At 33.5% G+C, this 57,671-nt stretch carries 47 protein-coding genes and 3 pseudogenes (1 of these 50 running past the window's edge); 34 read left to right on the top strand and 16 right to left on the bottom strand.

Annotation, left to right across the window (positions count from 1 at the left end):
• The 5 genes from DFQ09_RS04475 to DFQ09_RS04455 all read left to right on the top strand — a co-directional run.
• On the top strand, positions 1-798 hold the 3' portion of the coding sequence (locus tag DFQ09_RS04475) for an exonuclease domain-containing protein (protein ID WP_115808467.1). 84 nt of this gene lie to the left of the window's left edge; the window shows 798 of its 882 coding nt (coding positions 85-882); its start codon lies beyond the left edge, outside the window; its stop codon occupies positions 796-798.
• Between the two features lie 223 nt (positions 799-1,021).
• A complete protein-coding gene (locus tag DFQ09_RS04470) occupies positions 1,022-1,576 on the top strand; it encodes a GNAT family N-acetyltransferase (protein ID WP_115808466.1) in 555 nt (184 codons plus the stop codon).
• Between the two features lie 400 nt (positions 1,577-1,976).
• Entirely contained in the window at positions 1,977-2,741 is a 765-nt protein-coding gene (map, locus tag DFQ09_RS04465; protein ID WP_115808967.1) for a type I methionyl aminopeptidase, read from the top strand.
• A 157-nt stretch (positions 2,742-2,898) separates the two neighbouring features.
• On the top strand, positions 2,899-3,588 hold the full coding sequence (locus DFQ09_RS04460; protein WP_115808465.1) for a DUF2695 domain-containing protein: 690 nt from the start codon (positions 2,899-2,901) through the stop codon (positions 3,586-3,588).
• Positions 3,589-3,870: 282 nt separating this feature from the next.
• Complete coding sequence (locus DFQ09_RS04455; protein ID WP_020897325.1) at positions 3,871-4,104, top strand: hypothetical protein; 234 nt, start codon at positions 3,871-3,873, stop codon at positions 4,102-4,104.
• Positions 4,105-4,448: 344 nt separating this feature from the next.
• On the opposite strand, the gene DFQ09_RS04450 is transcribed toward DFQ09_RS04455, so the two are convergent.
• Positions 4,449-4,724 carry a winged helix-turn-helix transcriptional regulator gene (locus tag DFQ09_RS04450; RefSeq protein WP_115808464.1) on the bottom strand — a complete coding sequence of 92 codons (276 nt, stop codon included), beginning with the start codon at positions 4,722-4,724 and terminating at the stop codon, positions 4,449-4,451.
• Positions 4,725-4,881: 157 nt separating this feature from the next.
• On the opposite strand from DFQ09_RS04450, the gene DFQ09_RS04445 reads away from it, so the two are divergent.
• Positions 4,882-5,394, top strand: coding sequence for a VOC family protein (locus tag DFQ09_RS04445; RefSeq protein ID WP_115808463.1), 513 nt, complete (start codon positions 4,882-4,884; stop codon positions 5,392-5,394).
• A 121-nt stretch (positions 5,395-5,515) separates the two neighbouring features.
• Here the strand turns inward: DFQ09_RS04445 and DFQ09_RS04440 are convergent, their stop codons facing one another.
• Positions 5,516-5,872 (bottom strand): DUF983 domain-containing protein, encoded by a 357-nt coding sequence (locus tag DFQ09_RS04440; RefSeq protein WP_115808462.1) that lies wholly within the window; start codon positions 5,870-5,872, stop codon positions 5,516-5,518.
• Between the two features lie 93 nt (positions 5,873-5,965).
• On the opposite strand from DFQ09_RS04440, the gene DFQ09_RS04435 reads away from it, so the two are divergent.
• From DFQ09_RS04435 to DFQ09_RS04420, 4 genes are all read left to right on the top strand, one after another.
• A complete protein-coding gene (locus tag DFQ09_RS04435; RefSeq protein ID WP_115808461.1) occupies positions 5,966-6,838 on the top strand; it encodes a helix-turn-helix domain-containing protein in 873 nt (290 codons plus the stop codon).
• Positions 6,839-7,034: 196 nt separating this feature from the next.
• On the top strand, positions 7,035-7,532 hold the full coding sequence (locus DFQ09_RS04430; RefSeq protein ID WP_115808460.1) for a hypothetical protein: 498 nt from the start codon (positions 7,035-7,037) through the stop codon (positions 7,530-7,532).
• Between the two features lie 169 nt (positions 7,533-7,701).
• Positions 7,702-8,847: a T9SS type A sorting domain-containing protein gene (locus DFQ09_RS04425; RefSeq protein WP_115808459.1), complete on the top strand. Its 1,146-nt coding sequence runs from the start codon at positions 7,702-7,704 to the stop codon at positions 8,845-8,847.
• 214 nt (positions 8,848-9,061) lie between these two features.
• On the top strand, positions 9,062-9,316 hold the full coding sequence (locus DFQ09_RS04420; RefSeq protein ID WP_115808458.1) for a hypothetical protein: 255 nt from the start codon (positions 9,062-9,064) through the stop codon (positions 9,314-9,316).
• Positions 9,317-9,997: 681 nt separating this feature from the next.
• Here the strand turns inward: DFQ09_RS04420 and DFQ09_RS04415 are convergent.
• The 3 genes from DFQ09_RS04415 to mnmE all read right to left on the bottom strand — a co-directional run bounded on the left by DFQ09_RS04415 (position 9,998) and on the right by mnmE (position 15,688).
• On the bottom strand, positions 9,998-12,325 hold the full coding sequence (locus DFQ09_RS04415) for a T9SS type A sorting domain-containing protein (RefSeq protein WP_115808457.1): 2,328 nt from the start codon (positions 12,323-12,325) through the stop codon (positions 9,998-10,000).
• A 110-nt stretch (positions 12,326-12,435) separates the two neighbouring features.
• Positions 12,436-14,070, bottom strand: coding sequence for a tetratricopeptide repeat protein (locus DFQ09_RS04410; protein WP_147298320.1), 1,635 nt, complete (start codon positions 14,068-14,070; stop codon positions 12,436-12,438).
• 211 nt (positions 14,071-14,281) lie between these two features.
• Positions 14,282-15,688 carry a tRNA uridine-5-carboxymethylaminomethyl(34) synthesis GTPase MnmE gene (mnmE, locus tag DFQ09_RS04405; RefSeq protein ID WP_115808455.1) on the bottom strand — a complete coding sequence of 469 codons (1,407 nt, stop codon included), beginning with the start codon at positions 15,686-15,688 and terminating at the stop codon, positions 14,282-14,284.
• Positions 15,689-15,826: 138 nt separating this feature from the next.
• Between mnmE and DFQ09_RS04400 the strand changes: the two genes are divergently transcribed.
• Positions 15,827-17,002, top strand: a complete 1,176-nt coding sequence (locus DFQ09_RS04400) for a TlpA disulfide reductase family protein (RefSeq protein WP_115808454.1) — start codon at positions 15,827-15,829, stop codon at positions 17,000-17,002.
• Between the two features lie 98 nt (positions 17,003-17,100).
• Here the strand turns inward: DFQ09_RS04400 and DFQ09_RS04395 are convergent, their stop codons facing one another.
• A complete protein-coding gene (locus tag DFQ09_RS04395; protein WP_115808453.1) occupies positions 17,101-18,909 on the bottom strand; it encodes a hypothetical protein in 1,809 nt (602 codons plus the stop codon).
• Between the two features lie 125 nt (positions 18,910-19,034).
• On the bottom strand, positions 19,035-19,694 hold the full coding sequence (locus tag DFQ09_RS04390) for a rhomboid family intramembrane serine protease (protein WP_115808452.1): 660 nt from the start codon (positions 19,692-19,694) through the stop codon (positions 19,035-19,037).
• Between the two features lie 61 nt (positions 19,695-19,755).
• On the opposite strand from DFQ09_RS04390, the gene DFQ09_RS04385 reads away from it, so the two are divergent.
• The gene (locus DFQ09_RS04385; protein ID WP_115808451.1) at positions 19,756-20,646 is read left to right on the top strand and encodes a lysophospholipid acyltransferase family protein; all 891 of its coding nucleotides are present in this window, start codon (positions 19,756-19,758) and stop codon (positions 20,644-20,646) included.
• Between the two features lie 48 nt (positions 20,647-20,694).
• Here the strand turns inward: DFQ09_RS04385 and DFQ09_RS04380 are convergent, their stop codons facing one another.
• Positions 20,695-22,200 (bottom strand): aminotransferase class V-fold PLP-dependent enzyme, encoded by a 1,506-nt coding sequence (locus DFQ09_RS04380; RefSeq protein WP_181897145.1) that lies wholly within the window; start codon positions 22,198-22,200, stop codon positions 20,695-20,697.
• A gap of 193 nt (positions 22,201-22,393) precedes the next feature.
• Positions 22,394-23,782, bottom strand: a complete 1,389-nt coding sequence (gene glmM / locus DFQ09_RS04375) for a phosphoglucosamine mutase (RefSeq protein WP_115808450.1) — start codon at positions 23,780-23,782, stop codon at positions 22,394-22,396.
• A gap of 80 nt (positions 23,783-23,862) precedes the next feature.
• Here glmM and DFQ09_RS04370 point away from each other — a divergent pair, with 80 nt between their 5' ends.
• Positions 23,863-24,468: an acyl carrier protein phosphodiesterase gene (locus DFQ09_RS04370; protein ID WP_115808449.1), complete on the top strand. Its 606-nt coding sequence runs from the start codon at positions 23,863-23,865 to the stop codon at positions 24,466-24,468.
• Positions 24,469-24,547: 79 nt separating this feature from the next.
• Positions 24,548-25,279 (top strand): hypothetical protein, encoded by a 732-nt coding sequence (locus DFQ09_RS04365; RefSeq protein WP_115808448.1) that lies wholly within the window; start codon positions 24,548-24,550, stop codon positions 25,277-25,279.
• 117 nt (positions 25,280-25,396) lie between these two features.
• Here the strand turns inward: DFQ09_RS04365 and DFQ09_RS04360 are convergent, their stop codons facing one another.
• A complete protein-coding gene (locus DFQ09_RS04360; RefSeq protein ID WP_115808447.1) occupies positions 25,397-25,921 on the bottom strand; it encodes a hypothetical protein in 525 nt (174 codons plus the stop codon).
• Positions 25,922-26,085: 164 nt separating this feature from the next.
• Between DFQ09_RS04360 and DFQ09_RS04355 the strand changes: the two genes are divergently transcribed.
• Positions 26,086-26,436 (top strand): hypothetical protein, encoded by a 351-nt coding sequence (locus DFQ09_RS04355; RefSeq protein WP_115808446.1) that lies wholly within the window; start codon positions 26,086-26,088, stop codon positions 26,434-26,436.
• Between the two features lie 170 nt (positions 26,437-26,606).
• On the opposite strand, the gene DFQ09_RS04350 is transcribed toward DFQ09_RS04355, so the two are convergent.
• Together DFQ09_RS04350 and DFQ09_RS04345 are read right to left on the bottom strand one after the other, a co-directional pair.
• Positions 26,607-27,371, bottom strand: a complete 765-nt coding sequence (locus DFQ09_RS04350) for an NYN domain-containing protein (protein ID WP_115808445.1) — start codon at positions 27,369-27,371, stop codon at positions 26,607-26,609.
• A gap of 311 nt (positions 27,372-27,682) precedes the next feature.
• A complete protein-coding gene (locus DFQ09_RS04345; RefSeq protein ID WP_115808444.1) occupies positions 27,683-28,096 on the bottom strand; it encodes a DUF2452 domain-containing protein in 414 nt (137 codons plus the stop codon).
• Between the two features lie 107 nt (positions 28,097-28,203).
• Between DFQ09_RS04345 and DFQ09_RS04340 the strand changes: the two genes are divergently transcribed.
• Positions 28,204-28,383: a hypothetical protein gene (locus DFQ09_RS04340; protein WP_040756330.1), complete on the top strand. Its 180-nt coding sequence runs from the start codon at positions 28,204-28,206 to the stop codon at positions 28,381-28,383.
• Positions 28,384-28,526: 143 nt separating this feature from the next.
• Here DFQ09_RS04340 and DFQ09_RS04335 read toward each other — a convergent pair whose 3' ends face one another.
• The gene (locus DFQ09_RS04335; RefSeq protein ID WP_115808442.1) at positions 28,527-29,141 is read right to left on the bottom strand and encodes a fumarylacetoacetate hydrolase family protein; all 615 of its coding nucleotides are present in this window, start codon (positions 29,139-29,141) and stop codon (positions 28,527-28,529) included.
• 421 nt (positions 29,142-29,562) lie between these two features.
• Between DFQ09_RS04335 and uvrA the strand changes: the two genes are divergently transcribed.
• The 6 genes from uvrA (at position 29,563) to DFQ09_RS04305 (ending at position 39,780) form a co-directional block, all read left to right on the top strand.
• Complete coding sequence (gene uvrA / locus DFQ09_RS04330; RefSeq protein WP_115808441.1) at positions 29,563-32,391, top strand: excinuclease ABC subunit UvrA; 2,829 nt, start codon at positions 29,563-29,565, stop codon at positions 32,389-32,391.
• 177 nt (positions 32,392-32,568) lie between these two features.
• Positions 32,569-32,736, top strand: coding sequence for a lmo0937 family membrane protein (locus DFQ09_RS04325; protein ID WP_115808440.1), 168 nt, complete (start codon positions 32,569-32,571; stop codon positions 32,734-32,736).
• A gap of 172 nt (positions 32,737-32,908) precedes the next feature.
• Positions 32,909-33,595, top strand: a complete 687-nt coding sequence (locus DFQ09_RS04320; RefSeq protein WP_115808439.1) for an LOG family protein — start codon at positions 32,909-32,911, stop codon at positions 33,593-33,595.
• 178 nt (positions 33,596-33,773) lie between these two features.
• Complete coding sequence (locus tag DFQ09_RS04315) at positions 33,774-36,620, top strand: gluzincin family metallopeptidase (RefSeq protein ID WP_115808438.1); 2,847 nt, start codon at positions 33,774-33,776, stop codon at positions 36,618-36,620.
• Positions 36,621-36,774: 154 nt separating this feature from the next.
• Positions 36,775-39,186 (top strand): alpha-ketoacid dehydrogenase subunit alpha/beta, encoded by a 2,412-nt coding sequence (locus DFQ09_RS04310; RefSeq protein WP_115808437.1) that lies wholly within the window; start codon positions 36,775-36,777, stop codon positions 39,184-39,186.
• Positions 39,187-39,303: 117 nt separating this feature from the next.
• Positions 39,304-39,780 carry a hypothetical protein gene (locus DFQ09_RS04305; protein ID WP_115808436.1) on the top strand — a complete coding sequence of 159 codons (477 nt, stop codon included), beginning with the start codon at positions 39,304-39,306 and terminating at the stop codon, positions 39,778-39,780.
• A 248-nt stretch (positions 39,781-40,028) separates the two neighbouring features.
• On the opposite strand, the gene DFQ09_RS04300 is transcribed toward DFQ09_RS04305, so the two are convergent.
• Entirely contained in the window at positions 40,029-41,186 is a 1,158-nt protein-coding gene (locus DFQ09_RS04300) for a THUMP domain-containing class I SAM-dependent RNA methyltransferase (protein WP_115808435.1), read from the bottom strand.
• A gap of 202 nt (positions 41,187-41,388) precedes the next feature.
• Between DFQ09_RS04300 and DFQ09_RS04295 the strand changes: the two genes are divergently transcribed.
• From DFQ09_RS04295 to DFQ09_RS04235, 12 genes and pseudogenes are all read left to right on the top strand, one after another.
• Positions 41,389-42,120, top strand: a complete 732-nt coding sequence (locus tag DFQ09_RS04295) for an SAM-dependent methyltransferase (protein WP_115808434.1) — start codon at positions 41,389-41,391, stop codon at positions 42,118-42,120.
• Between the two features lie 5 nt (positions 42,121-42,125).
• Complete coding sequence (locus DFQ09_RS04290; protein WP_115808433.1) at positions 42,126-42,800, top strand: ZIP family metal transporter; 675 nt, start codon at positions 42,126-42,128, stop codon at positions 42,798-42,800.
• Positions 42,801-43,229 carry a DUF4268 domain-containing protein gene (locus tag DFQ09_RS04285; protein WP_115808432.1) on the top strand — a complete coding sequence of 143 codons (429 nt, stop codon included), beginning with the start codon at positions 42,801-42,803 and terminating at the stop codon, positions 43,227-43,229.
• A gap of 174 nt (positions 43,230-43,403) precedes the next feature.
• A complete protein-coding gene (locus DFQ09_RS04280; protein ID WP_115808431.1) occupies positions 43,404-43,817 on the top strand; it encodes a hypothetical protein in 414 nt (137 codons plus the stop codon).
• A gap of 152 nt (positions 43,818-43,969) precedes the next feature.
• Complete coding sequence (locus DFQ09_RS04275; protein WP_115808965.1) at positions 43,970-45,052, top strand: efflux RND transporter periplasmic adaptor subunit; 1,083 nt, start codon at positions 43,970-43,972, stop codon at positions 45,050-45,052.
• Positions 45,053-45,074: 22 nt separating this feature from the next.
• Positions 45,075-48,326, top strand: coding sequence for an efflux RND transporter permease subunit (locus DFQ09_RS04270; RefSeq protein ID WP_115808430.1), 3,252 nt, complete (start codon positions 45,075-45,077; stop codon positions 48,324-48,326).
• Positions 48,319-49,761 (top strand): TolC family protein, encoded by a 1,443-nt coding sequence (locus DFQ09_RS04265; RefSeq protein ID WP_115808429.1) that lies wholly within the window; start codon positions 48,319-48,321, stop codon positions 49,759-49,761. Before DFQ09_RS04270 ends, DFQ09_RS04265 begins: the two co-directional genes overlap by 8 nt.
• Before the next feature lie 235 nt (positions 49,762-49,996).
• Positions 49,997-50,944, top strand: a pseudogene (locus DFQ09_RS19210) (IS30 family transposase).
• Between the two features lie 167 nt (positions 50,945-51,111).
• Positions 51,112-54,252 (top strand): PAS domain S-box protein, encoded by a 3,141-nt coding sequence (locus DFQ09_RS04250; RefSeq protein ID WP_115808426.1) that lies wholly within the window; start codon positions 51,112-51,114, stop codon positions 54,250-54,252.
• Positions 54,249-54,650, top strand: coding sequence for a response regulator (locus tag DFQ09_RS04245; RefSeq protein WP_115808425.1), 402 nt, complete (start codon positions 54,249-54,251; stop codon positions 54,648-54,650). Before DFQ09_RS04250 ends, DFQ09_RS04245 begins: the two co-directional genes overlap by 4 nt.
• Positions 54,651-54,824: 174 nt before the next feature.
• Positions 54,825-55,466, top strand: coding sequence for a hypothetical protein (locus DFQ09_RS04240; RefSeq protein WP_115808424.1), 642 nt, complete (start codon positions 54,825-54,827; stop codon positions 55,464-55,466).
• A 364-nt stretch (positions 55,467-55,830) separates the two neighbouring features.
• A complete protein-coding gene (locus DFQ09_RS04235; RefSeq protein ID WP_115808423.1) occupies positions 55,831-56,169 on the top strand; it encodes a hypothetical protein in 339 nt (112 codons plus the stop codon).
• Here DFQ09_RS04235 and DFQ09_RS19070 read toward each other — a convergent pair.
• Together DFQ09_RS19070 and DFQ09_RS19105 are read right to left on the bottom strand one after the other, a co-directional pair.
• Positions 56,137-56,430 (bottom strand): annotated as a pseudogene (locus DFQ09_RS19070) (hypothetical protein); the annotation flags it as partial. The gene DFQ09_RS04235 and the pseudogene DFQ09_RS19070 overlap by 33 nt on opposite strands.
• 98 nt (positions 56,431-56,528) lie before the next feature.
• Positions 56,529-57,671: pseudogene (locus DFQ09_RS19105) on the bottom strand (DUF1566 domain-containing protein); the annotation flags it as partial.

Raw genomic sequence — 57,671 nt, 5'->3', positions numbered from 1 at the left:
GGTCAAATTAAAAAGGAATGGTCGAGTTTATTAAATCCCGAAGATTATTTTGACTTTTGGAATGAGTCAATCCACAATATTACCGAAGAAGATGTAATTGAAAGTCCAAAATTTACCGACATATATGAGGTTTTACAACAAAATTTAGAGAATAATATCTGCGTTTGTCATACACATTTTGATAGGGTTTCAATAAATAGAGCTTGTGTAAAATACGGATTGCCATTAATGCAAATCAATTGGATTGATACAGCTAAAGTAGCAAGAAGGTGTTGGGAAGAGTTTGCTTATAAAGGTTATGGATTAGCAAATGTTTGTAAAAAATTAGATTATTCATTTAAACATCACCATGCGTTAGAAGATGCAAAAGCTTCGGCACATATTCTAATTTCTGCAATTAACGAAAAGCAGAACACAATAGATGATTGGTTTATTAGAGTGAACAATCCTCTTTTATCCAATGCAAAATCTTATGATAAATCCGTTTCAAAAGACGGAAATCCAAATGGAAACCTGTTTGGAGAAATTTTGGTTTTCACAGGTTCATTAGAAATACCAAGAAGAGAAGCTTCAATCCTTGCATCCGAAATTGGTTGCAAAGTTGAAAATGGAGTAACAAAAAAGACAACACTTTTAGTTGTTGGCGACCAAGATTTAAGTAAATTATCAGGCAAAAAGAAAAGTTTAAAACATAGAAAAGCAGAAGAGTTGAAAGTAAAAGGACAAAAATTAAGAATCTTAAAAGAATCCGATTTTGTTGCACTTTACGAATCAAATGTCGAAGAAAGTGAGCAATAACTGTGCCTAACAACGTATATGAAAAATAGCGCGAGTCGTTGCTAACACAAAGGTTCGGGCATTTTTACGAAGTCGCCAAATTTTTAAATTTGACAATTTCCCAAAAATAAAATAAATAGTAAAATTTAAAAATTCGGCTTGTGTTTCATCCGAATAGATAACGCTTATTTTCAGCGCTACTTTTCATAGACAAGACCGTTGTAACCAATATAAAACCAACTATATGAAAAAATCAATATTAATTCTGACAACAATTATTTTATTTGTGCTTCCACAAATAGTTATCTCTCAAAGCAACTCATTTGTACCTGCGGATTTTAAAGTTCCAGATACATTAGAGAATGAACATTTCAGAATTAGGATGCTTACAGTTAACGATGTCGTAAAAGATTATGATGCGGTTATGACAAGTCTTAGCCATTTACAAGAAATGTTCCTTCCAGTATGGAACTGGCCAACAGAGGATTTATCATTCGAACAGGATTTGATTGATTTGGGATGGCATCAAAAAGAGTTCCAAATGCGAAGTTCGTTTGCGTATACTGTTGTAAGCCTTGATGAAAGTCAAGTCCTTGGCTGCTTATATATTGAACCTTCTAAAAAGGCTGATTTTGATGCTGAAATTTATATGTGGGTACGACAAAGTGAGGTTGCAAACGGACTTGACTCAATTCTGTTTAGCACAGTAAAGAAATGGATTGACAACGAATGGACTTTTAAGAATCCTGCATATCCCATTAGGGAAATAAGTTTGGAGAAATGGATGTCAATGAAATAAATAATTACTGGCTACAACAATGGCTATAATTCATTGCTTGTTCTCGCCTACTTCTGAAAATCTTCGCGGATTTTTATCTTGGTATGTACTTGCGAAGTTAAGTTCTAAACCACGCAACTACTCATAGCAGAGACCGCTGTTGCTATTAATTAAAAAAAAGCATCAATACGAAAATCTAATATCTACTTTCCGAAATAAAGCTGGAGCTCATTATGATGAAAACTTTATAATATATTTTGAAAACTTAAAGAATGTTGATAAACCTATAAGCTTGAAAACTATTTCAGATTTTTCTAACTTCCTGATGACATTAATACTTTTTTGGAGTAAAATAATTGATGTTTTTAAAGAAAAAACAGAAAAAGAAATGAATATTTCATTAAAAAAAAAAAAAAACGAAATGTCAATAACAAAAGAATCAGAATTAATCGGAATGAAAAAAGTTAGTGAAGTTGTTGGAACTACACTAAAACTAATGAGAGAATACGCTGAAATTGGTATGTCAACTAAAGAGCTTGATGAATATGGAGGTAATATTTTAAAAAGTTATGGAGCAAAATCGGCACCTTATGAAACTTATGGTTTCCCTGGATACACTTGTATAAGCATAAATGAAGAAGCTGCTCACGGAATTCCATCCGAAAACAAAATATTAAAAGAAGGTGATTTGATAAACATTGATGTTTCTGCTGAACTAAATGGCTTTTGGTCTGACAATGGAGGCTCATTTATTATTGGAAAGGACTTACACAACTATCAACCTCTTGTGGATGCTTCTAAAAACATTTTACGCAAAGCAATAAGCAATATCAAAGGCGGAGTAAAAATTTCTGAAATTGGTTATTTAATTGAAACGGAAGCTAAAAAATCAGGGTTTAAAGTAATTAAAAATTTAGCTGGTCACGGAGTTGGTCGAAGTTTACATGAGGAACCTGAAAATATTCTAAATTACAGAGTTAAAAGCAATAGAGAACGATTTAAGAAAAACACTACTGTAGCTATAGAAACTTTCATCTCAACAAATTCGACAGTTGCTGTTGAATTAAATGACGGTTGGACTTTAGTAGGTAATAAAGGTGGATATGTAACTCAACACGAACAAACCATACTTGTAACAGATAGTTATCCAGTAATTCTAACAAAATCTAATGAAATTTGGAACTAAAATAACTGACTACAACAATGTATAACCGCAATTACGGCGGATTCGACTACGTCCGAATCCACTCGGAATTACGAGCGTCAGTGCCAAACCGAAAATTAACGCATACTAGACCGTAACTGACGGTTATACAAGACCGCCGCTAGCCATAATTTAAGAAATGACGATACTAACAGAAAATCAAGTAACTGAACTTTGTGTTTTTATAGAAAATCGAATTGAAAAAATCGGTTGTGACCACTCATTAAAATACACTTTTGAATGGGCTGAAAAAAACGGAATTGATAAGTCTGATTTAATTGACGTTTTAGAAACGAATGGTGGATTTTGTGATTGTGAAGTAACATTTAATTTACCAGAAGATTATGATTTAAAATTAGAGTCAGAAAATAAAGAAATGGACTTTAAAAATCCTTTCAAAATACCGCTGAATTTTCAACAGACCGTAAATAGAATTTATACGAAAGCATTATTTTCAAGTTCTGAATACGACCATAATAATTATACGAAAAACGGAGAATTATTAATTCCTGCACCATTTGGATTTAAGCCCAAAAAGAGAGTTAGAAAAAGTATGCACTTCTTTAACGGAACTGAATCAGAACTACCAAGTGAAATTGGAATTGTGAAAGAAATAGAGCCGATAAATGGAAAACAGTTCGCTAAAATGGTTCGTGATTTAAAATTGGAGTCTTTTAAAAAATTTTCAGAACGAGATGCTGAATACTACTTTTCGAGAATTGAAAAAATTGAAATCGGAAAACCAATGGGAACGCACTTTATGGAAAGAACAGGAATTGACGGAACAAAAATTGATTTAAAAATACATAAAGTAATATTTAGAAAATAAAAAACTATGACTAACAACGTATGTAATTTATTGCTAGTTCTAGCCTACCCCACTAAAATCCTTGCGGATTTTTACTACGCACAGTTCGCTACGCTCGTGTCTATTCGGTTTTTATTTGCTAAATTACGTGCTTAAGCACGCAACTCGTCATACATAACATAGTTAGCGGTTATACGAAGGCACAAACTTCTCAACAACCACTTTAACACTACTAATTTAGAAACTACCAAAGAAAATAAAGTACGAACCGCTAAGTTTGATGTATTACCATAAAAGAATAAAATGATTATAGAACAAGAACAAAAATTTAAAGAAGTCCTTTCTAAAATAGAAGGAAAAATTAGTGAACAAAGTTTTTTCAATATGTTCTTGGAACTGTATCCTGACGTATGGAAAAAACATAAGGCTAATTATTTTAAATTTAATAGAAGTAAACAATTTGGACAAACAATTCCGTTAGCAAATCCTGAAGTTTCATTACGAAAAGAAATTAGGATATGGTTACGAAAGCAATAAAACCATTGTAACTAATGTTAGAAAAACGTAAAAAGTTACTACATTAATCAATGTGATAATCCTTAATTTAGAGCGCAAGAAGGCCGTTATCTAGAAATGATTTAAAATGAAGAAAAGATCTTAATCTTTTAGACTTCAGTAAACATATCAGCGAAAGTAACAATGGTCTAAGTAAAATATATATGACCGCTCTTAAAATTGAATAAAACGATTCTCAACACCACCTATGATTCGACATTTAAAACAACAAGTAATAAGGCATTATTTTTTAACTAAAGCTCTTTTATAAATTTTGACGCTCTATAAAAAAACGATGTCTCAAATTTAAAATAAAACACATCACATTACCGCTTACAATCGTCCAAACCCCATGCATCTAACCGCTTTAAAATATCCTCGAGCGATTTCCCTCTAGCGCTTAACGTATACTCTACTTTAGGCGGCACTACAGGATAAACTTTTCGAGAAATAAGGCCATCTTTTTCTAAATCCCTTACCGTTTGGGTAAACATTTTATTTGAAATCCCTGGAATTTTCTTTTGTAATATTCCCGATCGTAAACCACCTTCTAATAAATGAAATAAGACTAAGGGTTTCCATTTGGTTCCTATTAAATTCATGGTGTAATTCAATGGGCAATTCGACTCTTTATTCAAAAATATATTTTTATAATATTGATTATCATTATTTTACTCGTTTAGGTAACTATACCACTATTTAGTAAGTTATTGCCCAAGAGACAAATATAGCTTAATTTTGCAATCTAAAATATAAGTTATGACAACTAATAAAAATTATCCAAAATCATTTTCACATATCGGACTCACAGTTCCAAATATAAAAGAAGCTGTAAAATTCTATTCAGAAGTTATGGGCTGGTATGTTATTATGGAGCCATCAACGGTAAAAAAGGAAACGGAAACCGCTATTGGACAAATGTGTATTGATGTCTTTGGCGACGATTGGACGGCATTTGAAATTGCACATTTGGCAACTTCTGATGGCATTGGCATAGAATTATTTTCTTTTCCGAATGGCATTAAAGAAGCCCCTGAGTTTAATCCTTTCAATACAGGTTTATTTCATTTTTGTATTCAAGATCCAAATATTGAAGACCTTATTGCCAAAATTTTAGATTATGGTGGCAAACAACGCATGCCAATTAGAGAATATTACCCCGAAGACAAACCCTTTAAAATGTGCTATGTTGAAGACCCATTTGGAATTGTATTCGAGATCTACACCCATAGTTATGAACTGACCTATTCTTCTGGTGCTTATTCAAAATAAAAATCTGTCGGCTAGAACATGAAAATTTCAGAGTAAGTTTTAGCCGACTTACACTACCACTCCAGCATATTATATCTGTAATTTATGTGCAACTTTTTAACACATTTCTATGACTTCAACTTTAGACCTTCTCTTTATAAAATAAATAAATCCAAATAGACCTCGACAATTTAAAATTAAGAGTGCTTAATAGAAATGCCATCGCCACAATAATTAAGAAAACACGTAAGGGCGAAAAATCAATAAGACTCCAAAATACAACCATACACGCCATCATTTCTGCTGCAGCAAGTGCATAACTAACAAACATAGCTCCAAAAAAGAAACCCACTTCACGTTCAAATTTATAATCACATATTGGACATCTATCGTTCATTTTAGGAATTTTCAACAATAGGATATTTCCACTCTCACTAAAAATCTTACCGTCTTTACAATTCGGACATTTACAATTTAAAGCATTAATAACTTTACTCATCACATCGTGTTTATTAGTCCGCAAAATTCAAATTATAAATTGCTTTTAGACATATAGTATATACACCAATTTTTGTACTTTTAGGACATTATTATGAAAATACCAGTTCTAAATATTAGTCAGTTTAAAGAATCCGCATCACTAAATGATGTGTATATCAATTCGTTTTCAAATCATATACAGCTCAATAAGCACCTAATAAATAAACCTCACAGTCATAATTTCTATTTATGTGTGCTCTTTAGTGAAGGCACAGGAACCCATGAAATCGATTTTAATTCTTATGATATAAATCCGGGGAAAGTATTCTTATTAAAACCAGGACAAACACATTTCTGGAAATTTGAAACCCCTCCAGAAGGTTACATCTTTTTTCATTCTCAAGAGTTTTATGAACTCAAATTTTTAGAACATAAGCTTCAAACGTTTCCTTTTTTCTACTCGAATCAAAATCCACCTGTGCTAGAATTAACGGTAGATAAACGCATACAATTACAGCTCAAATTTCAGGATGTCTATACCGAATACCTGCAAACTAATCTATTAAGAGAATTAAAAATAGTCAACTCTATAAACCATATTTATATCGAATTAACAAGAGCGTATACCGTTAACACCAATTTAGAAAAACTAAATTCTCCGCACTATGCTAACATTCTCGAAAAGTTAGAAACCCTAATTAACTCTCATTTTTACAATGAAAAATTACCAAAATTTTATGCGGATAAATTACATATAACCACAAAGCATCTTAATAGAGTCGTAAAAGAAACCATAGATAAGACCACAAGCCAGTTAATTTCGGAAAGAATAATCCTAGAAGCAAAACGATTGATTGTACATTCTAAAGACAATTTGGCCAATATAGCTTATACACTGCAATTCTCTGACTATGCCTATTTTTCAAAGTTTTTTAAATCTAAAACAGGTATGACGCCTTTAGATTTTCGGAAAAAGTATTTTTGATAATACCTACAATTTCATAATACAGCACACAATTATAGACGCTATCACATTCATTTTTTAACTAAATCCTGTGTAAAAGTTCATCTCTTGTTTATTTACTAAATTAGTTGCCCAGCCTTGTAACACCCAAAAAAGGAGAAGCAAACTGCCCAAAAATATTTTGTACGAAATTTGACTTAACCAAAATTGAAACCGATTGAGAAGACTATTACTTGTTTTAGGAATTATAATAATTAGTTTAGAAATCGTGCTTTATACATATTGGTATAAAGTGTTAGAATTTATGGAGTTCTTTGTGGCTCTTGGACTTTGTCATTTGGCGAATTCAGCTATTATTCTTGGCTTGCTGACAGAATTACTCCCCAAAGACAAAAGAAAACTGAAACATAATATAGTACTAGGCGTTGCGATGACTTTCTTTCTCATCCTTTTTTTTAATGCTTCTAGAGTTAGAAATCGAATAGATAAAGATGGTATTTTAACACATGGCATCATTATTAAGAAAAAATATGGTGCTAAAACATCTCCATATGTCATTACTAAATTTAATTATAAGGGTACAAATTACAAATCAACCTTAACCATACCCGACTCAACAACATTTGAAAAAATAAACTTAGGGGATTCAGTGGTCATCAAGTTTGTAAAAGAATACCCAAAAATGATGAATAGAACTGTAAGCTTATTGAACTAACCGCAGATCATAATGTTGCATATTTGAAGAATTACCTTCTTCTAGTCTACTCACAATCAAAGTACGCAAAGTCAGACACCACAACCTTCAAACCGTAAAATACCCGATACTAGGTATTGAATTCAATATAATTTAGCTCTAATATTGACTATTAACTAAATCTTATATCATGAAAACAAAACTACTTACACTTTTACTATTTGCATTGATTTTAAACACAATGCAATCGCAAACAAATACCACAGACTATGTTTCTGGTGTTATTGGTGCAAAATCCTTAACGATAAACGGAACCACAATGTATGCGCTAGGTGCTGAAAATATTTACAGCATAGATACGACATTAAATAACCCTGTACCAACGGTAATTTACACAGTACCACCAGACTTTTTTTTGGTAAATTTCACAATTAATGGCAATTTAATTTACATAATATTAGAAAACTATATACAAGCTACAGATACCTTTTTAGGTGGTAAAATTGTAGCCTTAGATGTAAACAACTTATCAAACCCTGTTCAAGATATTTATACCAGTAGTGAATACATCAGCGCTATTGCAAATGATGGTTCTACATTATACATTACCGCAGAAACATTAACAAATCCACCGAACTTTGACCCTTTTATAACCCATTTAGATGAAATCAATTCTAGCATATCAAACCCAACAGCGCAATTGGTGGTGAACAATGTAACGGATACTAGTGTTGTCACTGGAATTACTTTTGATAACGGTGACATTTATTTAGCATCGAGTGATGCTAATGAAATTTTAAAAATAGATGTTAATCAAAGTAATCCAACGGTAGATCTATTAACGGACTTTACATTTTCTAGAGGTATTTTTAAATCTGGAAATGAATTATACCTGTCTTACGGAAGCTTAATCACCAAAATTGATATCACAAACCCATCAGCCGGATCAACTGCTATTGCTGTAAACGCAACCTACCAAGATACTAACCCAAATGATGGCACTCAATTCTTTGCAAATTTCAGAGATGTTATTCTTGTCGGTAATAAGGTATATGCAACATTAGCCAATCAAAATAAAGTGGTGCAAGCGATTGATGTAACATTATCTACAAATGAATTTAATGTTCTTGAGACCAGTATCTATAACAATAAAAATTATGTTTATATTAATGGTTTAACCACTCCTAAGGACACACAGATTTTTAATGTCTCTGGCCAATTGCTAATTAATAAAACAGTATCACCAAATAGCAACTCAATTGATATTAGCACTTTATCTAACGGAATTTATATGGTAACTATAGACAATCAAAAAACATTCAAGTTTGTAAAGTAAACTTGTAAAAATTTAAAGAGTGCCACCAATGACCTTTAAGGATTTGCTGGTGCTTTTTTACTCCTTCTAATTCCACTTATTTTGCTTGTCCACTTCATAATACTCGATTCTATTCGTTTTTTATTAAATTAGGTGACTAAAGTAAATTTGCAACGCACAGCCATACACAAAACCGTTGACATCTATTGCCAGAACGCATTCAAAATCATAAAATATGAATAAAATAAAATTGACTTTAATCTTTGTGTTAATATTCTCTTTAGACTGCTTCAGTCAAAACTCCGGAAACAACGGAATAAGAAATACAGCAATTAGCAGTGGAATTGGATTAGGAAGTGTATTAGCTGTTGTCGTTTCTTGGGAAAGGAACAAGTCTGTTTTATTAGCATTTTTACACGGAATTTTTAGCTGGTTATATGTTTTATATTTTGTGCTAACAAGAAAACCTGAAGAAAGGCAAAAAAAATAAGTCCGAACTTATACCAATTTATCTAAGCTGAATTGTGTGTATGAAAGGTAAGTTGCGGAATTAGATAAATTTGACTATTAAAAAGCCTACAGGTAACCTCGTATATAAAGTATTGCTAGATTCTTGCCTACTTAGAAAGTCCTTGCTGATTTTGTATTCCGTTTTTATTTACTAAATTAAGTACAAATATCATGCAATAAATCATTTATAACACCTTTATGCTTCATTACTAGAAACCGCTAACCAATCTAACATAATGCAATGCCCTATTCTTTGATCTGGCTTTAGTACAGAAATCGGTCTCGCAAATCATCCCTTAAACACATAACAGCACAAGCAGTTTTAAGCAAATCGTTCTAGGCACACAAGATGATGTGGTGAACCCCAAACAAACTCTTAAATTTCTCTCTGAGACCTTAATAGATCCCCCAGAATACAAAATACACATTCATAATAATTTAGCGCATCGCATTCCTTTAGAGGTTTTTGAAAAAGAAATACAACTGTTTTTTAAGTAGTTATCACTTTGAACATAACTAATCGTCAGTTCAAAATGTAATATAAAAAAAGGAACCCTATTTTGTGTAATGTCATTTAACATTAAACAAAATGGGTTCCTAATCAATTATTAAACAAAAAAGAACGCATCAGTTATAAAACGTTTAGGGAGACGTTCTAATACTAATTAGACTTTAATAAGCGTTTAGTAATTGTACCGTTAATAGTTTTTACCTTAACCAAATACACTCCTGAAGCTAAATCACTAACATCAATCGCAGCATTAGGCTGAGTAACTGTTTTAACGTTTTTACCCGAAATAGTATAAATAGTAACAGCCAATACATTAGTATCACTCTGTACTGAAAAACTAGTGTTTGCTGGATTAGGGTATAATTGAATTGGGTTATTATATAACACTTCTGAAGTAACCGATAAAGTTATTAAGTCAATATCGTATTTTATTAATCCTAAATCGTGTACTCCTAAGTAAACACTTACCTCATCTTCAGTAAAAAGAAAAGCAGAAGATTCTGTAAAAGGATAGTTTAACATCTCAGGTGATATTTCACTCCAAGTCTCTCCTAAATCAGTAGTAATCTTAATTTTTGCTTTCGCTATTGGCAACGGCACGTTAAACCCATCAGAGTAATGTGTAACTCCTACAATGGTGTTCTCGGTCACAGATGAAAAGGCAACATTATCTGTAAATTCCGCAGAAATAGAAACCCAAGAGTCACCTTTATCTTCAGACAAATAGATACCATCAGTACTAGACAGCAACAATTGGTTTGCATTTAAAGGGTTTTGCTCTATATCTAATATTAAATGATCACGAGCATCCAAATGTTCTAAACCACTATTACTTAAAGTCCAGTTAGTACCATCATCAGTTGATTTATAAAAATCAACCCCTTGCGTAATAAAAATAGTAGTTGCAGCGTCACTATCTACTTGTACAGCTGTAATAACCTCTCCTAACTCAGGAATAGCAATATTCTGATCAATAATATTATCCATATCCGTTAAATCTACTTTGTGAACCTCTAAACCTGTAGATATCCAACTAATATTTGGATTAGCAATAGAAGTTGATACGTCTTCAAGAATTAAGAAGAACATAGAACTCGCTATCAATTTAGGATCTAATCCATGCGCTGAACTCACGTTAATGTAAGATGTATTCAGTGACCTATTCCCTGTAAAAACACGTCCAGGAACAACAGGATCCGCAAATACTTTCACTGCTGACCCAAAACCTTGTGTTAAAGATTGAAGATAATGTCCTTCCTCCGTATCGTTTTGCAAATCTTTATGCATATAACCTGAACGCATCCCATAATAGACATGATTTTCATCTGCCGATGAGTAGGTTGAAATAATTCCTGTTGCATTCACAAAAGGATTTTCTAATTTTTCAAGTGTTAAACCACCATCTGTAGTTAAGAACGTATAAAAGTTTGTTGTAATTAATAATTCATCAGCCGTAAAAGGATTATACGAAGCCGTTAAACCATAGTAATACGCCTCCGGGTCTATTGTGGTGTAAACATAATTTTCCCAAGTCGTTCCGTTATCAGAAGATACAACCATTTCATTTTCTTCTAAGATTATGATTTCATTAGAATTGTTAGGATTAAATTCAATTTTATTAATGTGATCAGAAGACATAGTTGTCCATGTAATTGGCACAATCGCCCAAGTATCTCCACCATCTAAAGAACGGTATAAATTTTCGACATGAGTATCGTAACCATAACTTGTACCTAATAAGATATCATCCGAATTATCTGGATTAAAAGCTATAGCATCGTAAGTGTTTCCTGGTATTTTATTTTCCCAAGTTTGCCCTGCGTCTGAAGACACAAAGACCCCTCCTAATTCTCTAGAGGTAGAACCACCACGCATCAGGAATAACTTGTCGTCATCTTCTGGTGAAATACTCACATTGTTTATAGCAACATTATCGTTAATAGCACTATAATAAATTGAGTTCCAATTAAGACCACCATTAGAGGTATAAAACACCTCATGAGTATACGCTCCAAGCAAAGAATACGTTGTATGCATCAACACCACATCATTATTAGAATCAGAAATATCATACGACTCTATTAAGATATCAGACTCAAAAGAGTTAGGTGGAGAAAACGTTTGAGTAATGGAAGCTGTAGCTAAATTAAACATTACTATTTTGTTGTAATCAGTACCTTCAGCTCTAACATTAAAACTTAAGACATCTCCATCATTAATAAGTTTTAAACCTCTTAATATCGCATAATCATCTAGTGGATCTGAATATAAAACAGTCCAAGTGTCTCCTCCATCTATAGAAGTTACAACATGGTTAGTTAATGTAAGAGCATAAATAACATCCTCTTGGGTTTTACTATACGTAACATCGAGCAATTGTCCATAAGCTTTTGAAGCTTCTAATTGAATTTGAGCAGTCGCTGTAATTGAAATAATAACGCTTAAGAAAAAGAATAATAAAGTAGTTCGTTTTTTCATAATATCTTATTTTAGATTAGGGTGATAAATATAGATACAAGAGATCATTAGAGGTGTATTTTAAGCGTGACATTCCGTGACACCATTAAGTCTTTAACGTGACACCCCAATTAAATCATTGACAAATAATTATGAAGTGTAGTGTCTTCTGGGATATTTAACTTATTAGAAAGTCGCTCTTTACGCTTCCTGCAGGATTGCGGAGTGATGTTTAAAAGCGATGCGATTTCTTTATTTGACAAATTCATGTACAAATAAGTGATATAACGAATATCACTTGGAGTCAATTTTTCATGTTTACGCCTAAGTCGATCTAAAAACCCTTGATTGATTTCCTCAAAGTGCGTAAAAAAACTATCCCATTGTGTATCTGTTTTAAGATGTTTTTTTAATTCTCTTATGTGTTGTTTTAATTCTGGGTTTTCTGAAATTAAAGTATTTTGAGATAATGATTGCACGACCTCTTCAATTAAATCATTTTTACTAGACAAAGACAAAGCTTTTGCTGTGAGCTTTCTATTTTTTACTTCTAATTCGTTTTTAAAACGTTCTTGTTCTAATAGCGCTAAGGTTTCTTGCTCTCGTAATTGTTTTTGGATAAGCAAGTAATCACTTTTCTCTTTCGCTAATTCTAATTCTACAATGGTTTTACGTTGTCTATGCTTAATAGAATTACTTCTAAAAACCCACAAAATAAAGCCCATACTTAATACTGTAATCCCAATGATGCTATAAAAGAAGCGACGTTCTTGTTTTAATATTTCTTTACTTTCGGAAAGTTCATGCTGATAATTTTGAATTTGAAACTTTACTTTTTCGGTTTCAAACAGTTTTCTATTTCTGGTGGTCGTTAGTGAGTCTGAAGCCATAATTACAGAATCCTTATAAACTAAGGCCTTTTCTAGCATCCCCATTTTACCATATAAATTAGAGAGATAACCATAGATTTCTGAGCGGTTCTCTATGCCAACTTGCGTATACCGAGCTTCAATTACATAATGCAGCGCTTTATCTAAACGGTTTTGTTCTTCATTAATCTTTGCTAAAACAAATAGAATAAAAACCTTATTCTCTACTTGTGATATATCTTGAAACTTTTGTAATAAATTAAGAGCAATAGCTTCGGATTTAGCATATTGCTTTTTTAAAAGATACATTTCAGATTGGGCCATTTTTCCCTGTACCAAAACCTTTGGCTCGTTCTTTAATAAAGGAAAGGCCTCTTCAATATAACTTTGAGCAGAATCTGGTGCTTTCATTTTATTAGACACCAAAGCCAAATTTACCGCGTAATAACCAACTTTAACCTCATCTTCTATGTCTTTTGCTTTTTGATAAGCTTTGAAGAAATAATCCTTAGCTTGTACTAAATCCTCTTCTTGAAAATAAAGTATCCCTATGTTATTGAGCACCGTCATTTCCTGACGAGAATCTAAATGTTCAATCGCAACTTCATAAGCTCGCAAATAATACAACACCGCTTCGCCAAAATCTGAAAGCAAATAATAATTGGAACCGATATTTAAGGTTGACCTAAAGACCTGTTCATACCATTCATTTTTCTTGGCTATCGTTTCGGTAGTGATCAATAATTCAATAGACTGAGAATGTTCTTTTTGAAACATTAAGGCAATACCCTCTTCTATTTGAACATCTAAAGCCTCAGGAGTCTCAACTTGAGCGTAACTATGTATTGCCATCAATAAAGCAATACATTTGATGTATAAACGTCGTTTTTTATGCATTAAATCGTAGCCTTTTTTAAGGCTAAATGTAACTAAAATTTGAAGAATGCTTTATTAAAAACCTATTCCCCTATTTACAAACAGGTTATCTTTACATAAAATAGAAACTCTTAGCCACACTCGAGTTATTAGACGTAATTCTGGACAACTTAATATGAATTTAAATGATCAATTTAGTCTATTGAGCACCTCAAAATGATCTATGAGGATTCTACTTCCCGATACAAAAATTAGCAAAAATATTACCCAACAAATCATCATTAGTAATCTCACCTGTGATCTCTCCGAAGTGATACAACGCCTGACGAATATCAATCGCTAACAAATCTCCAGACAAGTCAGTTTCCAATCCGTATTGTACCTTCTGAACCTCTTCAAAAGCCTTCAATAAAGCATCGTAATGACGAGAATTCGTGACGATAGTTTCATTATTTCGAAGGGCTCCTGTGTTTATTAAATCGAGAAGCTTATTAGTTAATTGTTCCACACCAAAACCAGATTTTGCCGAAATAGGAATCACTTGCGTATCTTTAGAGTGTAAAGCCGTTCTAATATCTGCCAATTCCGAATCCGTTATCTGATCTATTTTATTCAAAATAATCAATAACTGTTTTTGTGGGAACTTGTTTTTTACCTTTTCAATTTCAATAGTTATAGTTTTAATAGCTTCTTTATCTACAGCTAAATGTGCACTGCTCACTAAAAACATCACCACTTGGGCTTGTTCTATCTTTTCAAACGTCTTTTTAATACCAATGCTCTCTACCACATCTTCAGTTTCACGGATACCTGCCGTATCTATAAATCTAAACCCGATACCTCCAATGGAAATTTCATCTTCAATGGTATCTCGTGTAGTTCCTGCAATTTCAGAAACTATGGCTCTATCTTCATTTAATAACGCGTTCAATAAAGTAGATTTTCCAACATTGGGCTCTCCAACTATAGCCACTGGAATTCCGTTTTTAATCACGTTTCCAACCGCAAAAGAATCTATCAAACGCTTCAATACAAAATTGATGCGCTCTATTAATTGTTTAAATTGTGTTCTATCTGCAAATTCTACATCTTCTTCTGCAAAGTCTAATTCTAGTTCTATTAACGATGCGAAGTTTAAAAGCTCTTCACGAAGCTTAGCTATTTCGGAAGAAAACCCTCCACGCATTTGTTGCATGGCTATTTGATGCGACGCTTCATTATCACTAGAAATAAGATCTGCTACAGCTTCTGCCTGACTTAAATCTAATTTGCCATTTAAAAAAGCGCGCAGCGTAAATTCACCTGCTGTTGCCATACGACAACCTTCTCTTAAAAATAACTGAATAATTTCTTGTTGAATATAAGATGAGCCATGGCATGATATTTCCACCACATTCTCACCCGTATAAGAATTAGGATCTTTAAATACGGATACCAAAACCTCATCAATAGTGCGATTATTATCAATAACATGCCCTAAATGAATGGTATGTGTCGCTTGCTTGTTTAAATCCTTATTAGAAACAGATTTAAAACATTTTGAAGCTATAGTTATGGCGTCATTTCCAGATAATCGTATAACAGCAATGGCACCACTTCCTGATGGTGTTGCTAAAGCGACAATGGTATCGTTATGCATCTTCTAATTCTTTGTTGCAAAAGTATTGTAAATTATGGGATTCTTTAACTATTAACGTCAACAACTTTAAGAGTTACTGTTTTATATTTTCCGTATTAAAGCTTTGTTTTTATATTTGTGATACACAAAAATAGTATTATGAAAAACGTATTTATCTTCACAGTTATTGGACTTTTATTTTTAAGTTGTAAACCTGAAGAAAAACGAACAGACTACATTATTAATGGGGATGCATCAGGCGTTTATAATGGTGTTAGAGCGTATTTAAAAGAAAAAGACAGAACCGGTAGAGAACGGATTGTTGATACGGCTGTTGTTGTTAATGAAAAATTTACATTTACAGGTAAAGTTGATATTCCTAAACCTTCGGTAATATCTATTAATTCTGTAAATGGAAATCTCAATTTTATGTTAGAAAACAGTGTCATTGACATCTCTATTGACAAAGCAAATATATCACAATCACAAGTTTCTGGTTCGGCTTCACAAACAGATTTTGACGCTTATAACCAAGGTTACGCAAAACTTAAAAAGGAATCCGTAGATCTACAGAATGAATTACGAAATATACACAGACAATTAAGTAGTGGTAGCTCTGAACAATTACAGTCTAAAAAAGATTCTTTAACAGACCTATTTACAGCAATACGACAAAAAGAACAAGACTATCCGCTTAACTTTACAAGAACCAATACCGATAGTTATTATAGTCTTGTTATAATTGAGCGCGAAATAAACAAGAAAAATGCGAATATTAAAGATTACCAAGAGGCCTTTAATAATCTTAACTCAGAATTACAATCGTCTGCAGCTGGTTTATATATTAAAGCAAATTTAACGACACTCATGGTTGCTTTTGAAGCCAAATCTAGGGTTGATATTGGAAAAATAGCCCCAAACTTTGAAGCGCCAACTCCGGAAGGAAAAACAGTGAGTCTAAATGATATTAAAGGCAAAGTAACTATTATCGACTTTTGGGCAGCTTGGTGTGGCCCTTGCCGAAGAGAAAATCCAAATGTCGTTAACATTTACAATAAATATCATAGCCAAGGCTTAGAAATAATTGGGGTATCTTTAGATGGGACGCGTTCTCAAAAAGATCCAAAACAAGCTTGGGTAAATGCTATAGAACAGGATAAATTAAGCTGGACACAAGTATCTAATTTATCTTATTTTCTAGATCCTGTTGCACAACTCTATAACATTCAAGCTATTCCTGCGGTATTTATATTAGATGCTGAAGGCAAAATTGCTGCTAAAAACCTTAGAGGAAACGCTTTAGAAGCTAAAGTAAAAGAACTCTTAGCTCTATAAACAGCTTACAATTCTATAGCTCTAGACTCGCAATAAATAAAAAGCCTTTACAGAATTGTAAAGGCTTTTTATTTTTAGCAGCATTCTATTTTAGACTCTTAAACCGTTTCTAACTGAGGTATAGAAACATGCGTCAATTCGTTTTTATAAAATTGAAGTTCATTTTGAATAGTCGTATATTTTGAAGATAGAACACTTACAAACAAGTCTTCATAATAGGCAATACCACCAAACAGATTGCCTTTAAATGCCGTCCATTTTTTAATCTGTTTAGCCGTTAGGTCTTCAGAAATGGTGTCAATATCAGTCTTTAAATAATCCACATACATTTTCAATTCCTTTATAAACATATTTGGACGATCTACATTAGAAAGTACAGAGGCATTTCCATTAATGTGTTGCATCATTTGAGATAGCGATACTTCTTTATCAAAATAAGCCATATTTGGTCCTGGACAAATAACAACTCCTTGCTCCTGCCCTTTAATATTAATATCGTTTTCTAAATAAGAAGCATTTGCCAAACCAACACAAAGGCACGCTTTTTCAGTTATTTTTGCTTTAGCATTCTCATAAATGGCAGGAGACACGTCCGCTTTTTTAGCTTCTAGTTCCTGTAGCTTAACATCTTGATATTTTTTAGACGCGGTACAAATCCCTTCTGGACCAAACGCTTTATTTAAAGCCAAAAATTTCTTTGGGCAAGAACTTCCTGCCTTATTATTAGCAATACGTTTTTGTTTATGAAACTCATTGGTCGTTCCTTTTATAGTATTAAAAGGCACACCTAAAGGAGAAATACCGCTTAAATACAAATCTTTTTCTTTAGCGCTACGCAATAAGTCTCTGGTTTCTTGATCTACAGATGTGGCTTCGGGCACTAATAAAAATGGTGTTCCCCAACCTACCGAATCGACCTGATAATTTTCAAGTAAAAAATGATGCTCCTCTGCGGTACCCACACCACCTTGAACCGTAATTTTTAATTCTAAAGGTTGCTCAGGAGCATCGATTTCCTTTTGATTTAAACCTTTTACATAAACCGCGTGCGTGTCTTGTATTAATTCTATTTTCTTCGTTTTAAACTCTTCTAAAATCGGCCCCAATAAAAAACCTTCGGTAGCAAAAGCATGACCTCCACAGTTTAATCCAGATTCTATTCTATATTCGGAAACCCAAAGGCCTTTTTTAGCCAAAAATTTCCCTTGAATAATTGCAGAGCGATAATCACTAACTTTTAATATGATTTTCTTTTTTAACTGCCCATTCACATCTGGAAAGAAGTCCTTAAAGCTTTCAAAGTAACTGTAAAGTCTCGGATTCATTCCTGCAGAAAGGACTACAGATGAACTTAAATTACTATTCGCAAAACCACGTAGCGATGCATGTGCATCATTGAATTGTGTTGGTAATTGTTCCCCTTTAATAAAATTATCTTTATCTACTTTGGTCATGATGTTAACATCAATAGTTCCCACTTTTAGATGTGTTTCGAGATAACTTCTAGCCTTGTCCTTAAATGCAACTCCTTCTTGTAGTAAATTGGAAAGTCCATCCTTAAAATCAGATGTATTAGGTAAGGTGGTGATGAAGTGTTCTAAAGCTGCTTTGCTTTCGGATAATTCTGTTTTAAAATTTACGAATTTTTCTTTTACAATTGTATCAGTCAAATTTAAATACGAGGTAATCCGCTCTGCGCGATAATCTTGCACTTTCTTTGTGATTTCTTGGTATGGTACGTTAAATTTTTTGCTATAAAATGAATTCATCTTTTCGATGAGCTCGTCGTCTATAATAGAAACTACGGACGAGATACCATATTGAGCCACTCGTATAGGACTATCAATAGTATACGCTAAACCCATTACGGGTATATGAAAATTGTGGAGTGATTTTGTTAAAGCCATCTTCTAATTTTGTTTAAAAATTGAATAAGCTACAAAGATGACTTTAGTTTTTATGTCAAAACATGACTTATGTCACACCTTTTTACCCTTTATTGATCTTTGACCTTGTTAGTGAATGAGAAGTCTTATTTCAACTTTCCTGTTTTATAAAGCACAAACAGAATAATTATAGGCACGGCCAATAAGCCAACATAGCCTAGATTACTTGTAAATAAACTTGGCATCATTATTAAAGTTACAACATAGCCACCAACTGCTCCACCAAAGTGCGCATCATGCCCAATATTGCCTATTTTATTTTTCATGCCATAAATAGAATATAATAAATAGCCAATACCAAATACATAACCAGGAATCGGAATGGGTATAAAATACATGTACAAGTTCATATCTGGTCGTAAAAGTATGGCTGCGTATAAAACACCGGTTACCGCACCACTCGCACCAATGGCACTATACCAATACTCATCTTTATGAAAATATAATGAGAGTAAATTTCCAAAAATTAAACTCGCAAAATAAATCACTATAAATTTAAAAGAGCCAAGTATCATAACTACAGCATCTGCGAAAAAATAAAGTGTAAACATATTAAACAGTAGATGGGTTATATCTGCATGTAAAAACCCAGAACTCAACATTCTTATCTGTTCTCCACGTTTAATACTCCCAACATTAAATTTATATTTTTCAAAAAAAATGCGGTCATCAAATCCTTTAAAAGACATAATAACGTTAGCTGCAATAATCACGATGGTAACTATACTTATACCCAAATTGTCCATAAACTCTAATCCTATAAATCAAATATAATATATATTTGTACTTCAACGCTAATATACATTAATGCAACTTATTGCTTATATTTTAATCTACCCTATTCTTTGGTTAATTTCAATTTTACCTTTTAGATTACTTTATGGATTCTCTGATGTGATTTACATTTTTATGTATCGCATATTTGGCTATAGAAAAACCACTGTAAAAGAAAATTTAAGATTGGTTTTTCCTGATAAGTCTGAAAAAGAAATTTCTGAAATAACAGGAAAATTCTATCATCATTTTTGTGATATGATGGTTGAAGCGATTAAATCCCTAACAATTTCGGAGGCTCAAATGAACAAACGCTTCAAGTTTACGAACGTAGAACTCATTAATGATTTAGAAAAAAAACAACGAAATATTATTTTAATGTGTGCCCACTATGGCAGTTGGGAATGGATTTTTATTTTACAACGACATATTGAATACAAAGGCTATGCCGTTTATAAGCGCCTAAAAAACAAGTATTTTGACAAACTCGTTAAACGGATCAGAGCCAAATATAATTCGCATTTAATCACCACTAAAGAAACTTATGGTGTCCTTCTTAAAAGCAAGAAAAAAGATGAACTCACCATTAACGGATTTGTTTCTGACCAATCCCCAAAAGCACATAAAGCTTTTCATTGGAATGAATTTATGGGCATAAAAGTACCTATGTATACAGGTGCTGAAATGCTAGCTAAAAAATTAGATATGGCGGTGGTATTTTTCAGTGTGAAACGAGTTAAACGTGGTTATTATGAAACCACATTCACAACCATTACCGAAAACCCAAAAGAATACAAGGATTATGAAATCACAGACTTGTTTTTTAAAATGGTAGAAAAACAAATCTTAGAAGCTCCACAATATTATCTATGGACGCACAAACGTTGGAAACATAGAAATAAAGTGCCCGCTGAATTTCTATAAAAAATAGTATAACTCGTGTAAAAATTGATGTTTAAGTCTAGAACTCAATTAATTCATATCAAACCAAGCATCTACATTTATAGCATCACAAGGGGTATCAACTAAGGTTTTATGCACAAACTCATTATTACATCTTGAGTATTCATAATCCTTAGCCCATGCGTCATGATTCTTAGCTAAATCGATAATACTATCACAAACATATTTAATCTCTGCATTCGTGGTTGTTGGATGAATAGACATACGAATCCAACCTGGCTTACGAACTAAATCCCCAATAGAAATTTCATTAGTTAATTCGTTAGACATTTGCTGATCTACATGTAATAAGAAATGGCCATAAGTGCCTGCACAACTACAACCTCCACGGGTTTGAATACCGTATTTATCATTCAATATTTTAACCGCTAAATTAAAATGCAAATCGTCAATATAGAATGAAATGACTCCTAGCCTATCTTGGTGTTGGCCTGCAAGAATGTTAAGATTCGATACGTCCCCAAGTTTATCAAAAATAATTTCAACCAACTCATGTTCGCGTTGCAACATCTTATCCACTCCCATTTGTTCTTTTAAACGAATGGAAAGTGCCGTTTTTATAACTTGAAGAAATCCTGGCGTCCCACCATCTTCTCTGTCTTCAATGTTATCTATGTATTTGTGTTCGCCCCAAGGGTTCGTCCAGCTTACAGTTCCTCCCCCCGGACAATCGGGCACCATGTTTTTATATAATTTCTTATTAAAAACCAATATACCTGAAGTTCCTGGTCCACCTAAAAACTTGTGAGGTGAAAAGAAAATAGCATCTAATTGCGCATCTTCATCAGTAGGATGCATATCAATACCTACATAAGGTGCCGAGCATGCAAAATCTACAAAGCATACTCCACCGTGCTGGTGCATTAGTTTGGCCACATCATGATGCGGAATTTGAATTCCTGTAACATTAGAACCACCGACTACTGACGCAATTTTAATGGTACAATCTTTATATTGATGTAATAAGGTTTCTAAATTCTTAAGGCAAAATAAACCGTCTTCATTTGGTGGTACAACCTCAACCTTTGCTATCGTTTCTAACCAAGTTGTTTGATTGGAATGATGCTCCATGTGTGAAATAAAAACTACTGGTTTCATTTCTTCTGGAATGTTTGTATAGTCTTTTATATTTTCAGGAATCTTTAATCCTAATATACGTTGAAACTTATTGATAACACCGGTCATACCATTACCAGAACAGATTAAAATATCATCATCATTGGCATTAACGTGATCTTTAATAATATGCCTCGCTTTATGATAGGCTTTCGTCATAGCTGTACCAGAAACTGTAGTTTCCGTATGGGTATTTGCAACAAAAGGACCAAAATCATTCATTAATTTTTCTTCAATCGGTCTGTATAACCGACCAGAAGCCGTCCAATCGGTATAGATGATTTTTTGTTCTCCATAAGGAGATTCAAACCGTTGGTTTTGACCAATAATATGTTGTCTAAACTGATTAAAATAGGTTTCTAATTCAGTGGTTTCGGTTGTATTTGTTTCTAAAATCATGGCCAAATATTATTATATATACATCATTAAAAAGGTAATGAAATGTCAGTTTGAGCGCAGTCGAAAACCTTAAAACAGTCACCATTAAAGCATTTCGACTGCGCTCAATGTGACATTTATATTTATAAAATTATTCAATTAAAATACCCCTACAATTTTTCAATTTATAAGTACTTAATTTCATTTAAAGCTATTAAATATTAGCAATAGCTTTTATTTCAGCAATAAAACGATCTGCTAACGTATCTGCTGCTTCTTGCGAAGGAGCTTCTGTATAAATTCTAATTATTGGTTCCGTATTACTCTTACGTAAATGCACCCAACTATCCGAAAAATCAATTTTTACACCATCTATAGTGGTTAATTTTTCATGACTATAATTAGATTCCATAGTGCTTAAAATACCATCAACATCTAATCCTGGAGTTAATTGAATTTTCTTCTTGCTCATAAAGTAATTTGGGTAAGACGCTCTAAGTTCACTGACTTTCATTTTTTTCTCAGCCAATAAACTTAAAAATAAAGCCACACCAACTAAGGCGTCACGTCCGTAATGAGAATCTGGATAAATAATTCCTCCATTTCCTTCACCACCAATAACTACATTATTCTTTTTCATTAAAGTTACAACGTTGACTTCACCTACAGCACTAGCTTCATAAGTTCCGCCATGTTTTTCAGTAACGTCGCGTAACGCACGTGTAGAACTCATATTACTTACGGTGTTCCCTGGTGTCTTACTCAATACGTAATCTGCACAAGCGACCAATGTATATTCTTCTCCAAACATTTCTCCTGTTTCATCCATAAAAGCTAAACGATCTACATCTGGATCTACAACGATTCCGAAATCCGCATGTTCTTTTACAACTGCTTTTGCTAAGTCACCTAAGTGTTCTTTCAAGGGCTCTGGATTATGAGGAAAATGACCTGTTGGATCACAATATAATTTTACAGGCTCAACACCTAAACGTTCTAATAATAATGGAATAGCGATACCTCCTGTAGAATTTACACCATCAACAACCACTTTAAAATTTGCGTCTTTTATCGCTTGTACATTGACTAATTCTAAGTCTAAAACTTCATCGATGTGAATATCGATATAGGCATCATTAACTGTTATTTTCCCTAAGTCATCTACCTCAGCAAAATTCATCGTATTAGACTCTGCAATCTCTAATATTTTCTGTCCTTCTGCTCCATTCAAAAATTCACCTTTGGCGTTTAAAAGTTTTAAAGCATTCCATTCTTTTGGATTATGACTTGCTGTTAAAATTATACCACCATCAGCATGCTCTAATGGTACAGCAATTTCAACCGTTGGTGTGGTAGATAAACCTAAATCAATAACGTGAATTCCAAGTCCGACTAAAGTATTCATCACTAAATTCTGAATCATTTCTCCAGAGATACGAGCATCACGTCCAACGACAACGATATAATTGTCTTTTTGGCGCTGTTGCTTTAACCAAGTCCCATAAGCTGCTGCAAATTTAACCGCATCAATTGGTGTTAAGTTATCATCTACTGGTCCTCCAATAGTACCTCTAATTCCTGATATTGATTTTATTAAAGTCATGTATATTTCTATTTTCAACAAATATAAATAGATATACTGTTTTTAACTATTTTGTGATTATGAATTTGTAATTTCGAAATATGAATTTTCTCGCTCATATTTACCTTTCAGGAGGTAACGAACTCATTACTATCGGAAACTTTGTTGGAGATGGAGTAAGAGGTAATAAATACAAATTATACCCTAAAGAAATACAAATTGGTATTCAATTGCATCGCAACATTGATACGTTTACAGATGCACATCCTCTTTTTAGACAATGTACCAAACGCTTGCACAAAGGGTATAGTCATTACAGCGGAGTTATTGTAGATATATTTTTCGATCACTTTTTAGCTAAAAACTGGACGACCTATTCCGATATTCCATTAGATGTATATATTGCCGACTTCTATAAAAGTTTATCGCATCATATTGCTATTTTACCGCCGCGATTTCAAAGTTTGACTCCGATTATGATTGAAGGTAATTGGCTACTGAGCTATGCTACCGTTGAAGGTATTCAGATTGTATTAAACGGAATGAATCACAGAACCAAAGGACTATCTAAAATGAATGAAGCAACTAAAGAACTCAGAGAACATTATGATGCTTTTGAGGCCGATTTCACGTTGTTTTTTGAAGACCTTAGAGCGTTCAGTGTTTTAAAACGAATTGAGATTGAAAAGCAATTTAATTTAAAATAACCACTAATTTAGCAACCTTAAAAGTAAATAGCTAAAGCTTTTTTAGCTTTATTAAATTTTATAGGACTAGTTACGTATTATGGCAAAAGCATCTAAACTAAAAAAAGCATTAAAAATTATAGGAGGAGTGATTGTATTCTTCACCTTACCAACTCTACTACTCTTTGGGTTTATATATTTTAAATATAACGAAGAATTACCAACAGGTCAACAAGGTCCTAAAGCTGAGCTGTTAGCTAATAAAATGCTTAAATCATTAGATGAATCGGCCTATTTAAATACAGATTATATAGAATGGACTTTTAAAGGCAGACAAAAATATAAATGGTATAAATCGGACAATACCTGTGAAGTCTATTGGAAGGATTTTACAGTGATTTTAGATTTAGAAAATCGTAACAACTCAAAAGTTTTTGTTTTAGAACAAGAATACAATGGCGTTGAAAAACAAGGTTATATTACAAAAGCCGAAAACTATTTTAATAACGATTCGTTTTGGTTAGTTGCGCCGTATAAAGTTTTGGACGAAGGCACTGAACGTCGTATTGTGATCACAGAAGACCACAAAGAAGCCCTTTTGGTAACTTATAAGACTGGCGGTACAACACCAGGCGATTCTTATTTGTGGCATTTTGATGATGAAGGAAAACCAAAAAGTTTCCAAATGTGGGTCGATATTTTACCCATTAAAGGTTTAGAAGCTACTTGGGGAAATTGGACGACTACGGAAAGTGGAGCCCAGCTACCAACCTTTCATAAACTTTTGATTTTGGGTATTGAGATTACAGATATTAAAGGCTTAAAGATGTAATACTGTTGCCTTACCAAATAAAATTATTTAATGTGTTGTAATAAGGTTTCAATTAAGTTATTAAAGAAACTATCTCTTTTAACTATTCACTCCTAACTTTTCACTATTAACTAAAAACTATTTAGACCGTTGCCCAACAAACTGTTGACTCTTCAACTTAAATAGCACATTAAAACTTGTTAAACTTCCATAGCTTCTCGTAATATACTGTTGAAGATCTATCTTCTCTTGCTCCTCGAGATTACTCGAATTTATCTTTTGTTCCATAACACGAAGGCGGTCACGTACCATAGTAATTTTATGAAAGAATGTATCTATTGGTACTTCACTAGACTTTAAATTAGAATCTCCAGGTGTCATAATCAATTTTCCACCTTTCCATTTATCTGCAATTGTAATAACTTCAGATACATCAGACCATTTTTTTAAGATGGACTTTAAACTACGCTCTACATCGTAAAAACTTACAGCGTCCACGTCGTCCTCTGCGGCTTCAATCACTTCAAAATCAGAATCTAAATCTATAGTCTCTAAACCGTCGTCGATAAAGATGACCCAATAGTGCTTTGAAGTGACGTTGGTCACCACACCTTTTCCATATTCTGAATGCTTTATTCTAGATCCTATTCCCAGTAATTTCATAGTGTTCTTTATGTGCTATTTGAGTTAATAAAAAAACTAAAATAACAAAAAAAACAGCTTAAAATTAAATTGAATTTACAAATGTTAAGAATTATTAAAAGTTGTATTTCGTACGAAATAATCTTATTATTTTTACAGTAAACACAATCTAAACCCAATTAATTATGAAAAAAATAATTTTCACACTTTTATGCTTCGGCTTTATCTTAACAGCTTCTGCGAATAATGACCCTAAGATTGGGGATTTATTAACAGTAAAAACACCAACTGCACAAGGATTTAATCACGTTGATTTTCCTAAAGCTAATATTTTAATAAAACGAGGTGTCGTAACGAACTATAAATCCGTAAATAATGAGACTGTTGTTATAGACAAAGTAGAAACTGAAGCTAACGGATCTACGACTGTAATTCTTAAGAAACAAGATGGTTCTAAATTCTTTGGTTTTTTGAACAACGTTAAAGCTGATTATGAAAAAGCTTTAGATTCAGGAGAACTTGTTGTAATTAAATAACATCACTTCTAGCTTTTAGATATAAAAAAAAACTTAGTCTATAATGAGACTAAGTTTTTTTTGTTTTAAGATAAATGTTTAGAATTACTACTCTTTAACATAAGCATCACCTAAAATTTATTTAATGTAATCTCGTTTAAAAATTACCATAAAGCGGTTTTCATTTCAGCCTATCTTTTATTTTTTCGTTTAGGTTTGTCTTCTTGGAGTCTTACATAAATTAATTTAGAACGTCCTCTTGAATCCTCGCGTCGCTCAATTTCGAAAGCTGAAATTGAATTAATTAAAGGAGTTAATTTCTGAAAACCATAATTTCTAGAATCAAAATTAGGCTGCTTCTTTAATAGTAAGCTTCCCACATCACCCAAAAATGCCCAGCCATCATCATCTGCTACATCATCTATAGTTGTCGCAATCAGCTTTATTTCTTTTGCTGTAATAGTATCATAATTATTCTTTGATGTTGTAGACTTCGTTTTGTCTTCTAATGGGCTTTCTTCTTTTATATTTTTAAGAATCTCTATATATATAAACTTATCGCAAGCGACAATAAAGGGATTTGGTGTTTTCTTTTCACCTATACCATAAACCGCCATACCTGCTTCGCGCAAACGGGTTGCTAACCGTGTAAAATCACTATCACTAGAGACCAAACAAAAACCATCTACTTTCTCTGAATACAAAATATCCATAGCATCAATAATCATAGCAGAATCCGTAGCATTTTTCCCTGTAGTATAACCATATTGCTGTATAGGAGTTATGGCATTTTCTAAAAGCATATTTTTCCATTTGGATAAATGTGGCTTGGTCCAATCACCATAAATACGCTTTATAGTTGGATTGCCGTATTTGGCAATTTCTTCCATCATTTCTTTTACATAAGCTGATGGTATGTTGTCACCATCAATCAGTACTGCTAATTTTATATCCATAAGTGATTTTACATATTAATTTTTGTAATCCTAAAGATAAGGGCTTTAAAATAAAAAACCACTTCAATTGAAGTGGTTTTGTTAAACTTTACTGTAATCGTTACTTACGACTTACCTTTTTAGCGATTTTATCTGCTTTTTTTTCTTTAGCCGATTTAACTGGCTCTTTTTTTGAATTTTTCTTTGCATCTTGTGATTTAGCCATGACTATATATTTTAAGTTTTTACTTTTTAATTAGTATTAAATATAGTGAAAAAGAAAATACAAATGCGTGTTAAACGTCCAACTTCATTAGTTTTTTAAAATTCCGTTATTCTTCGTCTTCAATCCGTTTCCAAATCAACTCACTATTAAGTAAAAAACTACCTATGTGGTCAAAATTACAATCTGAAGGAGCAATAATAGATAAGAATGATTCTTCCTTTTTATCGCGATACAAGTGGTAAGTCTCACCAACGATGGGCTCAAAGGTATAACGAGAATTATAAACCAATGTGTTATATTCTAGCTCTTGCATCATTTTTTCGTATGCTGCTTTAAGCTCTAAATATTTGGCTTTAATTTGTTTATTGGCCTTATTGATGTTTCTAGTTTTCCAAGACGAATTATCTGTAACTTGTATGGCAGGTGCACCAACATTAGTGGCATACGGTTTTAGATACGCATCATAACGGCTGGTAACTTCATCATATACAACCTGATCTGGTTTCTTATCTTTTGACATATTCCACTGGCTTTTTACAAAAAACACCCTTAATGTCTCTTTAAAGGGAATTGATTGTGTTTTTTTTTATTAAATTTAGATCAATTAATTAACCCATTATAAACTTTATGAAAAAAATAGGCTCATTAAACCTCTTTATGATAGCACTATGTGTTTTAATTATTATAGTTGCCATGTATTTATTCTTAAGAGGAGATCAGCGTCATGCCATTTTTATAGGACTCTGGGTACCAACAATTCTCGCATTCGCAATCTTTCTAAAACAAATATTCAATGGAGGCAAATGAAATAATCTTCTCTTTTTCGATATTTGTATCTATATGCGTAGTCGTTTGGGCTGTTTTGGTCATTCGCGCTTATAATAAGATAGATCGAAATGACTAAGTAAAACAATCATCTTTACGTTATAAAAAAGCAATGTGCTAAGGATTTAAATCATCTTAAAATCCAAAAGCAATTCCCCTTCAATTGAAGCCTGTAAATGATCACCTTTAACAACCAAGCCCGTGCCACTGGCAGGCGTACCTGTAAAAATAAGATCACCTTCTTCTAATGTCATAAAAGACGATATATAAGTAATAATTTCAGCAAAGCTATAAATCATTAAACCCGTTATACCCACTTGTTTTTGTTCTCCATTAATTTTTAAATCAAAATTTATAGCATTCAAATCTGAAAATTCTGAAATCGGTTTAAACCCCGAAATCGGAGAGGCACCATCAAACCCTTTAGCCAAAGCCCAAGGCCCTTTATTTTCTCTACTAGCAGCTAACACATCTTTGGCTGTGTAATCAATACCAATTGCCAATTCTGAAATATAAGACACAGCATCATTGAGTACAATATCCTTACCACGTTTTCCTATTTTAACCACCAACTCTACTTCGTAAGCTAATTGATTTGTAATTTTCGGAAATTCAACATCTTTATTATCGGTAACTAAACTAGAGTCTGGTTTCGTAAATATAGTTTGTGCACCAGTTTTTAGAGCACTAATTTCTGATGTTTCGTTGACATAATTTTTGCCAATACCTATTATTTTCATGTGGTTTTATCTTTCAAATTAATTAAGAATAAAGATAGAAAAAGCCATTCTAAAACCTATTAAAAAAATAGGTTATCAATGAAAAAATAATACAACTTCTAAAACACCTCAAATACATACCCAAGCAGCCAATAGAGTATAAAAAATACCACGATAGTACCTATACAACCACACTTACCACCTCCTATTTTCTTAGCTCCCCAAGCAGCACCTATAATTCTTAATAATTTTTCCATAGCGTTACATATTATATATCGTAAAGTTAAGTCGCGTTTAGATAATTATGGTGCTGTAATTAAATAAATTTACGCTCATATCATTATTTTAGATTGTTATTACAGACATTACTACGGTTATTTTTAACAACTATAATTTGTACCTTTGCAGCTTTGCTAAAAACAATAAGAGGACAAATCCAAATATGAGCCAATTCAACGATTATATTGAAGTCAAAGGAGCACGTGTTCACAACCTTAAAAACATTGATGTTACCATTCCACGGGAAAAACTTGTCGTAATTACAGGTTTATCAGGAAGCGGAAAATCATCCTTGGCTTTTGATACTATTTATGCCGAAGGACAACGTCGCTATATTGAAACATTTTCAGCGTATGCGCGTCAGTTTTTAGGTAATTTAGAACGTCCTGATGTCGATAAAATTGATGGCCTTTCTCCTGTTATTGCTATAGAGCAAAAAACAACGAGTAAATCACCGCGCTCTACGGTTGGCACAATTACCGAGATCTATGACTTTTTACGCTTGTTGTACGCCAGAGCTGCAGATGCTTATAGCTACGAAACAGGCGAACAAATGGTAAGCTATAACGATGAGCAAATTAAAGACCTTATTTTAGAGTCTTACAAAGGCAAACGCATTAACATCTTATCACCTGTGGTGCGTTCTCGTAAAGGTCATTATCGCGAATTATTTGAGCAAATTGCAAAACAAGGTTTTGTTAAAGTTAGAACCGATGGAGATATTGTAGATATCGAAAAAGGTATGAAACTAGACCGTTACAAAACCCACGATATTGAAATTGTTATTGATAGACTAAAGATTGATAGCACTGAAAACGATGAAAAGCGCTTAATGGAGAGCATTAATACAGCCATGTATCATGGTGAAGATGTATTGATGGTTATTGACCAAGACACTAACGAACCGCGTTTTTTTAGTCGTAACCTTATGTGTCCTTCTTCTGGTATTTCTTATCCCAACCCAGAGCCTAATAATTTTTCTTTTAACTCACCAAAAGGAGCTTGTTCTAATTGTAATGGTATTGGCGAATTGTATGTGGTAAACCCAAAGAAATTGGTGCCAGACGAATCGTTATCCATAAAAAATGGAGCTTTAGCACCCCATGGCCCACAGAAGAAAAGCTGGATATTTAAACAGTTTGAAACCATAGCACAGCGTTTTGATTTTTCTTTAAACGATGCTTGGAAAGACATTCCTGAAGACGCAAAACAAATTATTCTTCATGGTGGGAAAGATAAATTTACAGTAGAAAGTAAGCTACTAGGTGTTACACGCGATTACAAAATTGATTTTGAAGGCGTTGCTAATTTTATTGAAAGCCAGTACAATTCAGATTCCACATCATTAACGCGTTGGGCAAAAGAATATATGGATAAAGTAGAATGTCCTGTTTGCGAAGGTTCTCGTTTACGCAAAGAGTCTCTCTATTTTAAAGTGGATGGCAAAAGTATAGCCGATTTGGTGAATATGGATGTGGTAGAGTTAGGCGTTTGGCTAGATGGTTTAATGGACCGTTTATCTAGCAAGCAACAACAAATTTCTGCCGAAATCATAAAGGAAATCCGAAGTCGTGTTCAGTTTTTATTAGACGTAGGACTCACCTACCTAAGCCTAAATCGAAGTTCAAAATCCTTGTCTGGAGGAGAAGCACAACGTATTAGATTAGCCACGCAAATTGGTTCGCAATTAGTTGGTGTACTTTATATTTTAGATGAACCAAGTATTGGTTTACACCAACGCGATAACGAGAAACTCATCAATTCCTTAATTTCTCTTAGAGATGTTGGAAACTCTGTTATTGTGGTCGAACACGATAAAGATATGATAGAACGTGCCGATCACGTTATTGATATCGGTCCTTTTGCGGGTAAATATGGTGGCGAAATTATTAGTGAAGGCACTCCAAAAGAATTACTAAAACAAAAGACATTAACCGCAGCTTACCTCAATGGCGAAAAGGAAATTGAAATCCCAAAAACCAGACGAAAAGGCAATGGTAAAAAATTGATATTAAAAGGTTGTACTGGTAATAACTTAAAGAATGTTGATATTGAGTTACCACTAGGTAAAATGATTGGTGTGACGGGAGTTTCCGGAAGTGGGAAATCGACATTAATCAATGAAACTTTATACCCTATTCTTAATGCTTATTATTTTAATGGTGTAAAAAAACCGATGCCCTATAAAAGCATAAAAGGTTTAGAGCATTTAGACAAAGTGATTGATATTAACCAATCACCAATCGGAAGAACACCAAGAAGTAATCCTGCAACTTACACGAAGACTTTTGATGAAGTTAGAAGTTTGTTTGCTAAGATTCCCGAAGCCATGATTCGCGGTTACAAACCAGGACGTTTTAGTTTTAATGTCAAGGGTGGACGTTGCGAAACGTGCCAAGGTGGTGGCTTGCGTGTTATTGAAATGAATTTCTTACCAGATGTTTATGTCGAATGTGAAACCTGCCAAGGCAAACGTTTTAATCGAGAAACATTAGAGATTCGCTATAAAGGAAAATCGATTAGTGATGTTCTAAATATGACCATCGAAGAAGCAGTTAGTTTCTTTGAAAACATTCCTAAGATCCATAGAAAACTCAAAACAATTAAAGATGTAGGGTTAGGATACATTACGCTAGGCCAACAATCTACAACACTTTCTGGTGGGGAAGCGCAACGTATAAAATTAGCGACAGAATTAAGCAAACGCGATACCGGAAATACCTTTTACATACTCGATGAACCAACTACTGGTTTACATTTTGAAGATATCAGAGTGTTAATGAAAGTGCTTAACAAATTAGCAGATAAAGGTAATACCGTTTTAATTATTGAACACAACCTCGATGTTATAAAAACCGTAGACTACATTATAGATATCGGTTACGAAGGCGGAAAAGGCGGTGGTAATGTGGTGGCTAAAGGTACACCTGAAGAAATTATAAAAGATAAAAAGAGTTATACTGCTAAGTTTTTGAAAAAGGAAATGCAGTAAGTGCAACTCAACAATCTACTATAAGTAAGATTTCCTTCTAAACATTTAAAGACTACAGACAAAATTTAAGTTAAAAAGAACTTTTTTACAACTATTGTTAACTCAATCGGTTTTACCATAATGAAGCTATTGTTATATTTTATAACTTGACTTCACTAACACAAAAACCTTAACATTATGAAAAGTATTCTTTGGCTTGTAGCCGTTATCTGTATAGTAGTATGGCTACTTGGATTATTAGACATTATTCCAGGAATGAGCAGTAATAGTCTCATACATATATTATTAGTTATTGCTGTGGTTGTTATCTTATATAATATAATTTCGGGTAGGAAACCATTATAAATTCTAAATAAAATAAATTCATAAGCGTATCTCAATATTTAGGTACGCTTATTTTTTTTGTGTTTAAATATCTATTTCAATCTATTTAACTTAACTTTGAAAGTCTTAAAAATTAGACAAAGCCATATTAATATATGGCTTTTATATTGTTATAATAAATTATATTGATATTATGCGAACAGAAAGCAACAGCAAACGATGGAATGAAATAAAAACAAATGACTCATGGGCGATTTTCAAAATCATGGGAGAATTTGTCAACGGATATGAAAAACTGAGTAAAATAGGTCCTTGTGTTTCTATTTTTGGATCAGCAAGAACTAAACCAGACCATAAATATTATAAACTAGCAGAAGAAGTTGCTTCTAAAATTGTGGACCAAGGCTATGGTGTTATTACAGGTGGTGGACCAGGTATTATGGAAGCGGGAAATAAAGGCGCACATATTGCAGGTGGAACGTCTGTAGGTCTAAATATCGAATTGCCATTTGAGCAGCACGACAATCCTTATATAGATTCAGACAAGAGCTTAGACTTTGATTATTTCTTTGTTAGAAAAGTAATGTTTGTAAAATACTCGCAAGGTTTTGTTGTAATGCCTGGAGGTTTTGGAACTTTAGATGAACTTTTTGAAGCGATAACATTAATTCAAACGCACAAAATAGAATCATTTCCTATCATCTTAGTTGGAAAAGATTTTTGGGGCGGTTTAATGGAGTGGGTAAAAACGACCTTATTAGATGCCGGAAACATTAGCGCTAAAGATTTAGATCTTATTCACCTTGTGGATTCTGGAGATGAAGTAATTGAAATACTTAACGATTTTTATAAAGAATACGATCTTAGTCCTAATTTCTAAAAAAAATTTTTATTTTTCAATTCAATACCTTGAAAAAAAATTTTTAAGTTATTTTACAATAAAAATATTCACTTTAACGATTCTTAATCAAGAAACCGTTAAAGTGATGTTTTATAATTTATGCTATTACCCTTTAAAAGATGCAGTTACTAATCCCAAAAACTTTATAATTTCTTAATTGCATAAAAACCTATTCATAACAGTCCTCTTCATTGTTTTTAGCTACACTATTGCGGCTCAAAATATAATTGCTATTAATGCAGATGTCGATGTTGAGTCCAAAACTATCGCTATAGAACAAACCATAGTTTATAAGAATGAAACTAAGGACGTGCTTAGCAGTATTTATCTTAATGACTGGAATAATAGTTACTCTACCAAATCCACACCACTAGCAGAACGTTTTGAACAAGAGTTTAGCACTAAATTCCATTTAGCTAAAAACGAACAACGTGGGTTTACGTTGGTGACTTCAATAAAAAACGATGCTGAAAATCCTTTAAATTACGACCATTTAAAAGCACACCCCGATGTTTTAAAAGTTGACTTAGCTAATCCATTGCAACCTGGCGAATCTTATACTTTGCAGCTCAATTATCAGCTGTTAATTCCTGATGCTACTTTTACGAATTATGGCATAACTAAAGCTAAAGATTTCGACTTAAAATATTGGTACATCACACCTGCCGTATACGATGGCGAATGGCATTATTATAGCAACAAGAATTTAGATGACTTATTTATTCCTAAAGCAGATGTAACTATTAGCATTACTCACCCGAGAAACTATAAAGCCACTTCTGAGCTCAATTTTATTACCTCAAAAATTAACGAAGAACAGAACACACAAACCACGATTCTAAGCGGAAAAGATAGAATAGATACCTATTTATCACTTTATAAATTCTCGTCATACAATTTTGTACAGACTGATGACTTTATTATAATTTCTGATATAAAAGAAAAGGACTTACCTGGTCCTGCAAAAGCATTGATAACAGATAAGGTTACGAGATATCTAACTAAGCATCTTGGAACCTACCCGCATGAACAACTTTTGGTAACCTCTATTGATTACCAAAAAGATCCACTGTACGGCCTTAATCAACTACCTTCTTTTTTTAGACCTTTTCCTGAGGATTTTCAGTACGAATTAAAACTTCTTAAAACCGCATTAAAAAAGTACATAGACAATATTCTATTATTAAACCCTAGAAAAGAACATTGGTTAAGTGAAGGGCTTCAAGTATATTATTTAATTAATTATGTTGAAGAAAATTATCCCGACATGAAACTCTTAGGAACCTTAGCAGACGTTTGGGGAATTAGAGCTTTTCATGCTGCCGATTTAAATTTTAATTTTCAGTACTTTTTGTACTCCATGGAGATTGCTAGAAAAAATAGAGATCAGCCTTTAACCACGTCTAAAGATTCCTTAACTAAATTCAATACTAATATTGCGGGTAAATATAAAGCAGGTGTTGGCTTAGATTACTTAGATCAGTTTACAGACGACATCAACTTATCTGATAACATCACAGAGTTCTTACAAGAAAATCAATTAAAAACAGTTTCTCTTACCGATTTTGAAACCTTTATCAGCTCTAAAACATCTAAAGATATTCGTTGGTTCTTTAGCGATTACCTAAATACTAGAAAGAAAATAGATTTTAAAATCTCCGCGATTAAATCCATAGAAGATTCCTTAGAATTAACCATAAAAAATAAGCGCGATAATGCGATGCCTATTTCAGTTTTTAAGTTGAAAAACGATTCTGTTATTGGAAAATTATGGGTAGAAAACATAAATGGCACTAAAACTGTAACACTGCCAAAAGACAGTACAGAGAAGTTTGTTTTAGATTACGATAATGTGATACCAGAATACAATCAGCGTGATAATTATAAAGCTGTTAATGGCTCTTTTCTAAATAACAAACCACTTCAGTTTAGATTATTTAAAGATATTGAAGACCCTAATTACAATCAAATATTCTTTATGCCATTGGTTGAGTTTAATAATATCTATGATGGTTTAACATTAGGCACAAAAGTGTATAATAAAACGATTTTAAGAAAGCGATTAAACTATAGGTTCTCGCCACAATATGCTACAAAATCGAAATCATTAACAGGCTCTACTTCTGTATTCTATTCACACAATTTAGAAGATCAAAATCTATATGATATTACCTATGGGCTTTCTGCAGGTTACCAATCCTTTGCTACAGATGCCTTTTTTACCAGAATAAGACCTTCGGTTACTTTTAGTTTTAGAGATGATTCGGATTTTAGATCCCCACAAACGGATCAGATTATGGCTAGGTATGTTAGCATATCTAGAGAACTTGGCGAGGACGCTACAGTTCCCTTAGACGAAGACGAACCTGATTATGGTGTTTTTAATTTAAGGTATACGCATTTCAATCCTGGCGTTATTAATTATTCAAAATTCTATACTGATATCCAAGTGGCCAATAAGTTCAGTAAAATTTCATTTAATTACGAATTTAGAAAACTAACTCAAAGCAACCGAAATATTAACTTTAGATTTTTTGCAGGTGCATTCTTAGATAACCGTTCTGACCTTAGTTCTAATTATTTTAGTTTCGCCTTAGACCGACCAACAGATTATTTATTCGACCTAAACTATCTTGGTCGTTCGGAAGCTTCAGGGCTTTTTAGTCAACAAATTATTATTGCAGAAGGAGGCTTTAAATCGAAGTTAGAAACACCTTTTGCTAACCAATGGATGACTACAGCTAATTTTAGCACCTCTATTTGGAGATACATTCAAGCTTATGGTGATGCAGGTTTAGTAAAAAACAAATTCAGTAATGCTAAATTTGTTTACGATTCTGGCATACGATTAAACCTTGTTGAGGATTATTTTGAAATCTACCTCCCTATCTACTCTAATCTCGGTTGGGAAATCGGACAGCCAAATTACGATCAGTCTATTCGTTTTATGTTTACTGTAGACCCACAAGTTCTTTTAGGGCTTTTTAGACGAAAATGGTATTAAGGAATTCTTATTGAAAAGTTAAAATTATTAAATAATTTAAGCTATTATCAGCGATAAAGCTATTTCACTGAGAATATCACAAGATTATAACGCTGCTCACTGTTGCATAAAATTTTAATTTTTTGTACTTTCGCAAGACTTAAACAGTGACTATATGAAGACGGATCCTAACACCAAAACAGAAATTACTTTTGACGATTTTAAAACCGAAGTTTTAAGCGACTACAAATTAGCGGTAACCAGCCGAGAATGTAGTTTGCTTGGTCGTAGAGAAGTTTTAACTGGGAAAGCCAAGTTTGGTATTTTTGGTGACGGAAAAGAAATCCCTCAAATCGCTTGGGCAAAAGCATTTAGAAATGGAGATTTTAGATCTGGTTATTATAGAGATCAAACCTTTATGATGGCTATCGGTGAATTGACTATAGAGCAGTTCTTTGCTGGTCTGTATGCAAACACAGATATTAAAGAAGAGCCTATGTCTGCTGGTCGCCAAATGGGAGGCCACTTTGCAACCCATAGTTTAGATGAAAATGGCCAATGGAAAAACCTAACAGAACAAAAAAATTCTAGTTCAGATATTTCTCCTACCGCAGGACAAATGCCTAGACTTTTAGGTTTAGCTCAAGCGTCTAAAATATATAGAGAAGTTAAAGGTATTGATACCGCAATGTTTTCTAAGGAAGGTAATGAAATTGCTTGGGGAACCATCGGTAATGCCAGTACAAGTGAAGGCTTATTTTTTGAAACTATAAATGCTGCAGGTGTTTTACAAGTACCTATGGTCATTAGTATCTGGGATGATAATTACGGAATTTCTGTACATGCGAGACATCAAACAACAAAAGAAAATATTTCTGAAATACTAAAAGGGTTTCAACGTGAAGAAGACCAAAAAGGTTACGAAATTTTTAGAGTTGATGGTTGGAATTACCCTCAATTAATTGACACGTATCAACGTGCTGCTAAGATTTCGAGAAACGAACATGTACCAGTAATGATACATGTTCAAGAATTAACACAACCTCAAGGCCATTCTACATCTGGATCTCATGAGCGTTATAAGAATAAAGAACGTTTAGCATGGGAAGCAGAGTACGATTGTAATGTACAAATGCGTCTTTGGATTATCGAGAATAACATTGCTACAGACGAAGAACTAACAGCTATAGAGCGTACCATTAAGAAAGCAGTTAGAGAAGGTAAAAAAGCAGCTTGGGCAGCGTGTATAAATCCTATAATCGCAGAACGTAAAGAAGCACTGAGTATGTTAGAGCAACTAGCAGCATCTAGTCCAAATGCCGTGTTTATTACCAAACTAAAAAACGAATTAGAAGGTTTTGATGAACCTTTACGACGCAATATACTTACGGCAACTAGAAAGGCGTTACGCTATGTGGTTTCTGAATCATCTTCAGAAAAAACAGCCCTTCAAAATTGGATTACAAATTATATTAATACCATTCAACCTAAATACAGTTCGCATTTACATAGCGAATCACAGAAAAGTGCTTTTAACCAATCTGAAGTTATTCCAACTTATGATGCCAACGCCGAAGAAGTTGATGGACGTGTGGTTTTACGAGAAAATTTCGATGCTATATTTAGTAACTATCCAGAAGCGTTAATTTTTGGAGAAGATGCTGGTTATATCGGAGATGTTAATCAAGGCTTAGAAGGTCTTCAAGAAAAGCACGGAGAACTTAGAGTTTCAGATACTGGTATTAGAGAAGCGACCATTATAGGACAAGGTATAGGAATGGCTATGCGTGGTTTAAGACCAATTGCAGAAATTCAGTATTTGGATTACATTATGTACGCAATTCAAATAATGAGTGATGATTTAGCTACAGTCCAATACAGAACTAAAGGTCGCCAAAAAGCACCATTAATTGTAAGAACTCGTGGTCATCGATTAGAAGGTATTTGGCATTCTGGCTCGCAAATGGGTGGTGTTCTTAATTTAATTAGAGGTATTCATGTTTTAGTACCAAGAAACATGACTAAAGCCGCTGGTTTTTACAACACTTTATTAGACAGTGACGAACCTGCTTTGGTTGTAGAATGTTTAAATGGTTATAGGTTAAAGGAAAAATTACCAAATAACATCGGGGAATTTAAAACACCAATCGGAGTTGTAGAAACCATTAGAGAAGGTGATGATATTACCCTTATATCTTATGGCTCAACATTACGTTTAGTTGAAAAAGCGGCAAAAGAATTGCAAGTGGTTGGTATTGATGCAGAGATTATTGATGTACAATCATTATTACCTTTTGATTTGAATCACGATATCGTTAAAAGTATTGCCAAAACCAACCGTGTTATGGTAATTGATGAAGATGTAAAAGGAGGAGCTTCGGCTTATATTCTGAATGAAATCTTAAATACACAAGATGCCTTTCAGTATTTAGATAGTGCACCAAAAACTTTAGCAGCAAAGCCACACAGACCAGCGTATGGTACAGATGGAGATTATTTTTCAAAGCCATCTGCAGAAGATATTTTTGAAGCTATTTATGATGTGATGCATGAATTGAGTCCTGCTGATTATCCTAAATTAAGATAATAAGAATCACAATTTTATAAAATATATAGAAGCAGTTAATTATGACATATAATTAGCTGCTTTTAGTTTTACATGGGTTTCATATACAACTACAACGAAAAGTCTTAAATTTATAGCATGAAGATTGAATCCATCGTTACCATCAAAAAAGAACTCAAACACCTTTCTCAAGAGGAGCTTTTAGAGCTGTGTTTACGCTTAGGCAAATTCAAAAAAGAAAATAAAGCACTACTCACCTATTTGTTATTTGAATCTCATGATGAGGATGGTTACATCGCAAGTGTAAAAGCGAGTTTAGATAATTTGTTTGAAGGTATTAATACCGATAGCTATTTCTATATGAAGAAAACGATACGTAAGATTCTCAGAGAAATCAGAGTATACAGTCGTTATTCGTTAAAGAAAACAACCGAAGTGGAGCTCCTACTCTATTTTTGTGAACGGATGAATGAATTAAAACCTTCAATTCATAAAAATACTACGCTGAGTAATTTATATGAACGTCAAGTGCTTTCTGTGAAGAAAAAAATTAAAGTGTTACACGAAGATTTACAGTATGATTATAATTTGCAATTGGAGGCTTTGGAGCGGTAATTTGTATTTCTCGTAAAGGCGCTAAGACGCAAAGATGAACTCTGAAAATTAGCACTGAAAGTTATGACACAGAGTTACACGAAGAAGGCTCAAATATGCACGGAGAGATTGTTCTAAAAAACAAACTCTATTTGCTCATTCATATTATAAATCCATTCGAAAAAACACTTCGTTTCTGAAAACTACTACTGAGACATTAGGCTTTTAACTAACGACTACCAACCAACGACTAAAGACTAAAGATTAACCTACTGCTTATGAGTCTTCTTACTACCTTCGTACATTTCGTACTTCACCAAACGTGCTTCAAGCTTAGCGTTAAAGACTTTTATTTTTCTTGAAGGTCTTAAACCTACAGATTTTAAGGCTTCAAGATTAGAGGTAATTAACCACGCATTGGTATTGGGATAACCGTGCTTTAAAGTCGTTCCTATATTACCGTAGAATTCTTCAACATTTAAATTCTCTAAACGTTCACCATAAGGAGGGTTAAAAACCATGTGTAATTTTTCATCACCCGATTTTTGAGTTTTAAAGAAATCTTCATGCTGAATATGTACAAATTCATCTAAATGTGCATTCTTAATATTCTCTTTCGCCTTTACAATTGCCGACGGAGATTTGTCGTAACCCATTATTTTATGATGAAAATCACGTGTTTTTTTCAATAAGGATTCTTCAATTTTTTCGAATAATTCCACATCCCAATCTGTCCAACGTTCAAAGGCAAACTCTTTTCGCATTAAATTTGGCGGAATATTACAAGCAATCATAGCGGCTTCTGCCAACATCGTTCCACTACCGCACATCGGGTCCATAAAATCAGATTGTCCATCCCAACCACTCATCATAATAAGTCCGGCAGCTAAAACCTCATTAATTGGAGCAATATTCGTTGCCGTTTTATAACCACGTCTATGTAATGATTCTCCAGAAGTATCTAGAGAAATCGTACAACGTTGACGATCTATATGTACATTTATTTTTAAATCTGGAAAACGTAAATCTACATCCGGACGCGTACCGTCAATATCTCTAAAACGATCTACAATAGCATCTTTCGTTTTTAAAGCGGTGTATTGCGAATGCGTAAAGACACTATTATGAACCGTAGCATCAACAGCCAAAGATCCAGTAGATTTTAAATAGTCTTCCCATTTCATATTCTTTACATTTTTGTAAAGATCTTCCTCTTTAGTCACTCTAAAAGAATGAATAGGTTTTAATATTTTTATGGCCGTTCTAATTCCAAGGTTCGCTTTATACATAAAGCCTTTATCTCCTTCAAAGCTCACATTTCGCACACCTTTTTCCACTTTCATGGCTCCAAGTTGTGTGAGTTCCTTTGCTAAAATATCTTCGAAGCCAAATAGTGTTTTGGCTAACATCTTGTAATTATCTTCCATAAATTCCGTCAAATAGATTGCAAAAATACAGTATTTTTGCAGCATGACACCCTAAAATTTGAATAGGACTCGTCATTACGAAATTTTAAGACAAAGTTGACACCATCTTTTTATTGATAATGAGATGACCACGCTTATGCTTCTCGTAATGACAACTAATTATTTTAACGAAAGTGACTCCTACTTTTATTAGGAGATAAATATGACTAAACCAGCAAAACAATGGTACGCATCGTGGTTTGACACCCCTTACTACCATATCTTATATAAAGACAGAAATTATACTGAAGCCCAGGATTTCATGGATAATTTAACAAATTATCTTAACATTCCCGAACAAGGTAAAATTCTAGATTTAGCTTGTGGTAAAGGAAGACACTCTGTGTACTTAAACTCTTTGGGCTATAATGTTACAGGTGCTGATTTATCAGAACAAAGTATTGCTTATGCGGAGCAATTTGAGAATGACACACTAAAATTTAAGGTTCACGATATGAGTAAACCTTATCCTGATACGTTTGATGCTGTTTTTAATCTTTTTACTAGTTTTGGTTACTTTGAAGACGAAAAATGTAATCTTGAAACGATAAAGTCTATTCAAGCAGAATTAAATGAATTTGGATTTGGTGTTATCGATTTTATGAACACCAATTACGTTATTGAAAATTTAATTCCAGAAAATATTAAAACAGTTGAAGGGATTGATTTTCATCAAAAACGATCGGTTAAAGATGGTTACATTATTAAAGATATTAGTTTTGATGCTGACGGTGAACATTTCGAATTTCAGGAACGTGTAAAAGCTTTTACGCTAAAAGATTTTGAAACGCTTTTTGAAAAAGCAGGAGTACATTTGTTGGATGTTTTTGGAGATTATAAATTACACAAATATCATACTCAGACATCTGAGCGTATGATTATGATTTTTAAGTAAACTGCATGAATAGCTATTTATTACCATTACTTGCCGTAATCATCGGTGTTGCTATCGCTTTAGTCACTAAAAACCAAAAGTCAATTTACACCAAATTGCTTTTATCTTTTAGTGGTGCCTTTTTATTAGCATTAACACTCTTTGATTTACTACCAGAAGTCTATCAGCACATTGATGCCAAGCTCACTGGTTTGTATATAATGTGTGGTATATTACTTCAAATTATTTTAGAGTTCTTTTCTAAAGGAGCTGAGCATGGACACGTTCATATTCATAAAGAGGACAACGAATTTCCTTGGTTACTTTTTATCAGTTTATGCATTCATAGTTTTTTAGAAGGCTTTCCCATACACCAACATAATGATATGGTTTATGGAGTTTTAATTCATAAAATTCCGATTGCCATTTTAATAACCGCATTTTTATTAAAATCTAGTTATAGCAAATTACAGATTATAAGCTTCTTAGCAATATTTTCGGCTATGACGCCTTTAGGAACCTTAATATCTAATCACTCTAGCTTTATGGCAACTTATGTAGATGTCATTAATGCTATTGTTATAGGTATCTTTTTACATATTTCTACCACTATTTTATTTGAATCTGGCGAGGGCCACAAGTTTAATTTATCTAAATTAGTCGCTATCTGCTTAGGAATATTAATTGCTTATTTCATCTAAATGTTTTCAAAAGAAGAATCACGATTATTACGACAAGAATTCTGGATCAGCTTCGGAAAATCATTTCCTAGAAAATGGTTGTTATACGATACAAAAATAAAAGGGTTCTCGTTTAAGTTTCATTTCGATACGAAGTCCGCTTTAATCGCTTTAGATATTGAAGATGATTTGGAGAATCGTATTAAATATTGGGAAAAACTCACCTCTTTAAAAAGCATATTAAAGAATGATTTTCTTCCAGAAATTATTTTTGAAGAAGAATACATCCTAGAAAATGGAAAGGAGATTTCACGAATATATTTACCATTAAAGCAAAAAGTATCGATCCATAATAAAAATACATGGAGAGACGTTATGGAATTTTTTAATGAAAATATGGATTTATTTGAATCCTTTTTTTATGAATATAGCGATATTATAAAAGATTAATTTTTATACTAGATTTCTTTTATTTAGCTTAAAAGCATTGCTATCACTAAGAAAAACCATTTCACCTTATTAAGCGCTCTAATTTTTTTAAGAAATATTTATCATTGTAATGCTAAAATTAAAACTATCTCTTGTTGGTAATATAAATCTAATGGTATAGTTTTGACCCCCGAAATGAAAAAGACTTTCAATAGATACTTATCTTTAATTGTTGTTCTATTACTAAGCACATTTGCTAATTTACAAGCTAATGAAGCTATTGGCAATACAACAAACACGCTCACTACCCATCATTGTAGTATAACACTTACGTATACTAAACAATTTAGTGATGCAACTATTATTCCGTATCATAAAGGTGCGGATGATAGAAGAAATGTTGAAGTTATTGAAAGTAACAAAGTAGAAGACGAAGAAGCTTCTAGTAAAAAACAGTACTATAAAGACTACCTAGAAACAGCTTTTATAAATGCACTGTTATTTGAGTTTTCCTCTAAAGAACTACAAAAAAAACCATACCGCTCAGAAAGCGTTATCAATGAACCTTGTCTTAGGCTTCATATCCAATTCCAAGTTTTTATAATTTGATATCCACAAGAACAGACATACAACTTAAAACGGTCTGTTTCTAATTTATGTATTTAGAGTTTAGACCAAAACTCTAAAATGTCATGCCCAATTCTCAATGGGTCTGACCAATTAATTATATCATTTTATAAAATAATTTACAAGTGAACACCATTAAGAAAATAACAATTTTCACAGGCCTATTTATGTGTATAACTCTGGCGAGCTGTGAAGAACACAAAGAAGAAAAACACGAAGAATCAACATTTCTCGTAACCAATCCTATAAAAAAAGACACGACTCTTATTAAAGACTATGTGAGTCAAATCCACTCTATAAGACACATAGAATTAAGAGCTTTAGAAAAGGGCTATTTAAAAAATATCTCTGTAGATGAAGGGCAACATGTAAAGAAAGGACAGCAGTTATTTCAGATTATGCCTAACATTTATCAAGCTGAACTCAATAAGGCTAAAGCCGAATCCAAAGTCGCGCAAATAGAACTCGCCAACACGCAATTACTAGCTGATGGCAATGTAGTATCGCCTAATGAATTGGCAATGGCACAAGCCAATTTAGAAAAAGCCAATGCTGAAGTCTCTTTAGCGCAAACCCATTTAGGTTTTACCAGTATCAAGGCACCTTTTAATGGCATTATTAACCATTTGGAAGCTAGAGAAGGTAGCCTTTTAGATGAAGGTGAATTATTAACCACACTCTCAGACAACAGTGAAATGTGGGTATATTTTAATGTGCCTGAAGCAGAATACTTAGATTATATTACCAGTGAAGCTAAAAAGAACAACACAAATGTTGAACTTCTAATGGCGAACAACAAGCGTTTTAACCAAAAAGGTATTGTAGAAACTATTGAAGGAGAATTTGATAGCGAAACCGGAAATATTGCGTTTAGAGCTACATTCCCTAATCCCGATGGAATTTTAAGACATGGTGAAACAGGAAGCATTTTAATGACCATTCCTTTCAAAGATGTTGTTATTATTCCACAAAAAGCCACGTTTGAAATCTTAGACAAAACCTATGTTTTCGTCGTTGACACTAACCATGTTGTACACCAAAGAGAAATCACTATTGGTGCCGAATTGCCGCACTTATTTATTGTAGCTAAAGGATTGTCTGAAACCGAAACGATACTTCTCGAAGGTATTAAAATGGTCAGAGATCAAGAGGAGATTCATACTAAAACTGTAGATCCTGTTACTGTATTATCTAATCTAGAACTTTACGCAGAGTAATTCTAACTAATCTACACACATCATGTTTAAAAAATTTATTAAAAGACCCGTCTTGGCTATTGTCATTTCGGTGATCATTATATTTATAGGTGGCTTAGCGATAAAGCAATTGCCTATATCTCAATTCCCGCAAATTGCACCGACTACAGTCAATATTTTTATTGCCTATCCAGGTTCGAGTGCTGATGTATTGGTGAATTCCACATTAATTCCATTAGAAACCGCCATTAACGGTGTTCAAGATATGCGTTATATCGCTTCTGATGCTACTAGTGCAGGTGAAGGTACCTTACGTGTTATTTTTGAACCAGGCACAGATCCCAATGAAGCGGTTGTTAGAGTAAAAACCAGAGTCGATCAGGTAATGCCATTGCTTCCTGAGTTGGTACAACGTGAAGGTGTTATTATTACACCTGTACAGCCTAGTATGTTAATGTACGTTAACCTTTCGAGTACAAATAAAGACAACGACGAAAAGTTCCTCTACAATTATGCTTATACCAAAATAATTCCTGAGATACAGCGAATTAAAGGGATTGCAAGTGCTCAAATTTTAGGAAGTCGAAAATACGCTATGCGTGTTTGGTTAAAACCAGATCGTATGCGCGCTTATAATATTTCTGCAGAAGAAGTTTTAGAAGCGATGGAAGACCAAAGTATTTTGGCACGTCCTGGTCGTTTAGGACGAAGTTCGGGTAAAACAGCCCAATCCCTAGAGTATGTTTTAACCTATCAAAACCGTTATAACGAACCCGAGCAATATGAAGAGATTATTGTTAAAGCCAATAAAGAAGGGCAAATCGTTACGCTTGCTGATATTGCTGATGTAAAATTAGGAAGTGAATTTTTTGATATTTATTCAAATTTAGATGGAAAACCATCGGCTTCCATTGTATTAAAACAAACTTTTGGTAGTAATGGTAGCGATGTTATTGATGCTGTAAAAGAAAAGCTAAAAGAGCTTGAAGTTGATCTTCCTCCAGAAGTTGATTTTCAAATTAGTTATGATGTTTCTAATTTCTTAGATGCTTCTATAGATCAAGTTATTCATACATTGCGAGATGCTTTTATCTTAGTTGCCATAGTGGTATTCTTATTTTTAGGAGATTGGCGTTCAACTTTAATTCCTATTATTGCTGTCCCGGTTTCCTTGATTGGAGCCTTTTTCGTGATGCAGATGTTTGGGTTATCCATTAATCTTATTACGCTTTTTGCCTTAGTATTAGCGATTGGTATTGTGGTCGATAATGCCATTGTGGTCGTTGAAGCTGTTCACGTAAAAATGGAAGAAGACCATCACCTCACTCCCTACCAAGCATCTTCAGAAGTGCTGGGCGAAATTGGTGGTGCTATTGTTGCCATAACGTTGGTCATGGTCTCGGTATTTATTCCTATTTCGTTTATGACGGGTCCTGTTGGTGTTTTCTACCGACAATTCTCCATTACCATGGCTGGTTCAATTGTTATTTCTGCCATTGTGGCCTTGACGTTAACTCCAGTGCTTTGTGCCATGTTGCTAAAGAATAATCATGGTAAAAAACGCACATCACTATTAGATAAATTTATTGATTGGTTTAACGGAGGTTTTGAAAAACTGACAGGAAGCTATGTTAAGATTCTAAACAAAATAGTAGCGAGACGCTTTATCACCTTTGGAATACTTGCCGCTTTCTGTATTGGAATTTTCTTTACAAATGAAGTGTTACCTGCCGGATTTATTCCTAATGAAGACCAAGGGATGATCTATGCCATTATTCAGACACCACCTGGTGCGACTTTAGAGCGTACCAATGAAGTAGCTAAAAAACTTCAAAAAATATGTGAAGAAACTGAAGGTGTCGAATCCGTATCCTCTTTAGCCGGTTATGAAATTATGACAGAAGGTCGTGGATCCAACGCAGGAACCTGTTTAATTAACCTGAAACCTTGGTCAGAACGCGAGCACTCGGTTCATGAAATCATGGAAGAATTAGAAGAAGAAACCAAAGACTTAGGAGCAGTTATAGAATATTTTGAACCGCCAGCAGTGCCAGGATTTGGATCTTCAGGTGGATTCGCTTTACGTTTATTAGATAAAACAAACTCTACAGATTATCACCATTTTGAGAGTGTGAATAACGAGTTTATGGACGCCTTATCTAAGCGCCCAGAACTATCTGGTTTATTTACCTTCTTCTCTGCCAACTATCCGCAATATGAGTTAAAAATAAACAACAAAATTGCGATGCAAAAAGGAGTGACTATTGGTACAGCCATGGAAAACCTCAACATTTTAATTGGTAGTACTTACGAGCAAGGCTTTATTCGGTTTGGTCGTTTCTTTAAAGTGTACACGCAAGCAGCACCAGAATACAGACGTTTACCAAGTGATCTCGAAAAATTATTTGTAAAAAATGAAGAAGGAGAAATGGTTCCTTATTCTGCTTTTATGAGTATTGAAAAGAAGCTAGGCCCTAACGAAATTACACGTTATAACCTTTACAATTCGGCATCCATTAGAGGATTGCCTGCGGCAGGATTTACAAGTGATGATGCTATTAAAGCGATTAAAGAAGTTGCTGCGACGCAATTACCAAGGGGTTATGATATTGCTTGGGAAGGCTTGAGTTTTGATGAAGCGCAACGCGGAAATGAATCTATTTACATTTTTATAGTCGTGCTCATATTTGTCTACTTTGTATTAGCAGCACAATATGAAAGCTTCCTATTACCTTTTGCTGTTATTTTATCTTTACCTGTTGGTGTCTTCGGTTCGTTTATACTTCTTAAAGCCATGGGATTAGCTAATGATGTTTATGCTCAAATTGGAGTCATTATGCTGGTTGGTTTACTCGGTAAAAATGCCGTGTTAATTGTGGAGTTTGCCGTTCAAAAACGCAGGCAAGGTGCTACAATTTTAGAAGCCGCCATTGAAGGTTCTAGAGCGCGATTTAGACCAATATTAATGACATCCTTTGCTTTTATTGCCGGATTAATTCCGTTAGTTATGGCTTCTGGAGCTGGTGCTATTGGGAATAGAACTATTGGTGGTTCTGCCTTAGGGGGAATGCTTATCGGTACGCTTGGTGGTATTTTAATTATTCCTGGTCTGTATTACATTTTTGCAAAAATGGCTGATGGAAAAAGTCTAATTAAAGACGAAGCTAGTGAGCCTATTTCGGAAGAAATGATGCGCGTTAGTGAAACTAAAAATCAAAGTGAAGCTAATGCTGAAAAAATCAGCAAACTCACAAAACTATTGAAAAAACTTCGTAAAAATAAAAACGATGAATAAGATAAAAACGATTAGAAAAGCACACCTTATTGGTGTGCTTACCTTACTATTACTTTGCTCTTGTGTACCTACACAACACGCTGTAAAAGAAGCGAACACCACAGTGCCTGATCAGTACCAAGATAAAACTACAGATTCGGCAAATAGTGCCACCATACAGTGGAAAACATTCTTTTCAGATCCAAAGTTAGTCGCATTAATTGATACTGCGTTAGCCAATAATCAGGAGCTTAATATTATGCTACAGCAAATTGCAATGGCAAATAATGAGGTACAAGTTAGAAAAGGAGAGTATTTACCTTTTGTAAATGTTTACGCAGGCGCAGAAGTTGAAAAAGTTGGTGAATACACCCGAAATGGAGCTGTAGAACAGCATTTAGATATTCGTGAAGGCGAAGAATTTCCAGAACCTTTAACCGATTTTTCAGTTGGTTTGGATGTGTCATGGGAACTCGATGTGTGGAAAAAACTGCGCAATGGAAAAAAAGCAGCCGTTTTAGAATACCTAAGCACTATTGAAGGTAAGAATTTTATGGTCACCACTATTGTTTCAGAAATAGCCAATTCCTATTACGAGCTTTTAGCTTTAGATAATCAGTTAAACATTATTGAGCAGAATTTAGAGATTCAAAAAAATGCTTTAGAAATGGTTAAACTTCAAAAGCAAGCTGCAAGAGCTACGCAATTAGCGGTGAGACGATTTGAAGCAGAAGTCTATAAAAATCAGAGTAATAAGTTTGAAATTCGTCAAGAAATTGTTGAAACTGAAAATAAGATTAATTTTCTTTTAGGGCGCTATCCACAAAAAATTGACAGAGATTCTGACGATTTTATTAATCGCCCAATAGATACAATTGAAGCCGGTATCCCAGCGCAGCTTTTAGCAAATAGACCCGATATTAAACAAGCAGAATATGAATTAGAAGCTTCAAAATTGAACGTTAAAATTGCCAAAGCGAACTTCTACCCTTCTATTGGTATTAAAGCAGGTATTGGTTTGCAAGCTTTTAAAACAAAGTATTTAACCAGTACACCAGAATCGCTTTTATATTCTTTAGTTGGAGATGTGGTTAGTCCATTAATCAATAGAAATGCGATTAAAGCGGAATACAGTAATGCCAATAGCAGACAACTACAAGCGGTTTTTGAATATGAAAAAGCCATTCTAAACGGTTATATTGAAGTGGCCAACACGCTTTCTAATATTAATAATTTAAAAGAAAATTATGAGTTAAAGGAAAAGCAAGTTGATGCTATGACAGAAGCTATTGATCTTTCTATACAATTGTTTAGATCTGCTAGAGCAGAATACACCGAAGTTCTATTGACGCAAAGAGAAGCTTTAGATTCTAAAATTGAAATTATAGAAACGAAAAGAGACCAATTCTTGGCGAATGTAAAAATTTATCAAGCCTTAGGTGGTGGATGGAATTAGTTGAAACCTGTACCAAATCTGAAAGCCATTTTACACTACTGTATAATGGCTTTTTTTTTATAATTAAATGAGTGTTGACAATGGTGTAGCGCTTCTTCCGTCTTATGCAAAGTAGGGCAACAAATGTGTTAAACCTTATAAAAAGTATTCCTATTCATAACCCAAAAACATGAGTCTAGTTGAAGCTGTACTCAATAACTTAACGCAACAAATATAAATTAATAGATTTGTTATTATGTTACGTAAAAAAATTGGTCGACTTACTCTGAAAGGAAAAATACAAATAGAGACTCTTTTAAACTAAAATAAGTCAAAAGCACATATCTCCAAAACTTTGAATAGATCGCGTTCTACAATCACTAGAGAGGTCAACAAATGGGTGCAATCTCATAGAGATAAATACGCCGCTGAGTTAACCCATTGGTATGCTAAAGAGGATTATTTAAACAAGAGAAATACGGATAAAATTTCTACATATAAAAGACTTCGGTTATACGTCTATAGAAGATTATTATCTGAATGGACACCTGAGCAAATTGCTGGTAAATTAAAACTAGAGTATCCTAACGACCCTATAATGTCTATTTCCCAAGAATCTATATACAGAAACATTTATACACAACTACAAGCTAGCTTATACAAAAAGTTAATCAAACTACTCGTACGTAAAAAACTAGACGTAGACCCCCTAAAAAAAGACGGGGAATTGGAAGCAAAATCATCAACTAGGTCAGTATTGACAATAGACCTAAGCATATTCTATTAAGAGAAGAAATTGGACATTGGGAAGGTGATTTAATGATTGGTAAAAACCAAAAATCTGCAATTGGAACCATCGTAGAACGCAAATTTAGATACACAATAATAGTCAAGTTAAAAGCTAAAAACTCTAAAGAAGTCGCTAAAATGTTCTCCAAACACTTAAATAAATTAAACCCGTTATTCAAAAAAAACAATGACTTATGATAACGGAATTGAAATGGCAAAACATGAATTTATTACACAAAAAACAGGGACAAATATTTACTTTGCTCACCCTTACTCCTCTTGGGAAAGAGCCACTAACAAGAACACTAATGGACTCATTAGAAGATACCTTCCTAAAGATACTGACTTTAATAAAATTGATCAAAAAACATTAGTAGATATACAAAAAAAATTAAACAACAGATCTCGAAAATGAACAGAAATTTGTAGCTTAGACTCATTAAAAAAAAGCAACGGTTGTTGCGTTAGAACCTTGAATGCAGCGAAAAACCTGTTAATTTCTTGAGCTAACCAGTAAAATTCTTGTGTGCAAAAATTATTGTAAATTGGCGTTAGTCAGAATTTTGAAAATAAAATCGAATTATGAAAAACCCCAAAATACCAGAAAATGAGTCTGAAAGACTAAAAGAATTGGAAAGTTATCAATTGATTGGGCTTTCCGAGAATGACGATTTTGATTTTATTACTTCTATGGCTGCACAAATTTGCGGTACAAAAATATCTTTAATTAGTTTGATAACCGAAAACAAGCAATGGTTTCTTTCTCACCATGGCTTGGAAGTTCGTGAAACACCAAAAGACTACGCATTTTGCGCACATGCTATCAATCAACCAAATGAACCATTCATAGTGGAGGATGCCCGAAAAGACGAACGGTTTCATGACAATCCTTTAACTACCGGTGATCCAAATGTTATATTTTATGCGGGTATCCCTTTGGTTACTTCCAATGGCTTCCCATTAGGTACGCTTTGTACTATTGATGACACGCCTAAAAACATCAACAAATCGCAGCTGGAGCAGCTTAAAAAATTAGCAGGACAAACGGTAAAACTTTTTGAAAACAGAATAAAAAGTATTGAGCTAGATGTTCTTAATCAAGAACTAGAGAAAAAGAATGAATTGCTCCAAGAAACACAAAAAGCTAATAAGCTAGGTATATGGGAATTGGACATCGCTACAGGAAAAACCACCTGGAGTGATTTAGTTTATGAAATTCACGAAGTATCTCAGGATTTTAACCATAATAAAGCAAATGCAATAGAATTTTACCATCCTCACTATCGTCCTATAATTACCGATGCGATTACAAAGTGTATTTCTAATAGCGCCCCATTTGATTTGGTATGCCAAATGATCACCGCTAAAGACAAACTGATATGGGTAAGATCAACAGGAAGAAAATTGGGCGATAAGCTCATTGGTAGTTTTCAGGATATTACTGAAATAAAGCACAATGAAATAAGATTCAAATCGGTAATAGAAGGCACCCATGTTGGCACGTGGGAATGGAATGTACAAACTGGGGAAACCGTCTATAATGCGAGGTGGGCTGAAATTGTTGGTTATAGCTTGGAAGAGCTCACTCCTATTAGCATAGAAACCTGGGTGAAATTAGCTCATCCAGATGACCTAGAAGAATCCAATCGCAGATTAAATGCTTGTTTTGAGAAAAAGGTAGACTACTATGAGTTTGAAGCACGTATAAAGCACAAAGATGGGCACTGGGTATGGGTCTATGATAAGGGCAAAGTTTTTGAATGGACTAAAGACGGAAAACCCTTGATGATGTATGGTACCCACCAGGATATTACCGAAAGAAAGCAAAGAGAAGAAAGGCTACGAATCAGTGAAGAAGCTTTTAGAGGAAATTTTGAAAATGCTGCCATTGGAATGGCTTTGTTAGATGAAAAAGGGAAATGGCTAAAGATAAACACAAAGGTTAGCGAAATAATTGGGTATTCAGAAGAAGAGTTAATTAAGCTTACTTTTCAAGACATTACATATCCCGATGATTTAAATTCTGATTTAGAGCTTTTAACTGAACTTATTGAAGACAAAAGAGATCACTACCAAATGGAAAAGCGATACTTCCATAAAGATGGACATATAGTTCATATCCTATTAGCAGTATCTATGGTAAAGAATGAGCAAGGTAAAGTAGTCTACTTTATTTCGCAAATTATAGATATTTCTGAAAGCAAAAAGCTCCTTTTAGATATTGACTACCAAAAAGACCTGTTATCTGCTTTATACAATTTATCCCCGATAGGAATCGCCCTAAATGAATATGACACTGGCAAATTTTTAGATGTAAACAATAAACTACTTGAACCAACAGGTTACAACAAAGAGGAATTCTTATCACTGAGTTACTGGGATACTACGCCTAAGGAGTATGGGCCATTTGAAACTACTGCAATTCAGCAAATGGAAAGCAAAGGAAGCTATGATCTCTTTGAAAAGGAATACATCCGTAAAGATGGCTCACGATACCCTATAGCTCTTCAAGGAGTGGTGATAAAGGACAGCAAAGGAAAGAAACTGATTTGGTCTTTTGTAAGGGATATTAGTCAGGAAAAAGAGGCGGAAAGAAAACTTCAACATGCTATCTCGAGTTTGCAAGCCATATTGGAAGCAAGTAAACAAGTTTCGGTTATTGCCACCGATACTAAAGGTACAATTACCTTGTTCAACTCTGGTGCCGAAAAATTACTAGGTTATAAAGCCGAAGAATTGGTAGGAATACATAATCCACAGTTAATTCACCAACGTGAAGAGGTAGAAAAGCGAAGCATTGAATTGTTTGAAAAACATAAAAAAGAAGTAAAAGGTTTTGACACCTTTGTTTATGAAGCTAAAATTGGTGAGCCAACCACCAAAGAATGGACCTATATAAGAAATGATGGTACAACTTTTCCTGTTTTACTTTCTATCAATACTATTCTTGATCATGATAATATAGTGGGATATTTGGGTGTAGCTACCGATATTAGTGAATTAAAAAAAGTAGAGAAAGAGATCAAATCACTGCTCGATATTACGAATGAACAAAATGGAAGGCTCCGAAATTTCGCACATATTGTATCCCATAATCTGCGTTCTCACAGTGGAGGTATATCTGGAATTCTCGATTTAATTCAAATGGAACAGCCAGACATATTGAAGAATGAATTATTTGCACTTCTTATTTTAGGAGCCGAAAATCTGAATCAGACCGTAAATGATTTGACAGAAATTGTAAAAGTGAATTTAACACAGGCTGATGTTTCAAAAGTAAATATCCATGAAGTCATTCAAAAAAACATAGAGATCCTAAACATACAAATAATGAAAGCTAAATTTGAAATCATCAACAATGTAGATAAGAACTTAACCGTCAAAGGTGTTCCTGCATACTTTGATAGTATTGTGCTAAACATGATTACAAATGCCATAAAATATAGAAGTGAAGAAAGAGCGAGTTATTTGAAGATTTATGCAGATGTAGAAACTGAACAATCAATGATCACTTTATTTTTTAAAGATAATGGGTTAGGGATAGATCTGAAAAAAAATGGGGACAAGCTCTTTGGCTTGTACAAGACTTTTCATCGTCATGATGACTCCAGAGGAGTGGGTCTATTTATTACAAAAAACCAAATTGAGAGTATGGATGGCAAAATTGAAATAGCTAGTGAAGTAAACTTAGGTACAACATTTAAAATAACATTACCAAAATGAGAAAAATAGATTTAGCATGTATTGTTGAAGATGATCCAATGCATTTGTTTATAACAAAGAAATATATGGAACTATCAGGGTTTGTTGAAAAAATATTAGTTTGTAAAAATGGAAAAGAAGCATATGATACACTAAAAGCTATGTTTCTAAATAGTGAAAAACTGCCCCAAATTATATTTTTAGATTTAAACATGCCTATTTGGGATGGTTGGCAGTTCTTGGATGAATTCACTAAAATACCTATAGAACAAAAAGTTATTATTTACATTTTAACAAGTTCAAATAGTGAAGAAGATATTAAAAGGGCTGAACAGTATAGCTTAAAGAGTAACTACTTAATCAAACCAATAAATCAAGGTCAACTGAAAAGTGTTTTAGAAGAGCTTGTAAATAATTAATCGCAATCAACCAATTTTAAAAACGTTTGCTAACATCATATAAAATTAATTGCTAATACAAACCTACTTACGAAAATCCTTGCGGATTTTCTATTCGGTTTGTACTTGTTAAATTGCGTTTATTACCATCGCAACTATTCTTATACAAAACCGTTGCAAACAATTAACTTACCAATGAAAATAAGGTTAACTTTAATATTTTTATTACTAAATTGTTTTTTAAGTTATGCTCAATATGAATGGACTTCAGGTCAACTAATTTTAAAGAATGGAGATTCATTAATTGGATTTATACAAATTCCAATGAATGTTGCTAGATTGGTTTCATTAGGAAAATCAGAGGTTGAGTTTAAAGAAGATATGCAAGGATATGTCAATAGCTATGACAAATCGCAAGTGGAAAAAATCATATTTAACACTTATGATGCAAATCCTGGATATTATGAATATGCACTATTAAAAAAACGAAAATATAGAATTTTTAAATTGTTACTTGATGGAAAGGTAAAGTTATACACTAGAACTGTAGCTATTGAACACAAAGAAAAAATTATTGACAATCCTTATAATCCAAACTCGGATGTGGATGTTTTTAAATATCATTATGAAGAAGAACAAGAGTTTTATGTAATTAGAGAAGACGAAACAAAACTAACACCATTAATATCTCATTATTCCTTAAGCAATTTTAAAAACAGAGCTCTCAAGTATTTTTCAGATTGTAAAGATCTGACTGAATACTTAAAAGAAGACCTCTATGAAGAAATCGATATTATTGAATTAGTCAATGATTACAATTTAATTTGCGAATTTTAGCAATCAATCATGCCAATTTATATTCAAATATATTATTAACTTATAACTTACGAAAAAATAAAAAAAGCTATTCTTTTAATTTTATTAATTACTTCTTCTTATACTTATTGCCAAACTAGAGTCTATTCCCCTAACATTAAAAAATCTGAAGATATTAACACCAAAAATTCAGATTCAATATTTTATTCAGACGGTAGTAAAGAAATACTAGAGCTGTCAGAAAAGGATATGTATTCTGTTATACAATGTGACAACAAAATGGGAATGTGTAAATTTAATGGCAAATATTTTGATAAGGTTACTTTAAAATACACCACAAATAGTTACATAAGAAGTGGTTATAAAAAGAAGAATAAAAAGAGCAATGATCTTTACATTACCACAACTTAAATACAAAGGTCAATCATATAACTTTTATCAGGTTGATTTAATAATTTCAGATGGGCCAAAAGAATACATTGTTTTAACAAAACCTAATTCTAAAGAAGTTCTAGTTATTTTTTTTACTGGTAATATTCATATGAGAAGTAAAGGCTTTAGTTTTGAAAAATTATTTAAAATTTCTAAAAAATCATTTGAAAAAACAGATCTAATAAATAAATCATTAAAAGACAAAGAGTATAAAAACGATGATTTTGAACCATATGAAATATTAGATAATTCTGGAGGTTTAAAGGCTGAACTCAAAAAATTTATATATTAAAATAATACAACGTTGCACAGCACTTTTATAATTTCCATCATATATTAATCCCGGTTTAGCAATTGCAAAGGCCTGCTTTAGTAAATTACTACAAACCGCTATTGATACTATTTTTTTACACTTTCCTTTGGCAACTATGCGCTCATAAATTGCTTTGCAAGCCTGGTTATATTTGCAAGCAGTAAAACTGCGCCTAAATAATAAGTTTCTCAACTTTTTATGCCCCATTTTACTTATTCGTGGCCTCCCTTTTACACTACTTTAAACAATTTTATTAACGATATTGTATGTTTTTCTGCGATAGAATTGTGGCATAAAAAAGGCGGCAAAAATGCCGCCTTTTTATTTATTAAGAAAGTTTAAAAAGCCCGAACTGCACGCACATTATATCCCCAGCCCTTAGCTGCAGAGCCATTATTAGTTAATTTACTTGTCTCCGCTTTCTCAAAATTAACCTCCGTAGAACTCCAGTAGAAAGTAGTATTAAAAACAGCACCGCCGTTAGCCGTTGCTGTAGCTTCTATAGCTGCTCCATTTAGGAATATTTCTTTCAACTCATCGTCACTCGGTAAAAACCAATCGTTAAAACCACCTCCTGTATAAGCTTTTGCTAAACCTGCTGCATAATTGGTTTCTGTTGCACCTTGTGCTGTAATAATAGTAGCTGTATTTGCAGCACCAGTACCAATTGCTACACCTGTAGCTCCGGTAACTATGTAAGAACCATTAGACCATTGTATTGCTGAACTTTGGTCTGCTATGGCGCAAACTAGCCCATGGGTATTATCTGTAGGGTCTATCCAGAATACCACGCCTCCATATCTAAATTCGCCTATAGTTGGTAGAGGTTCCAAAGCAATAATCCGTGCATCCAACGCCGCTATTTGCGCTTGTAATGCATCTACATAAGCTTTTGTTGCAGCATCTTGGGCATCTGTTGGGTCGGTTACGTTTTTTATTTGAGCATCCGCTGTATTACCTTCAGTAAGTACTTCTGATAAATTTTGAATTTCGTTACTAATATCACTATCAGCATCATTAATAAGTGATGTTAAATCTACTGTTCCGCCACTATCAGATAGTGTTAAGTTAGGTGATGTAAAACTTAATGTTTGTGCAATACCTACTCCATCGGCTCCATCATTACCTGCAGGACCTTGTAGTCCTTGTAACCCTGTAGCTCCTGTAGCTCCATCCGTACCGTCAGTGCCTGCAGCTCCATCTGCTCCGTCAGCACCATCATTACCTGTTGGACCTTGTGCGCCTTGTGGACCAGTAGACCCTGTTGCTCCTGTTGCTCCATCCAAACCGTTAGTGCCATCAGCACCATCGGATCCGTCGGCACCATCATTACCTGCTGGACCTTGTGCGCCTTGTGGCCCAGTAGACCCTGTTGCTCCTGTTGCTCCATCCAAACCGTTAGTGCCATCAGCACCATCGGATCCGTCGGCACCATCATTACCTGAGGGACCTTGTGGGCCTGTTGGACCAGGCGTAGAACT

This window comes from Winogradskyella pacifica, assembly GCF_003386275.1.
Taxonomy (GTDB): Bacteria; Bacteroidota; Bacteroidia; order Flavobacteriales; family Flavobacteriaceae; genus Winogradskyella; species Winogradskyella pacifica.
This window is presented reverse-complemented; position numbering and strand designations above follow the sequence as displayed.

Bases quoted from the DNA above. Each gene is read 5' to 3' on its own strand.
- DFQ09_RS04470 (WP_115808466.1), top strand. From the start codon at position 1,022: ATGAAAAAATCAATATTAATTCTGACAACAATTATTTTATTTGTGCTT.
- map (WP_115808967.1), top strand. From the start codon at position 1,977: ATGTCAATAACAAAAGAATCAGAATTAATCGGAATGAAAAAAGTTAGT.
- DFQ09_RS04460 (WP_115808465.1), top strand. From the start codon at position 2,899: ATGACGATACTAACAGAAAATCAAGTAACTGAACTTTGTGTTTTTATA.
- DFQ09_RS04455 (WP_020897325.1), top strand. From the start codon at position 3,871: ATGATTATAGAACAAGAACAAAAATTTAAAGAAGTCCTTTCTAAAATA.
- DFQ09_RS04450 (WP_115808464.1), bottom strand. From the start codon at position 4,724: ATGAATTTAATAGGAACCAAATGGAAACCCTTAGTCTTATTTCATTTA.
- DFQ09_RS04445 (WP_115808463.1), top strand. From the start codon at position 4,882: ATGACAACTAATAAAAATTATCCAAAATCATTTTCACATATCGGACTC.
- DFQ09_RS04440 (WP_115808462.1), bottom strand. From the start codon at position 5,872: ATGAGTAAAGTTATTAATGCTTTAAATTGTAAATGTCCGAATTGTAAA.
- DFQ09_RS04435 (WP_115808461.1), top strand. From the start codon at position 5,966: ATGAAAATACCAGTTCTAAATATTAGTCAGTTTAAAGAATCCGCATCA.
- DFQ09_RS04425 (WP_115808459.1), top strand. From the start codon at position 7,702: ATGAAAACAAAACTACTTACACTTTTACTATTTGCATTGATTTTAAAC.
- DFQ09_RS04420 (WP_115808458.1), top strand. From the start codon at position 9,062: ATGAATAAAATAAAATTGACTTTAATCTTTGTGTTAATATTCTCTTTA.
- DFQ09_RS04415 (WP_115808457.1), bottom strand. From the start codon at position 12,325: ATGAAAAAACGAACTACTTTATTATTCTTTTTCTTAAGCGTTATTATT.
- DFQ09_RS04410 (WP_147298320.1), bottom strand. From the start codon at position 14,070: ATGCATAAAAAACGACGTTTATACATCAAATGTATTGCTTTATTGATG.
- mnmE (WP_115808455.1), bottom strand. From the start codon at position 15,688: ATGCATAACGATACCATTGTCGCTTTAGCAACACCATCAGGAAGTGGT.
- DFQ09_RS04400 (WP_115808454.1), top strand. From the start codon at position 15,827: ATGAAAAACGTATTTATCTTCACAGTTATTGGACTTTTATTTTTAAGT.
- DFQ09_RS04395 (WP_115808453.1), bottom strand. From the start codon at position 18,909: ATGGCTTTAACAAAATCACTCCACAATTTTCATATACCCGTAATGGGT.
- DFQ09_RS04390 (WP_115808452.1), bottom strand. From the start codon at position 19,694: ATGGACAATTTGGGTATAAGTATAGTTACCATCGTGATTATTGCAGCT.
- DFQ09_RS04385 (WP_115808451.1), top strand. From the start codon at position 19,756: ATGCAACTTATTGCTTATATTTTAATCTACCCTATTCTTTGGTTAATT.
- DFQ09_RS04380 (WP_181897145.1), bottom strand. From the start codon at position 22,200: ATGATTTTAGAAACAAATACAACCGAAACCACTGAATTAGAAACCTAT.
- glmM (WP_115808450.1), bottom strand. From the start codon at position 23,782: ATGACTTTAATAAAATCAATATCAGGAATTAGAGGTACTATTGGAGGA.
- DFQ09_RS04370 (WP_115808449.1), top strand. From the start codon at position 23,863: ATGAATTTTCTCGCTCATATTTACCTTTCAGGAGGTAACGAACTCATT.
- DFQ09_RS04365 (WP_115808448.1), top strand. From the start codon at position 24,548: ATGGCAAAAGCATCTAAACTAAAAAAAGCATTAAAAATTATAGGAGGA.
- DFQ09_RS04360 (WP_115808447.1), bottom strand. From the start codon at position 25,921: ATGAAATTACTGGGAATAGGATCTAGAATAAAGCATTCAGAATATGGA.
- DFQ09_RS04355 (WP_115808446.1), top strand. From the start codon at position 26,086: ATGAAAAAAATAATTTTCACACTTTTATGCTTCGGCTTTATCTTAACA.
- DFQ09_RS04350 (WP_115808445.1), bottom strand. From the start codon at position 27,371: ATGGATATAAAATTAGCAGTACTGATTGATGGTGACAACATACCATCA.
- DFQ09_RS04345 (WP_115808444.1), bottom strand. From the start codon at position 28,096: ATGTCAAAAGATAAGAAACCAGATCAGGTTGTATATGATGAAGTTACC.
- DFQ09_RS04340 (WP_040756330.1), top strand. From the start codon at position 28,204: ATGAAAAAAATAGGCTCATTAAACCTCTTTATGATAGCACTATGTGTT.
- DFQ09_RS04335 (WP_115808442.1), bottom strand. From the start codon at position 29,141: ATGAAAATAATAGGTATTGGCAAAAATTATGTCAACGAAACATCAGAA.
- uvrA (WP_115808441.1), top strand. From the start codon at position 29,563: ATGAGCCAATTCAACGATTATATTGAAGTCAAAGGAGCACGTGTTCAC.
- DFQ09_RS04325 (WP_115808440.1), top strand. From the start codon at position 32,569: ATGAAAAGTATTCTTTGGCTTGTAGCCGTTATCTGTATAGTAGTATGG.
- DFQ09_RS04320 (WP_115808439.1), top strand. From the start codon at position 32,909: ATGCGAACAGAAAGCAACAGCAAACGATGGAATGAAATAAAAACAAAT.
- DFQ09_RS04310 (WP_115808437.1), top strand. From the start codon at position 36,775: ATGAAGACGGATCCTAACACCAAAACAGAAATTACTTTTGACGATTTT.
- DFQ09_RS04305 (WP_115808436.1), top strand. From the start codon at position 39,304: ATGAAGATTGAATCCATCGTTACCATCAAAAAAGAACTCAAACACCTT.
- DFQ09_RS04300 (WP_115808435.1), bottom strand. From the start codon at position 41,186: ATGGAAGATAATTACAAGATGTTAGCCAAAACACTATTTGGCTTCGAA.
- DFQ09_RS04295 (WP_115808434.1), top strand. From the start codon at position 41,389: ATGACTAAACCAGCAAAACAATGGTACGCATCGTGGTTTGACACCCCT.
- DFQ09_RS04290 (WP_115808433.1), top strand. From the start codon at position 42,126: ATGAATAGCTATTTATTACCATTACTTGCCGTAATCATCGGTGTTGCT.
- DFQ09_RS04285 (WP_115808432.1), top strand. From the start codon at position 42,801: ATGTTTTCAAAAGAAGAATCACGATTATTACGACAAGAATTCTGGATC.
- DFQ09_RS04280 (WP_115808431.1), top strand. From the start codon at position 43,404: ATGAAAAAGACTTTCAATAGATACTTATCTTTAATTGTTGTTCTATTA.
- DFQ09_RS04270 (WP_115808430.1), top strand. From the start codon at position 45,075: ATGTTTAAAAAATTTATTAAAAGACCCGTCTTGGCTATTGTCATTTCG.
- DFQ09_RS04265 (WP_115808429.1), top strand. From the start codon at position 48,319: ATGAATAAGATAAAAACGATTAGAAAAGCACACCTTATTGGTGTGCTT.
- DFQ09_RS04250 (WP_115808426.1), top strand. From the start codon at position 51,112: ATGAAAAACCCCAAAATACCAGAAAATGAGTCTGAAAGACTAAAAGAA.
- DFQ09_RS04245 (WP_115808425.1), top strand. From the start codon at position 54,249: ATGAGAAAAATAGATTTAGCATGTATTGTTGAAGATGATCCAATGCAT.
- DFQ09_RS04240 (WP_115808424.1), top strand. From the start codon at position 54,825: ATGAAAATAAGGTTAACTTTAATATTTTTATTACTAAATTGTTTTTTA.
- DFQ09_RS04235 (WP_115808423.1), top strand. From the start codon at position 55,831: ATGATCTTTACATTACCACAACTTAAATACAAAGGTCAATCATATAAC.